Source organism: Sphingomonas sp. BK481, assembly GCF_014194875.1.
In the GTDB taxonomy this organism is placed as follows: Bacteria; Pseudomonadota; Alphaproteobacteria; order Sphingomonadales; family Sphingomonadaceae; genus Sphingomonas; species Sphingomonas aerolata.
Window position 1 is genome coordinate 398876 of sequence record NZ_JACIAP010000004.1, and the last position, 50148, is coordinate 449023.

42 protein-coding genes and 1 tRNA gene (1 of these 43 running past the window's edge) are annotated in these 50148 nt (G+C 65.1%); 24 read left to right on the forward strand and 19 right to left on the reverse strand.

The annotated features are described in order from the left end of the window. Positions 1–110, reverse strand: partial view of a sulfur carrier protein ThiS gene (gene thiS / locus FHY04_RS10940; protein ID WP_081877604.1) — the start only. 898 nt of this gene lie to the left of the window's left edge; only the first 110 of its 1008 coding nucleotides appear in the window; the start codon lies at positions 108–110; its stop codon lies beyond the left edge, outside the window. 142 nt (positions 111–252) lie between these two features. Here thiS and aroQ point away from each other — a divergent pair, with 142 nt between their 5' ends. The 6 genes from aroQ (at position 253) to glnA (ending at position 5032) form a co-directional block, all read left to right on the forward strand. Further along, positions 253–711, forward strand: coding sequence for a type II 3-dehydroquinate dehydratase (gene aroQ / locus FHY04_RS10945; protein ID WP_031394575.1), 459 nt, complete (start codon positions 253–255; stop codon positions 709–711). A 14-nt stretch (positions 712–725) separates the two neighbouring features. Further along, a complete protein-coding gene (gene accB, locus FHY04_RS10950; RefSeq protein WP_037527677.1) occupies positions 726–1214 on the forward strand; it encodes an acetyl-CoA carboxylase biotin carboxyl carrier protein in 489 nt (162 codons plus the stop codon). Beyond that, positions 1214–2566: an acetyl-CoA carboxylase biotin carboxylase subunit gene (gene accC, locus FHY04_RS10955; RefSeq protein ID WP_031438893.1), complete on the forward strand. Its 1353-nt coding sequence runs from the start codon at positions 1214–1216 to the stop codon at positions 2564–2566. Before accB ends, accC begins: the two co-directional genes overlap by 1 nt. Positions 2567–2668: 102 nt before the next feature. Then, positions 2669–3004, forward strand: coding sequence for an arsenate reductase family protein (locus FHY04_RS10960; protein ID WP_183936401.1), 336 nt, complete (start codon positions 2669–2671; stop codon positions 3002–3004). Positions 3005–3160: 156 nt separating this feature from the next. Beyond that, complete coding sequence (locus FHY04_RS10965) at positions 3161–3499, forward strand: P-II family nitrogen regulator (protein WP_031394505.1); 339 nt, start codon at positions 3161–3163, stop codon at positions 3497–3499. A 120-nt stretch (positions 3500–3619) separates the two neighbouring features. Further along, on the forward strand, positions 3620–5032 hold the full coding sequence (glnA, locus tag FHY04_RS10970) for a type I glutamate--ammonia ligase (protein ID WP_031394506.1): 1413 nt from the start codon (positions 3620–3622) through the stop codon (positions 5030–5032). Positions 5033–5305: 273 nt separating this feature from the next. Here glnA and FHY04_RS10975 read toward each other — a convergent pair whose 3' ends face one another. Next, complete coding sequence (locus FHY04_RS10975; protein ID WP_183936402.1) at positions 5306–6271, reverse strand: quinone oxidoreductase; 966 nt, start codon at positions 6269–6271, stop codon at positions 5306–5308. 104 nt (positions 6272–6375) lie between these two features. Here FHY04_RS10975 and FHY04_RS10980 point away from each other — a divergent pair, with 104 nt between their 5' ends. After that, entirely contained in the window at positions 6376–7800 is a 1425-nt protein-coding gene (locus FHY04_RS10980; RefSeq protein WP_183936455.1) for an aldehyde dehydrogenase family protein, read from the forward strand. A gap of 34 nt (positions 7801–7834) precedes the next feature. On the opposite strand, the gene FHY04_RS10985 is transcribed toward FHY04_RS10980, so the two are convergent. From FHY04_RS10985 to FHY04_RS10995, 3 genes are all read right to left on the reverse strand, one after another. After that, entirely contained in the window at positions 7835–9568 is a 1734-nt protein-coding gene (locus tag FHY04_RS10985; protein WP_244648839.1) for an SLC13 family permease, read from the reverse strand. Positions 9569–9698: 130 nt separating this feature from the next. Beyond that, on the reverse strand, positions 9699–13862 hold the full coding sequence (locus tag FHY04_RS10990; protein ID WP_221211733.1) for a translocation/assembly module TamB domain-containing protein: 4164 nt from the start codon (positions 13860–13862) through the stop codon (positions 9699–9701). Next, positions 13859–15841, reverse strand: coding sequence for an autotransporter assembly complex family protein (locus FHY04_RS10995; RefSeq protein ID WP_183936403.1), 1983 nt, complete (start codon positions 15839–15841; stop codon positions 13859–13861). Before FHY04_RS10995 ends, FHY04_RS10990 begins: the two co-directional genes overlap by 4 nt. Before the next feature lie 173 nt (positions 15842–16014). On the opposite strand from FHY04_RS10995, the gene FHY04_RS11000 reads away from it, so the two are divergent. Beyond that, positions 16015–16182 carry a hypothetical protein gene (locus tag FHY04_RS11000; RefSeq protein WP_183936460.1) on the forward strand — a complete coding sequence of 56 codons (168 nt, stop codon included), beginning with the start codon at positions 16015–16017 and terminating at the stop codon, positions 16180–16182. Here the strand turns inward: FHY04_RS11000 and FHY04_RS11005 are convergent. Further along, entirely contained in the window at positions 16179–16811 is a 633-nt protein-coding gene (locus tag FHY04_RS11005; protein ID WP_183936404.1) for a S24 family peptidase, read from the reverse strand. The two genes, FHY04_RS11000 and FHY04_RS11005, sit on opposite strands and share 4 nt — an antisense overlap. Before the next feature lie 90 nt (positions 16812–16901). On the opposite strand from FHY04_RS11005, the gene FHY04_RS11010 reads away from it, so the two are divergent. The 4 genes from FHY04_RS11010 to FHY04_RS11025 all read left to right on the forward strand — a co-directional run bounded on the left by FHY04_RS11010 (position 16902) and on the right by FHY04_RS11025 (position 19957). Then, positions 16902–17090 carry a hypothetical protein gene (locus FHY04_RS11010; RefSeq protein ID WP_031438885.1) on the forward strand — a complete coding sequence of 63 codons (189 nt, stop codon included), beginning with the start codon at positions 16902–16904 and terminating at the stop codon, positions 17088–17090. After that, a complete protein-coding gene (locus tag FHY04_RS11015) occupies positions 17087–17413 on the forward strand; it encodes a hypothetical protein (protein ID WP_221211734.1) in 327 nt (108 codons plus the stop codon). Before FHY04_RS11010 ends, FHY04_RS11015 begins: the two co-directional genes overlap by 4 nt. A gap of 66 nt (positions 17414–17479) precedes the next feature. After that, positions 17480–18676, forward strand: coding sequence for an acyl-CoA dehydrogenase (locus FHY04_RS11020; RefSeq protein ID WP_260171445.1), 1197 nt, complete (start codon positions 17480–17482; stop codon positions 18674–18676). Positions 18677–18811: 135 nt separating this feature from the next. After that, positions 18812–19957, forward strand: a complete 1146-nt coding sequence (locus tag FHY04_RS11025) for a CaiB/BaiF CoA-transferase family protein (RefSeq protein WP_183936406.1) — start codon at positions 18812–18814, stop codon at positions 19955–19957. 79 nt (positions 19958–20036) lie between these two features. Here FHY04_RS11025 and FHY04_RS11030 read toward each other — a convergent pair whose 3' ends face one another. Next, a complete protein-coding gene (locus FHY04_RS11030) occupies positions 20037–21344 on the reverse strand; it encodes a sugar MFS transporter (RefSeq protein WP_031393684.1) in 1308 nt (435 codons plus the stop codon). 172 nt (positions 21345–21516) lie between these two features. On the opposite strand from FHY04_RS11030, the gene FHY04_RS11035 reads away from it, so the two are divergent. From FHY04_RS11035 to FHY04_RS11065, 7 genes are all read left to right on the forward strand, one after another. Next, on the forward strand, positions 21517–22278 hold the full coding sequence (locus FHY04_RS11035) for a class II aldolase/adducin family protein (RefSeq protein ID WP_183936407.1): 762 nt from the start codon (positions 21517–21519) through the stop codon (positions 22276–22278). A 40-nt stretch (positions 22279–22318) separates the two neighbouring features. After that, positions 22319–22864 (forward strand): (2Fe-2S)-binding protein, encoded by a 546-nt coding sequence (locus FHY04_RS11040; protein WP_183936408.1) that lies wholly within the window; start codon positions 22319–22321, stop codon positions 22862–22864. A gap of 124 nt (positions 22865–22988) precedes the next feature. Beyond that, complete coding sequence (locus FHY04_RS11045; protein WP_183936409.1) at positions 22989–23891, forward strand: RcnB family protein; 903 nt, start codon at positions 22989–22991, stop codon at positions 23889–23891. Between the two features lie 92 nt (positions 23892–23983). Beyond that, entirely contained in the window at positions 23984–24667 is a 684-nt protein-coding gene (locus FHY04_RS11050; RefSeq protein ID WP_056406126.1) for a 2OG-Fe(II) oxygenase, read from the forward strand. Positions 24668–24751: 84 nt separating this feature from the next. Beyond that, positions 24752–26503: a single-stranded-DNA-specific exonuclease RecJ gene (gene recJ, locus FHY04_RS11055; RefSeq protein ID WP_183936410.1), complete on the forward strand. Its 1752-nt coding sequence runs from the start codon at positions 24752–24754 to the stop codon at positions 26501–26503. Positions 26504–26550: 47 nt separating this feature from the next. Then, positions 26551–26625 (forward strand) — tRNA-Glu (locus tag FHY04_RS11060). A gap of 351 nt (positions 26626–26976) precedes the next feature. Further along, positions 26977–27321, forward strand: coding sequence for a hypothetical protein (locus FHY04_RS11065; RefSeq protein ID WP_183936411.1), 345 nt, complete (start codon positions 26977–26979; stop codon positions 27319–27321). On the opposite strand, the gene FHY04_RS11070 is transcribed toward FHY04_RS11065, so the two are convergent. The 8 genes from FHY04_RS11070 to xrtV all read right to left on the reverse strand — a co-directional run bounded on the left by FHY04_RS11070 (position 27307) and on the right by xrtV (position 38368). Continuing rightward, the gene (locus FHY04_RS11070; protein WP_183936412.1) at positions 27307–27510 is read right to left on the reverse strand and encodes a hypothetical protein; all 204 of its coding nucleotides are present in this window, start codon (positions 27508–27510) and stop codon (positions 27307–27309) included. The two genes, FHY04_RS11065 and FHY04_RS11070, sit on opposite strands and share 15 nt — an antisense overlap. 45 nt (positions 27511–27555) lie before the next feature. Next, entirely contained in the window at positions 27556–29544 is a 1989-nt protein-coding gene (locus tag FHY04_RS11075; protein ID WP_183936413.1) for a BCCT family transporter, read from the reverse strand. Between the two features lie 868 nt (positions 29545–30412). Continuing rightward, positions 30413–31435, reverse strand: coding sequence for a TrkA family potassium uptake protein (locus FHY04_RS11080; protein ID WP_183936414.1), 1023 nt, complete (start codon positions 31433–31435; stop codon positions 30413–30415). A 212-nt stretch (positions 31436–31647) separates the two neighbouring features. Then, positions 31648–32955 carry a mechanosensitive ion channel family protein gene (locus FHY04_RS22905; RefSeq protein WP_183936415.1) on the reverse strand — a complete coding sequence of 436 codons (1308 nt, stop codon included), beginning with the start codon at positions 32953–32955 and terminating at the stop codon, positions 31648–31650. A 290-nt stretch (positions 32956–33245) separates the two neighbouring features. Continuing rightward, positions 33246–34262, reverse strand: a complete 1017-nt coding sequence (locus FHY04_RS11090) for an endonuclease/exonuclease/phosphatase family protein (protein WP_260171463.1) — start codon at positions 34260–34262, stop codon at positions 33246–33248. A gap of 1399 nt (positions 34263–35661) precedes the next feature. After that, positions 35662–36522, reverse strand: coding sequence for a hypothetical protein (locus tag FHY04_RS11095; protein ID WP_183936417.1), 861 nt, complete (start codon positions 36520–36522; stop codon positions 35662–35664). A gap of 258 nt (positions 36523–36780) precedes the next feature. Then, positions 36781–37470 (reverse strand): exosortase-associated protein EpsI, V-type, encoded by a 690-nt coding sequence (gene epsI, locus FHY04_RS11100; RefSeq protein ID WP_157840487.1) that lies wholly within the window; start codon positions 37468–37470, stop codon positions 36781–36783. A gap of 4 nt (positions 37471–37474) precedes the next feature. Beyond that, positions 37475–38368 carry an exosortase V gene (xrtV, locus tag FHY04_RS11105; protein ID WP_311724522.1) on the reverse strand — a complete coding sequence of 298 codons (894 nt, stop codon included), beginning with the start codon at positions 38366–38368 and terminating at the stop codon, positions 37475–37477. A 400-nt stretch (positions 38369–38768) separates the two neighbouring features. Here xrtV and FHY04_RS11110 point away from each other — a divergent pair, with 400 nt between their 5' ends. Together FHY04_RS11110 and FHY04_RS11115 are read left to right on the forward strand one after the other, a co-directional pair. After that, positions 38769–39320: an FxDxF family PEP-CTERM protein gene (locus tag FHY04_RS11110; protein WP_159511226.1), complete on the forward strand. Its 552-nt coding sequence runs from the start codon at positions 38769–38771 to the stop codon at positions 39318–39320. A 366-nt stretch (positions 39321–39686) separates the two neighbouring features. Further along, positions 39687–40112 (forward strand): hypothetical protein, encoded by a 426-nt coding sequence (locus FHY04_RS11115; protein ID WP_128082073.1) that lies wholly within the window; start codon positions 39687–39689, stop codon positions 40110–40112. Between the two features lie 490 nt (positions 40113–40602). On the opposite strand, the gene FHY04_RS11120 is transcribed toward FHY04_RS11115, so the two are convergent. Then, positions 40603–41481 (reverse strand): hypothetical protein, encoded by an 879-nt coding sequence (locus FHY04_RS11120; RefSeq protein WP_183936419.1) that lies wholly within the window; start codon positions 41479–41481, stop codon positions 40603–40605. Then, the gene (locus FHY04_RS11125; RefSeq protein ID WP_260171447.1) at positions 41478–42698 is read right to left on the reverse strand and encodes a sorbosone dehydrogenase family protein; all 1221 of its coding nucleotides are present in this window, start codon (positions 42696–42698) and stop codon (positions 41478–41480) included. The genes FHY04_RS11120 and FHY04_RS11125 overlap by 4 nt, the downstream gene beginning before the upstream one ends. Before the next feature lie 324 nt (positions 42699–43022). On the opposite strand from FHY04_RS11125, the gene FHY04_RS11130 reads away from it, so the two are divergent. From FHY04_RS11130 to FHY04_RS11140, 3 genes are all read left to right on the forward strand, one after another. Beyond that, complete coding sequence (locus FHY04_RS11130; RefSeq protein WP_183936421.1) at positions 43023–44489, forward strand: FAD/NAD(P)-binding protein; 1467 nt, start codon at positions 43023–43025, stop codon at positions 44487–44489. Further along, entirely contained in the window at positions 44486–45415 is a 930-nt protein-coding gene (locus FHY04_RS11135; RefSeq protein WP_183936422.1) for an AEC family transporter, read from the forward strand. The genes FHY04_RS11130 and FHY04_RS11135 overlap by 4 nt, the downstream gene beginning before the upstream one ends. A 106-nt stretch (positions 45416–45521) precedes the next feature. After that, a complete protein-coding gene (locus FHY04_RS11140; RefSeq protein WP_183936423.1) occupies positions 45522–46511 on the forward strand; it encodes an SDR family oxidoreductase in 990 nt (329 codons plus the stop codon). Positions 46512–46584: 73 nt separating this feature from the next. Here FHY04_RS11140 and FHY04_RS11145 read toward each other — a convergent pair whose 3' ends face one another. Continuing rightward, the gene (locus FHY04_RS11145) at positions 46585–48633 is read right to left on the reverse strand and encodes a beta-galactosidase (RefSeq protein ID WP_260171448.1); all 2049 of its coding nucleotides are present in this window, start codon (positions 48631–48633) and stop codon (positions 46585–46587) included. 133 nt (positions 48634–48766) lie between these two features. Next, positions 48767–50148: alpha-L-fucosidase (locus FHY04_RS11150; RefSeq protein WP_183936425.1), on the reverse strand; the 1382-nt coding region annotated here is incomplete at its 5' end.

A 50148-nucleotide genomic window follows, 5' to 3' on the forward strand; every position in this document is an offset into this window, starting at 1 on the left:
TCGGGGATGAGGCCCAGCTCGGTCGCGAGCCCTGCAAGGCTGAGGCCGGTGGAGACACGCTTGTGCTCGCCGTTCACGGTGATCGAGACGGTGCCGTCGGAGTGGGGCATGCAGAGTTTTCCGTTCGTTTCGACCGAAGTCGGGAAACCACCCGTCCGCTGCCGGTCTCATGTCTCGACTTCGCTCGACACGAACGGGTAAGGGGGGTGCATATAGAGGGTGGTTTGCCGCCCCTGCAACCAGGAGCAGCCTTTGCCCGCGACAGTCCCTGCCACCGTCCCTGCGACAATCTTCGTCCTGAACGGCCCCAACCTCAACTTGCTGGGGACGCGCGAGCCGGAGATTTACGGCGACGAGACGCTCGACGACATCGCCGGCCAGCTCGAGGACCGCGCGCGAGAACTCGACCTGACGATCGACATGCGCCAGTCGAATCACGAAGGGCACCTCGTCGACTGGATCCAGGAGGCGCAGGCGCGCGGCGCGAAGGCCGTCATCCTCAATGCCGGCGCGTTCACGCATACCTCGGTCGCGGTCCATGACGCGATCAAGGGCGTGAAGACGCCGGTGATCGAAGTCCATCTTTCCAATCCCCACGCCCGCGAATCGTTCAGGCACGTCAGCCTGGTCGGACAGGCGGCGAAGGGAACGATCGCGGGTTTCGGCGCGCTTTCGTATCTGCTCGCGCTTGAAGCCGTCGCACGGTTCTGACAGGAGGCCCCGCCATGACCGATACACCAGAAACAACAGGCGCAATGCAGGTCGATGTGACCCTGGTGCGCCAGCTCGCCGAACTGCTCGACACCACGCAGCTGACCGAGATCGAAGTCGAGGACGGCTCGCGCCGGATCCGCGTCGCACGCAAGGCAGCGCAGGCCGCACCCGTCGCGCACTATGCCCCCGCCCCTGCGGCGCCCGCCGTCTCCGCACCGCTGGCGATCCCGCAGGCCGAGGTCGGCGCGTCCGCCCCGGCGATCAGCGCGAGCGCGGTCAAGTCGCCGATGGTCGGCACGGTCTATCTGGCCGCCAATCCCGAGGCGAAGCCGTTCTCGACCGTCGGCCAGAAGGTCAATGCGGGCGACACGCTGCTGATCATCGAGGCGATGAAGGTGATGAACACGATCGTCGCGCCCTCGGCCGGCACCGTCACCGCGATCCTCGTCGAGAACGGCCAGCCGGTCGAATTCGACCAGCCGCTGGTCGTGGTGGAATAATGAAGCAAATCAAGAAGCTGCTCATTGCGAACCGCGGCGAGATCGCGCTGCGGATCCACCGTGCCTGCCATGAGATGGGCATCAAGACGGTGGCGGTCCATTCGACCGCCGACGCCGACGCGATGCACGTGCGGCTCGCGGACGAGGCAATCTGCATCGGACCGCCGTCGGCGACCGACAGCTATTTGAACATCCCCAACATCATCTCCGCCGCCGAGATCAGCGGCGCGGATGCGATCCATCCGGGCTACGGCTTTCTCAGCGAGAACGCGCAGTTCGCCGAGATCGTCGAGCTGCACAACATCCTGTTCGTCGGGCCCAAGCCCGAGCACATTCGCACGATGGGCGACAAGGTCCAGGCCAAGCGCACCGCAGGCGCGCTCGGGCTGCCGCTCGTCCCCGGCTCGGACGGCGCGATCAGCGACATTGCCGAGGCCAAGCGGATCGCCGACGAGATCGGCTATCCGGTGATCATCAAGGCGGCCTCTGGCGGCGGCGGTCGCGGCATGAAGGTCGTCACCGACGCCGAAGACCTCGAAACGCAGATGCAGCAAGCCGGCAGCGAGGCGAAGGCCGCGTTCGGCGACGCCACCGTCTACATGGAAAAATACCTCGGCAATCCGCGACATATCGAATTCCAGATCTTCGGTGACGGCGAGGGCAACGCGATCCATCTCGGCGAGCGCGACTGCTCGCTCCAGCGCCGCCACCAGAAGGTGCTCGAGGAAGCCCCCTCGCCGATCATCACCGCCGAAGAGCGCGAGCGAATGGGCGGGATCGTCGCCAAGGCGATGGCCGACATGGGCTATCGCGGCGCGGGGACGATCGAGTTCCTCTGGGAAGCAGGTGAGTTCTACTTCATCGAGATGAACACCCGGCTCCAAGTCGAGCATCCGGTGACCGAGATGATCACCGGCCTCGATCTCGTCCGCGAACAGATCCGTATCGCCGAGGGGCATCCGCTGACGCTGCGCCAGGAAGATGTGCAGTTCCGCGGCCATGCGATTGAATGCCGCATCAACGCCGAGGATCCGCGCACCTTCGCGCCGTCGCCGGGGCTGGTGAAGCTCTATCATGCGCCCGGCGGGATGCATGTCCGCGTCGATAGCGGGCTCTATGCCGGCTACCGCGTGCCGCCTTATTACGACTCGATGGTCGCCAAGCTGATCGTCTACGGCGCCACGCGTCAGGGCGCGCTGCGACGGTTGCGGCGTGCGCTCGAGGAGATGGTGATCGAGGGCGTCACGACGACGATTCCCTTGCACCGTGCACTGCTCGACGATCCTGAATTCCAGGAAGGCGCGTACACGATCAAGTGGCTGGAAGAGTGGCTCGCCAAGCAGGGGGCGTAAGCGGTCCTGCCACTTAGAATGTTTCCCCGCGAAGGCGGGAGAACAAGAACTGGGCGGGACACATGGTCTGGCCGAGGCCAGTCCAATGACGACGGAGTATTCGTGAAGGCGACGATCTACCACAACCCGAAATGCTCCAAGTCGCGCGAGGCGCTCGCGCTGTTGCAAGAGGCCGGCGCGGATGTCACGATCGTCGAATATCTGAAGACTCCCCCGTCGCGCGCCGAACTCGTCCGTCTCTATGACCGCGCAGGCATGACGCCACGGCAGGGCCTGCGCATGGCGGAGGACGGCGCAAAGGCGGTCAAGCATGGCGACGCCGAAGCGATCCTCGACGCGATGATGATCGATCCGCTGCTGATCGAGCGTCCGCTGGTCGAGACCGACAAGGGCGTCCGCCTCGGACGGCCCATCGCGCGGCTGCGCGAAATTCTGTGATCGCTGCCCCCGCATCGTGCACATCCCTTCCGGATGCTGTATTTTCGGGCAGGGTTTACGGGTGAATCGGCCGTTGCCCGAAGTGGCGACAACTGGCACGTTTGGTGCAAGGCGCCCTGTAGGGCGTTGGTTTCAACGACAATCGGGGGCGTACCTGTGAAAAAGATCGAAGCCATCATCAAGCCGTTCAAGCTTGATGAGGTGAAGGAAGCGCTGCACGAGATCGGCGTAAGCGGCATCACCGTGACCGAGGCCAAGGGCTTTGGCCGGCAGAAGGGCCATACCGAGCTGTATCGTGGCGCCGAATATGTCGTCGACTTCCTGCCCAAGGTGAAACTCGAGGTCGTCGTCGCGGATGGTCTGGCACAACGCGTCGTCGAAGCGATCGCCGCAGCCGCGCAGACCGGCCGGATTGGCGACGGCAAGATCTTCGTCATTCCCGTTGAAAGCGCGCTGCGTATCCGTACCGGCGAGCGCGACGACGACGCGATTTAACGGCTTTACTGACACCGACTTCATTTGACGCGGCGCAACAATCTGTGGAATTAGCGCGCTGCGCCGCACTATCATTTCCGGCATATCTGCCGACCTATCGAGCAAAGAGGGCTTAGCATCATGGCAAATTCGGCCAACGACGTCCTGAAGATGATCAAGGACCAGGAGATCGAGTGGGTCGATCTGCGCTTTACCGATCCCAAGGGAAAGTGGCAGCATCTCACGATGGTCGCCAGCCTGATCGGCGAAGACGAGCTGACCGACGGCCTGATGTTCGACGGCTCGTCGATCGAGGGCTGGAAGGCGATCAACGAGAGCGACATGACGCTCAAGCCCGATCTCGACGCGGTCTATGTCGATCCGTTCTCGGCGACGCCGATGATGATCCTGATCTGCGACATCGCCGATCCGTCGACCGGCGAGCTCTACGCCCGCGATCCGCGCTCGACCGCCAAGCGCGCCGAGGCGTATCTGCTGACGACCGGCGTCGGCGACACCGTCTATGTCGGCCCCGAGGCCGAATTCTTCATGTTCGACGACGTCCGGTTCGAGAACAGCTATTCGACCAGCTATTACAAGATCGACGACATCGAGCTGCCGGGCAATTCGGGCCGCGAATATGAGGGCGGCAATCTCGGCCACCGTCCGCGCGCCAAGGGTGGCTATTTCCCGGTCGCGCCGGTCGACAGCGCCGTCGACATCCGCGGCGAGATGGTCTCGACGATGATCGAGATGGGCCTTCCTTGCGACAAGCATCACCACGAAGTCGCGGCCGCACAGCATGAGCTGGGCCTGACCTTCGGCACGCTGACGCAGACCGCGGATCGCATGCAGATCTACAAGTACGTCGTCCACCAGGTCGCGCACGCATACGGCAAGACGGCGACGTTCATGCCCAAGCCGATCAAGGAGGACAACGGCTCGGGGATGCACACGCACTTCTCGATCTGGGATGGCAAGACCCCGCTGTTCGCCGGTAACGGCTATGCGGGCCTGTCTGACATGTGCCTGTATTTCATCGGCGGCATCATCAAGCATGCCAAGGCGGTCAACGCGTTCACCAACCCGACGACCAACAGCTACAAGCGCCTCGTCCCCGGCTACGAAGCGCCCGTGCTGCTCGCCTATTCGGCGCGCAACCGCTCGGCATCGTGCCGCATTCCGTACGGCACCGGCCCCAAGGCTAAGCGCGTCGAAGTGCGCTTCCCCGATGCGCTCGCCAACCCGTATCTCGCTTATGCGGCGCTGATGATGGCGGGCATGGACGGCATCCTGAACAAGATCCATCCGGGCGAAGCGATGGACAAGAACCTGTACGACCTGCCGCCCGCAGAACTCGCCCAGGTCCCAACCGTCGCGGGTTCGCTCCGCGAGGCGCTCGACTGCCTGCTCGCGGATCACGACTTCCTGCTCAAGGGCGACGTGTTCTCGAAGGACCAGATCGAGAGCTATGTCGAGATCAAGCGTGCCGAAGTTGCGCGTTGGGAAATGACGCCGAGCCCGGTCGAGTATGACATGTACTACAGCGGCTGAGCCGTGCGGGCCGCACGGCGGTGCGCGAAAGCGCACAGCCGCTGTCGGCCGGCGTCGCCTATGACGACGACCGACGACGTGGCTTCGCCACGGCGCTGACAGAAAAAGGGCGTCCGGAGCAATCCGGGCGCCCTTTCTTCGTTCGAGCATCCCGCGATTTTTGCCCTGCACGGGAAGATCAAATTAGGTTCTGCTCTATGCCCATGTGTCCCCGCGAAGGCGGGGACCCAGTCTGGCCTCCCGCCTTCGCGGGAGAACATGGCTGCGGCGCGCTCAGGCCAGCAGCACGCTGCTCCCGAACGTCTCCCCTGCCTCGAGCGCCCGGTGCGCATCTGCCGCATCCTCCAGCGCGAAGGTCTGGCCGATCTCCGGCTTGAACGCGCCCTGCTTGAGCATCGCGAACACCCGATCGACCATCGCCTGCCGGTGCTCGGCATAATCGAACAGCGTCGGGCGCGTCACGAACAGCGATCCCTTGGCCGCAAGCACGCCAAGATTGACGCCATCGACCACGCCGCCTGCATTGCCGAAGCTGACGATAAGACCCCGCTTGGCCGCACTGTCGAGTGACGCCTGCCACGTTGCGCCGCCGACGCCGTCGAGCACCACGGGCACGCCCTTCCCGCCGGTGATCTCGCGCACGCGTGCGGCGATGTCCTCGGACCGGTGGAGGATGACGTGATCGGCCCCCGCCTTGCGCGTCCGCTCGGCCTTTGCCTCGCTGCCGACGCTGGCGATCACGGTCGCGCCGATCGCCTTCAGCCAGCCGACCAGGATATGCCCGACCCCGCCAGCGGCGGCATGAACGAGGACCGTCTGCCCCGCCTCGACGCGCGCGCAGCGTTCGATGAGGAACTCCGCGGTGCAGCCCTTAAGCAGGATCGCCGCGGCGGTGCGGTCGTCGAGCATGTCAGGCAAATGGAAGAGCTCACCCGCGGGCACGTTGCGCTCGGTGGCGTAGGCCCCGCGGGTCGGGCCGAAGGTGCCGACGCGGTCGCCCGAGGCAAAGCCCGTGACCCCCTCGCCCACCGCCATCACCACGCCGACCGCCTCGCTGCCGAGCCCGGAGGGCAATGCTACCGGATAGACGCCGCTGCGGTGATAGGTGTCGATATAGTTCAGCCCGACCGCGGTGTTGCGCATCCACACCTCGCCCTTGCCCGGCGCGGGCAGGTCGACGTCGTCCCACTGGATCACCTCGGGGCCACCGGTCGTCCTGATTGTCGCTACGCGTGCCATGCCCGTCTCCTGTTGGTCATGACCCTAACTAGGCTCCGCGTTTCGGGTTGCAACCGATCCGCCCGACGCCCATTCCTCTGCAAAACACGATGCGGAGAGGCATGATGAAGAGCTATCTGAAGCAGTATATCGACGGCGCCTGGGTCGACAGCGACGGCGGCCGAATCCACCAGGTCATCGACCCCTCGACCGAACAGCCCTGTACCGAGATCACGCTCGGCACCGCGGCCGATGTCGACAAGGCGGTCGCCGCCGGCCGCGCCGCGTTCGAAAGCTGGAGCCAGACGAGCGTTCAGGAGCGGCTCGACGTGCTCGGCCGAATCATGACCGAGTACAAGGCGCGCATGCCCGATCTGGCCAAGGCGATGTCGCAGGAAATGGGCGCGCCGATGGCGCTCGCATCGGTGGCACAGGCGCCGACCGGCCTCGCGCATTTCTCCGCGACCGCCAAGGCGCTGGCGGCGTTCGAATTCTCCGAAGTCATCGGCAAGGCGACCGTCGTGCACGAACCGCTCGGCGTCGTCGCGATGATCACGCCGTGGAACTGGCCGCTCAACCAGATCTGCGCCAAGGTCGCGCCAGCGCTGGCGGCGGGCGACACGATGATCCTGAAGCCGTCCGAGGAGGCGCCCTCCTGCGCAATCATCCTCGCCGAGATCATGGATGCCGCGGGCGTCCCGGCGGGAGTGTTCAACCTCGTCAACGGCGACGGCCCCGGCGTCGGCGCGGCGCTGTCGAGCCACCGCGACGTCGACATGGTCAGCTTCACCGGGTCGACCCGCGCGGGCATCGCAGTCGCGCAGGCCGCCGCTCCGACGGTCAAGCGCGTTCATCAGGAGTTGGGCGGCAAGGCGGCCAACCTCGTGCTCGAGGGGGCGGACCTTGCCAAAGTCCTGCCGCCGACGGTGGCGGGCGTGCTCGCCAATTCGGGGCAGAGCTGCATCGCGCCGACCCGGCTGCTGGTTCATGCCAGCCAGGTTGCCGAGGCCACCGCGATCGTTAAGACGATGATGGAGCAGACCAAAGTGGGCGACCCTGCCGAAATGGGCCAGCATATCGGCCCCGTCGTCAACAAGGCGCAGTTCGACAAGATCCAGGGGCTGATCCAGTCGGCGATCGACGAGGGTGCGACGCTGGTGACCGGCGGCGTGGGGCGTCCCGACGGGCGCAACGCAGGCTATTACATCCAGCCGACCTTGTTCACCGATGTCCGCCCCGACATGCGGATCGCGCAGGAGGAAACGTTCGGCCCGGTCGCGACGATCACCGCCTATGCCGACCAGGAGGAGGGCATCCGCATCGCCAACGCGACCGAATATGGCCTGTCCGCAACGATCTCGGGCGACCCCGCCGCCGCCGCGAAGGTCGCATCTAAGCTGCGCGCTGGGCTGGTCACGATCAATTCGTGGAGCCCCGACATCGGCGCGCCGTTCGGCGGATACAAGCAATCGGGCAATGGCCGCGAGAATGGCCGCTACGGGCTGACCGACTTCATGGAAGTGAAGACTGTGGTGGGCCTGCCCGGCTGATGCCGCCGACGCCCCCTCCCCCGCGGGAGGGGGCTCAGTGCATCGGCCATACCGCGACGATCAGCGGCGTGCCGACCAGCAGCACCAGCAGCGACAGTGGCGCGCCGAGCCGGGCGTAATCGCTGAACTTGTAGCCGCCCGGCCCCATGACCAGCGTGTTGCACTGATGACCGATCGGCGTGAGGAAGTCGCACCCCGCGCCGACCGCGGTCGCCATCAGAAACGCCTCCGGCCGATAGCCGAGATCTCCCGCAAACGTCGCTGCGATCGGCGCCATCACCAGCACGGTCGCGGCATTGTTCAGGAACGGCGTCACCGCCATCGCTGCCGCCAGGATCAGCGCGACCGCGCCCCAGGGCGGCAGCGTCGATGCGGTCGCGGACAGCCAGGTCGCGATGACATCCGACGCGCCGGTGGTGCGAAGCGAGTCGCTGACCGGGATCAACGCTCCAAGCATGATCAGGATTGGCCATTCGACATGGTCATAGGCCTCGCGCACCGGCAGCACGCCGGTCGCCATGATCAGCCCCGCCGCCGCGAAGAACGCCACCGCCACGGGCACGAACCCCATCGCCGTTGCCCCCATCGCGACGCCGAGGATACCGATCGGCAGCCAGCTGCGCTTCGACACGCCAAGCCGCATTTCGCGCTGTGCCAGCGGCAGGCAGCCCAGGTCGCGCAGCTTGCCGGGTAGCTGCTCGAGCGGCCCCTGCAGGACCAGCACGTCACCCGCGCGCAGCTCGATATTCGCCAGTCTGCGCGACAAATGCTCGCCCTGTCGCGAGATCGCGATCAGATTGACCCCGAACCGCGCCTGCAGCGCAAGCCGCGCCGCGGTCCGGCCCGCCAGCGGCGAACCGACATTGACGACCGCCTCGATCACACCGACCTCATCGTCGTCCGCCTGATCCGCCTTTTCGCGGTCCTCGCCTTCGAGCTTCAGCCGGTCGCGCGCGATCACGCGTTCGAGCGCATCGGGTTCGCCGCCGAGGATGAGTACGTCGCCAGCCCTCAGGTGCGTATGCTCGTTCGGCGCGCTGCGCATGCCCGCACGCAGGATCCGCGTGATCGACACCTCGCCGTCGTGCCGTGCGAGAAAATCCTCGACCGACTCGTCGACCGCGGGGGACGTCTCGGGGATCGCGGCTTCGGTGATATACCCCTTGATATCGAGCGCCTCGCCCATCGTTGGCGCAGCCCGCCGGTCGCGCGGCAGGAGGCGATAGGCGAAGCGCAGATAGATCAGCCCCATCACCGTCAGCCCGAGCCCGACCGGGGTATAATCGAACATCCCGAACGGCTGCCCGGTCATCTGCTCGCGGACGCGGCTGACGATGATGTTGGGCGAGGTACCAACGAGGGTGATGAGACCGCCTAGCAGCGACGCGGTCGCCATCGGCATCAGGAACACCGATGGCGAGGTGTTGTTCTTCTTCGCCATCTGGAACGCCGCAGGCATCAGCATCGCCAGCGCGCCGATATTCTTGACCAGCGCGGACGAGAACCCCACCGACGCCGTCAGCACGACAAGCTGCGACCGCACCCGCGTGACCCGCTTTGCAAGCTTCGCCAGCGCCAGTTCGATCACCCCCGAGCGCTGAACCGCCGCGGAGATGACGAGCGCCGAACCGACGATGATCACGATGTCGTCGGAAAAGCCCTTGAAGGCGTCCTTCGGACTGACGATCCCGAGCGCGATACTCGCGAGCAACGCCAGGATCGCGGTGACGTCATAGCGAAACCGTCCCCAGATGAAGAGCATCATCATGCCGATGAGCGTGGCGATCGAAAGGGATTGGGGAAGGGTCATCTGGCCTCGATATGTGACTGCCGATCAACCAAACCCGAGGAGGCTGGTTCCAACGGAGCAGGGAATCGCCGGGCAATGGCCGGCGGGTTCAATAGTCTTTGGAAATGCGGACGTTCGCACTCTGCCTGCCAAGCGTGGAGATGCTCGACAGCAGCGACAGCCAGCGAGTGACCTGGAACTCGACCTGCGTAGCGCTATAGCCCTGGCCGTCGGTGACGATCTCCGCATAGAGCCGCCGCGTCACATATTTGCCCGCGGCGATCGACGTGCCCTGCCCCGTCTGCGGATCGGCAGGCAGGATGCGCAACCGGTCGAGACCCGCTGCACGCCGCACTGCGTTGATTGGGTTGATCCCGTTGCCGCCGTCCTGCAACGCCGCCACCGCCGCCGCGAGCTGCAGGGCTTCGGGCGCGGACAGGTTGGTGATCGACGTCCCGAACAGCAGCCGCGAGAGCAGCTCGTCCTGCGGCAGCGCGGGCGTGCTCGTGAACCCGATCTCCGGCTTGAGCGCATAGCCCGTGACGCGGATCGAGGCGTTGAGCCCGGTCGAGTCCGCATTCGCCTCGATGTCGAGCGCGGGATTGGCGGGGACGCCGCCATCGAACCGAATGACGCCGCGCGCCAGTTCGAATTCGCGCCCGGCAAATTCGTAATCGCCACGGATCAGCGTCGCACGTCCCGTGATCGCGGGGTTCTGCGGTTCGCCGGCGATCTGGAGATTGGCGGACCATTCGCTCGTCAGCCCCAGTCCGCTGACCATGACCTGGTTCGGCGCGCGGGCCTTGATCGCCAGCGTCCAGGGGCGCGTCGGCACCGCCTTTTCCTCCCCGCCCTCGGGCAGGTTGATTTCCCGGATGTTGAGCTGCGGCACCGCGCTCGCCGCGGTCGCCTGACCTAGCCGGTAGCGACTCTTGTTCATCACCACGTCGCCTGCGATCACGCCGCCTATCCCGTCCGACGTGAACGTCAGCGGCCCCGTCACGGTCGCGCCGATATCATCGCGATTGATCATCACAGCGTTCGCGGCCTGAAGCCGCAGGTCGATGCCGAGCCCGTTCCTAGCCGCGAAATCAAACTGGCCAACCCCCGTCACCCGGCCACCCTTGCCCGCGTCCGCGGCGAAACGGTCGATCACCAGACGCGAGCCGCCGAACCGGCCGCTGGCCTGGACGTTCGACAGGATCGTCCCCGTCGTGCCGCTTTCGATGCGGGCGTTGGTCGCACGGACGACGCCGCGGATCACCGGCGCTTCGAGCGTACCGGCGACGTCCGCGCCGATCGCGACCGGCCCCGACAGGTCGAACAGCTCGACCCCCGTCAGCCGCCACAGCGTGTCCGCGGGCCCGCTGTAGCGCAGCTGTCCGAACAGCCGCGCGCGCGCGATCCGCGTGGCAAGGTCGCCCTCACCAAGCGGCGCAAGCTGCGCCTGTGCGCGCCCGATCGTCTTGCCACCCGAGGCGATCACCGCACGCAGGCCGAGCTTGTCGGCCGACAGAAGCGCCGCGACCCCGACATCGATCGGCCGCGACGACAGCACGAGCCCCGCACGGCTGAGGCCACGGATCGTCACGTCCGCCTTGCCCGTCGGCGGGTTGCCGCCGCTCGTCGCGACGCTGAACGTCCCCGATGCCAGACCGCCAAGCCCGAGTCCGGGATAGCCGATATCGAGGATGGCCAGCGGCATCCGCGTCATGCTCGCGTCGATCGCGCTTGTCGATCCGGTGAAGCGTCCGCCGATCTGCGCCTCGCCCCCCGAGAAGCTCAGCCGCGTCGGTGCGAGGCGCCAGCCATCGCCGTCGCGGGTCACGATCGCGGGGCTCAGCAGGCGCAGCGGCCGCCGGTCGAGCGTCCCTTGCGCGGCGATGCGATAACTGTCGGCGGTCACGTCGGTCACGCTCTCGATATCAAATGCGCGTCCGCGCGACCCGGCAATCGACGCCTTGATCTGCCCCACCCCGCCGCGCAGCGACGCGCTGCCCACCAGCCGCCCGATGCTGAGCGCGCCGCGTTGCAAGCCTGCGCCGGTCGCGGTCGCCTCGATCGAGGTGCCCGCAGGGTCGAGGATCGTGACGAGGTCCATATGACCACGCCGCAAAGTCCAGCCGGCGAGCGTCCCCGCGCGCGCATCGAGGTGCGCCTCGACGCGCTGATTCTCGCCGACCGGCCGGAAAAGCAGTTCACCCGCCAGACCGCCGCCCGCCACCGCGAGCCGCCCGTTGAAGCCGCCATCGACGATCGCGAGCGTCCCCGTCGCGCGGGTCCCGCTGACATCCAGCGCGGCGATCGCGATCGTGGCACCCGCGCCGCGCGGCAGGAGAAGCGTCCCGCCCGCGGTAAAGGGGCCAAGCCGCGAGCCACCCGCAGCGGCAAAAGCATAGCCCTGCGCGGTCGGATCGAGATGCGCCCGCACGTTGGTCAGCCCCAGAGCCGGACTGGGGCTGGCGAGGACGAGGTCGAGCGTCGGCCGCTCGATCCTGCCGTCCAGCGTCAGCGTGACCGGCCCGTAGTTTTGCTGACGGCCACCACCCTCGAACCGGAAACTGCCGTCGCGCCGTCTGTAGCCGTTGCCGCTCAACCGGATCTGCGGCGCGACGAGGACGAGATTGTTGAAATGCAGGACGCCGTCCGTCGTCCGTTCGAGATTGGCGGTGAGCCGCGGCAAACCGCCTGCGAGACTGCGGAAGAAGGCGTTGTCGAGCCGCAGCACCTGTGCCGCGCCCTGCCCGATCACCCGCGTCCCCTTGCCGTTCGGCCCCGGAACGACGCGCAGCGTCGACGTGACGTCGACGATCCCCAGCCCCGGGATCAGATAGCGACCGAGCCGGCCATTCACCCCGACGTCGAACCGCCCGGTGCGCAGATCGACCCGGATGCCGAGCCGTCCGTTGAGCTTGTCGGAGCGCAGCACGAGGTCGTCACCGGTCAACAGCGCAGGCGTAATCCGCAGCCGCCCATCGACCGACAGGTTGCGCAGGATCCCCCCCGCGACATCGCCGACCCCGGTCACGCGGGCGGCGGTGACGCGGATCGGGACGGTCATCGGCGTCGACGACAGACGCCCCTTGCCGGCGATCCGCACGCGATCGAATCCGGTCTTGTCGAAGGTCAGTCGGGCCGCATCGAGGCGGTAGTCGAAGCTGGCGGTCGCGAAGTCACCGTCAAGAAAGGCCCGCAGTTCGATGCCGCTGCCCCCCATCGTCCCGATCAGCGCCGTCGGCCGCAGCAGCCGCGCCTTCACGCGGAAATCGCGAAACGCGTTCGCGCCGAGATCGACGATACCCGTCGTGTCGAGCGAGAGCGCCGGCGACCGCAGCGACAGCCGCCCGTCGAGCCGGCGTTCGACGAACGTCGCGGCGCCATTGACCAGAACCCGCGGCGTCGTGAGCGCTGCGAGCCGTCCGCTGAGCAGCCCCGAGGGGGCGAGCGTTCCCGACAGCGTGTAGCGTCCGCTTGCCTGTGAAAGCGCGAGATCGACCGCGCGCGACGCGCCGACATTACCCTGTGCGCGGCCCGTCCAGCGCGCCCAGCGGCCGTCACCGGTGACGACGAGCGCGACGTTGCTCCGGGCACCGACCATCCGCGCGAGCACCCCGTTCGCCGCACCGCGCGCCGCGACGTCCAGATCGAACCGGTCGCGCGCGGGCTCCGCATCGATCCGCAGCTTGAGCCGGTCGCTGCCCGCGACCAGCGCGTTCACATCGACGAGCGCGCGTCCCGAGCGGATGTCGGCTCGGCCGTCGAGCCGCGCGACGCGGGCGGTGCCGAGCACGCGCGTGTCGAGCAGCAGACGTCCGACCATGAGCCGCCCGATCCGGATGTCGAAATCCGGCAGGATCGGCGTGCGCCTCTTCGACGGTCGCGTGCGCGGGACGTGGAACAGCGTCGCGCGATCGATCGCGAGCCGGCGGATTTCGAGCCGGTTCGAAAACCAGCGGATGGGCGACCAGTCGAGCGCGACACGCGGCGCCTGGAACACGAGCCCGTCGAGATCATAGACGCGCAGATCGGTCAGCCGCGTATCGCCATAGAGCGACCCGTCGATCCGCCCGATCGTGAAACGTAGCCCGTTGGCCGCACGGATCGCGCCGACCCGGTTGGCGACATAGCGGTGGCCGATATCGGTATCGACGATGAGCAGTGCAGCACCCAGGATCGCCACCAGGGCCAGGAATGCCGCCGCAAGCCAGCGCCACCAGCGGCGCCGTGGCACAGGCCGGCCCGGCTCTGTCGCCTCGGTCACGGCGTCGGTCAAAACGCCTGTCCCAGCGATACATAGACCGCGATCCGGCTGTCGCCCGGTTGCGGGTTGATCGGCGTCCCGACATCGAAGCGGATCGGGCCGAAGTTCGAATAATAGCGCACCCCGATCCCCGTGCCATATTGCAGGCCGGTGAATTTGGGCAGCGGCGACGTGTAGATGTTGCCCGCATCAAGGAACGGCACGACCCCGAAATTGCCGAACGCCTTGATCCGCGCCTCGATCGAGAATTCGGTCAGGCTGCGGCCGCCGATCGGATCGTTGTTCGGATCGCGCGGACCGATCGACTGATAGCCATAGCCGCGTATCGACGCGCCGCCGCCGGCATAGAAACGCCGCGACGGTGCCACCTGATCGCGTGGCGCGCCGACGATCGTGCCGAGCCGGGTCCGCCCCGCCAGCACGATCCCGTCGCTGACCGTCCTGTACACGCTCGCGTCGATCTGCGTCCGCGCATAGCCGAACGCCGATCCCTGGAACGACGCCTCCGGGCTCAGCCGCCCGCCAAGCCGGAACCCGCGCGTCGGGTTGAGCAGGTCGTCCGATCCGTCATAATTCAGCGTGGTCGGCAGCGCGCCGATGAAGAAGGTCCGGCGCCGCGGGTCGCCGGTCGACACGATCACGTCGCGTTCGTCCGATGCGATCAGTTCCGCGCCGAGCGACCAGGTCCAGGTCTTCTGGAAGAAGATATTCGTCTGGCGTTCGATGCTGCCGGCCAGCGTGAAGGTCTTGGCCTCATAGGCATCGCGGTTGATATGCACCGCGGAGACCTGCGCGGTCAGCACGCGATCCCGCGCATGGAAGTTGTTCCGCCGATAGACGATCGCGCCAAGCTGCTCCTGCGTCCCGATGACGCTGCGCAGCGTGAGCGCGCCTTCGGGCGGGAACAGGTTGCGATGCGTCCAGCTGACCTCGGCGCGTGCGCCCTCGCCCGTGCCATACCCAAGCTCGCCCGCGACCGTGCGCGGCGGCGCGCGGTCGAGCTTTACGCCGATATCGACGCTGTCGGCGGTGCTGCCGGGGATCGGCCTGACCTCGACCGACGACACCAGACTGGTCTGGACGAGCGCCCGGCGGAGATCGTCCAGCTCGCCCGCGTCATAGGGTTGGCCGGGCGTGAACCGCGCGATTTCCTGCACATGCTCCGCATCGAACACGCGGTTGCCGGGCAGCGCGACGATCCGGCCAAAGCGCTTCTGGCCGCCGGGGACGATCGACAGGTCGAGCGTGGCGGTGCGTGTCGCATGGTCGACGACGATCGCCGGATCGCCGACCTTGGCGAAGGGAAAGCCCTCGCGCCCGATCTGCGTCGTCAGCTTCGCCTCGCCCGCGACGATCGCGTCCGAATTGACCGGGTCGGCAGGCTTGATGCCGAAGGCCTGGGCCAGCGCGGGCGCCTTCTCCCCCGCCGCCGCCAGACCATCGATCGTCACGCCCGTGAAGGTGTAGCGCGTGCCGGGCTCGGCCGAGACGATCACCAGCGGCTTCTGCCCGGGCTCGACCCGGGTGGTGACGCGCGCGTCATAATAGCCCTCGGCGCGCAAAAGGCTGTTGAGCAGGTCGCCGTCCTCGCGCGCGCGGCGATCGAGCTGCGCTGCGTTGGCGACCTCGCCGTCGTTCGCGTTGAGCGTCGAGAGCTGGTCAAACCGCTGTTTCAGCAGCGCGTTTCCAACCGAGTCGATCCCGTCCAGCCGCCAGGAATAGCGCGTCTCGGTCGTCGCATCGGTGTTCGTCGCGACGGTGACCGGGTCATCCGTAGCGGCGGCAAGATCGGGCCAGGCGACGCCGATATCGGGCAGCGGCGCGAGCGGCGACATGGGATCGAGCGACACCGGCGCGTCCGCGGCCGCAGTGCCTTCCTGCGGCGTGGACACGCGTGTCTGGGCGGCGGCGCGCGGGGGCGCCGTCAGCATCGGCACGACAAGGACGGCGGTGGCCGTACCGATCCCGACCCACCCGAAGCGGTACACCATGCTCGCCTCCTAGCCGGGCTTGGCCCCCCGCGACAGTCGTTCGTGACGCATTTTCGCCACGTTTCGTCATGTCATCGAAATACTCTGCCGGACAATCAGCGCGTTGCGCGGTGCATTGTCCGCGTCGGCAGCCGGCACTGGCGTCCGCGCGCGCGACGTGGCAGGTGCGGGACATGGCTGACAAACGTCCGACCGCCGCCGGCGGCTTCCTGATCGCGATGGGCATTCTTGGCGGCGCGGGGGTCGGATTTGCCATCGGCCAGGCCACGCCCGGCCTCCTGATCGGCACCGCGATCGGCGTCACGGCCGCGCTGCTCGTCTGGATCCGCGACCGCCGCTAGGCGGGATCGCGCATCTGCCAGACGACGCGGCCGACAATGTCGACCGAGCCGTCGGGCACCGGCGGCGCGGCAGGATTGTCGCTTGACACGCTGAGCGTCCCATCCCGCAACGCGACCCGCTTGACCATCGTCAGGCCATCGACCCGGATGACGTGAAGGCGTCCGCGCGCGCCCGGCACCGTGGTCGCCATATCGACGATGATGTGATCGCCGTCCTGCAGGCCGGGCTCCATCGATGTTCCCCGGACCCGGATGATCGCCGCCTGCCCGTCGCGCAGCCCGAGCCGCCGCGCCAGCGCGGGGTCGATCACATCGGTGCCCAGCAGCACCTCGTCATCGACCAGCGCGCCCGGCCCGGCCGACGCCTGCACCGCCAGGCGGGCGATCCGAAACCCGGTTCGGCTCGCCCCCGTCTTTCCCCCGCTCCCGCCCAGCACATGGTCCTCGACGCCGAGATACTGTGCGAGCAGCCGGCGATCGTCCTCCGCCAGTCGTCGTGGCGACCCGCGCTTCACATACTGCTGCAGATAGGCCGCGTTGCGTCCCAGCATTGCCGACAGGGCCGCCAGACTGTCCCCGCGCGCAGCCGCAAGCCGTGCCAGCGCTGCTCGGGGATCGGGATCGGACATGCTGAGACCATAGCGCAGGAAAAATCCTAGACAAGTTGGATTTCAAGGAACAGATCGTGAACGGGTAAAGGGAATCACGAGGAGCAAACGATGTCCGTACTGGTCAAGATCAACCGATATCTGCGGCAGACCGACATGGGGGCGGCTACCTTCGGACGGCGTGCGGTGAATGATTCCCGGCTCGTCGCGGATCTCAGACGCGGTCGCCAGCCACGCGCGGGACTGGTCGCGCGGATCGAGGCGTTCATCGCGAACACGTCCGGGCGCGGCCGGTCGTGAGGATGGACCCCCTGCGCGGCCCCGATGTCGCGACGCGGTTGATCCGCGCACTTCACGCCAGTGCCGCAGTATCGGGCGCGTCAATCGAGGTGATCGAGACGGTTTCACGCCCATGGGCGAGCGCGACCTTCTCGGGCGAGCAACATCATCTGGTCATCCTGGCGGATCCCATACCCGGTTTTCGATCGTGGCTTGCCGCCCTGCCCGATGCCGAGCTGCCGCTGCGGGGACACATCCTCGCCGATCTCGCGATCGACATGGTGGAGCAGGTCGGGTTGCGGCTGCGTGTCACCATCGCGGCGTTGACGCTGATCGACGCATAGCCGGGCCTTGGGGCTGGACTTTCGGCCCTGGAAACACGAAGTCGGCGGCCAATGAAGGAGATGACGATGGCAGGCACCGGCGCCGGAATGGGCAAGTTCGAATGGGAGGATCCGTTCCTGCTCGACGACCAGCTGAGCGAAGACGAACGCATGATCCGCGATACCGCGCGCGCCTATGCCGAGGACAAGCTCGCGCCGCGGATCATCGACGCGTTTCAGCACGAACATACCGATCCCGCGATTTTCCGCGAAATGGGTGATCTCGGCCTGCTTGGGCCGACTATCCCAGAGGAATATGGCGGCGTCGGCGCCTCCTATGTCGCGTACGGCCTGGTCGCGCGCGAGGTCGAGCGGATCGACTCGGGCTATCGCTCGATGATGTCGGTCCAGTCGAGCCTGGTGATGTACCCGATCAATGCGTTCGGTTCCGAAGCACAGAAGCGCAAATATCTGCCGAAGCTCGCGACCGGCGAGTTCATCGGCTGCTTCGGGCTGACCGAGCCCGATGCGGGTTCGGACCCCGGCGGCATGACGACGCGCGCGAAGAAGACCGCGAACGGCTATGTCATTTCGGGCGCCAAGACCTGGATCTCCAACTCGCCGATCGCCGACGTATTCGTCGTCTGGGCGAAGTCCGACGAGCATGGCGGCGGCATCCGCGGCTTCATCCTGGAACGCGGGATGAAGGGGCTCGAGACGCCCAAGATCGAGGGCAAGCTGTCGCTGCGGGCGTCGATCACCGGCATGATCCTGATGGACGAGGTCGAGGTCGGCGAGGACGCGTTGCTCCCCGACGTCCAGGGGCTGAAGGGGCCGTTCGGCTGCCTCAACCGCGCGCGCTACGGGATTTCGTGGGGAGCACTCGGTGCGGCGGAGTTCTGCTTCCACGCCGCGCGGCAATATGGCCTCGATCGCAACCAGTTCGGCACCCCGCTCGCCGGGCGGCAGCTCTACCAGAAGAAGCTGGCCGACATGGAGACCGAGATCGCGCTCGGGCTTCAGGCGTCACTACGCGTCGGGCGGCTGATGGACGAGGGACGGTTCGCGCCCGAGATGGTCTCGATCGTCAAGCGCAACAATGTCGGCAAGGCGCTCGACATCGCACGGATGAGCCGGGACATGCACGGCGGCAACGGCATTTCGGGGGAATATCAGGTGATGCGTCACATGATGAACCTCGAGACGGTCAACACCTATGAGGGCGCACACGACGTCCACGCGCTGATCCTCGGCCGCGCGATCACGGGTATTGCGGCGTTTTAGGGTTGACGCGCGGACGGTCCTACCACCCCGGCGAAGGCCGGGGCCCAGTTGGGGGACGGACATTGGCTGACGCTGCGTGTCGCTACTGCAGCCTTCCCAACTGGGCCCCGGCCTCCGCCGGGGTGGTGCTCTAACATGGAAGGCAAACCCTCTCCCCTCGCCGGCCTCAAGGTCGTCGAACTCGCCCGCATCCTCGCCGGCCCCTGGGCCGGCCAGGTGCTCGCCGATCTCGGCGCCGACGTAACCAAGGTCGAGAGCCCCGCCGGCGACGACACCCGGACATGGGGCCCGCCGTTCATCGACAACCCCGACGGCACCAGCGATGCAGCCTATTTCCACGCCGCCAACCGCGGCAAGCGCTCGGTCGTCGCGGACTTCACGACGCCCGAGGGACGGGCTGCGGTTCGTGCGCTGATCGCCGACGCCGATGTCGTGATCGAGAATTTCAAGGTCGGCGGGCTTGCCAGATACGGCCTCGACTATCCGACGCTCGCCGCGATCAATCCACGGCTCGTCTATTGCTCGATCACCGGTTTCGGACAGGACGGACCCTACGCACCGCGCGCGGGCTATGACTTCATCGTCCAGGGCATGAGCGGGATCATGGATCTCACCGGCGAGCCCGATGGGGCGCCGCAAAAGATCGGCGTGGCCTTTGCCGACATCATGACCGGGCTCTATTCGGTGATCGCGATCCAGGCGGCGCTGGCGATGCGTGAGCGGACCGGTCGGGGGCAGCAGATCGACATGGCGCTGCTCGACACGATGACCGGCGTCCTCGCCAATCAGGCGATGAACTGGTTTGCGAGCGGCGTCTCGCCGACGCGGGTCGGCAACGCGCACATGAACGTGTGCCCCTATGCCGTCTTCCCGACCAGCGACGGGTGGTTCATCCTCGCGGTCGGCAATGACGGCCAGTTCCGGCGGTTCTGCGATGCCATGGGCCTGCCCGAAATGCGCGACGATCCGCGGTTCGCGACCAATGCCGGGCGGCTCGCCTTCAAGGACATCTTGTTCGAGAGGATCGAGGCGGCGACGTCACTGGTGCCTAAACTCGAGCTGCTCGCGCGGCTGGAGGCGGTCGGCGTCCCCGCCGGACCGATCAACACCGTCGCGCAGGCGTTCGACGATCCACAGGTGATCGCGCGCGGCATGGCGATCGACGTCGTGCGTCCGGATGGATCGAGCGTGCCGGGTCTCCGCACGCCGATCCGCTTCTCGGATGCCGATCTCGCGACCGGTCATGCGGCACCGATGCTGCCAAGACACCCGTCATCCTAACGAAAGTCAGGATCCAGAGCCACGGACGGTAGCGGTCGTGGCTCTGGATCCTGGGTCTAGCCCAGGATGACGACCGGGATTAGGCGGCGGCCGTCACCGGCTTGCGCGCATACACCCCGTACGCAAGGATCAGCGCGTAGCAGATCGCCGGGAGCAGCAACGCGAAGTGCAGGCTGCCCGACGAGTCCGCGAGCACGCCCGTGAAATAGGGAATGATCGCGCCGCCGACGATCGCCGTGGCGATCACGCCCGACCCCTCGGCTGCGCGCTTGCCAAGGCCTTCGGATGCGAGCGCGAAGATCGTCGGGAACATCACCGAATTCATCAGCCCGATCGACAGCAAGGCCCAACCCGACACGGCACCCTCGGTATTCGCCGAGATCAGGATCAGCGCCAGCGTTCCCGTCGCGACACCGGCCAGAACCTTGCCCGGCGACACCTTGTTGAGGACATAGGCCCCGATGAACCGCCCGATCAGCGCGCCGCCCCAGTAGAAGGGCACGTGCTGACCGGCAGCGACATCGCTCAGGCCCATCACGCTCGGCTGCATCAGGTAATTGACGATCAGCGAGCCGACCGCGACCTCGGCGCCGACATAGAGGAAGATGCACGCCGTCCCCATCGCAAAGCGCGGGCGCTTGAGCAGCGTGAAGGCGTGGAGGATGCTGCCCGTCTGCTCCTGCTCCTCGTTCAGCCGGTTCCGCCGCGTCCAGACGACGGCGGCGACGATCAGCAGCGCGATCGCGAGGCCGATATAGGTGTGCACGACGGTCCGCGACGATTCGGTCCGGTAGGCGTCAAGCGCGGCGCCGGTCAGCGTCGAGGAATCCACCGTCGCGAGACCACCGAGGATGACCGCGGAACCGACATAAGGGAAGATCGTCGTGCCGAGCGAGTTGAACGCCTGCGCGAAGGTCAGCCGGCTCGATGCCGATTTCGGCGCGCCGAGCGCCGAGATCAGCGGGTTGGCGACGACCTGAACGACCGTGATGCCCGCGCCCAGCACGAAAAGCGCGAACAGGAACATCTCGAAGCTGGCCTTGCCCGCCGCCGGGATGAACAACAGGCACCCGACGGTCATCGTCACCAGCCCGATCGAGGCGGTGCGCATATAACCGGCCTTGCGCACGATCGCCGCGGCAGGAATCGAGAACAGCGCATAGGCGAGGAAGAACGCCGACTGGACCAGCATCGCGGTCGCATGGTCGAGCGTGAACAGCTCCTTCATCTTGGGAATGATGATGTCGTTCAGCGAGGTGATGCCGCCGAAGATGAAGAAGAGGGCGAAGACGAAGACGCGCAGGTCGGGGGCGTCGTAACCGTGATTGGCATCGCCCTCTGCGGCGGCGCCTCCCGCGGCGGCGGTGTGATGGGTGTCGACATGCATGATAGATTGCGCCCTCTCGCGGTCTTGTTGGGCGGCGGCATAAGCCGGGGCGACCGCGCGTGGCAATGGCAGAGGCGCGTTCGCGCGCCCGGTTGCGGCGTGCCACCCGTCGATTGCCGCGCTTTCGGGCTTCGGGTATGCCGTTTGCAAACGCGACAAGGGAGAGCATGAGATGGCGACCGCAGCGCTGCGCAATTCGACGGTTTCACCCGCGGAATGGGAAGCCCGCCAGCAGCTTGCCGCCTGCTACCGGGTCTTCGACATGCTCGGCTGGTCCGAGATGATCTACAACCACATCACGTTGAAGATCCCCGGCGAGGACGGCGCGTTCCTGATCAACCCGTTCGGGCTGCATTTCAGCGAGGTGACCGCGTCGAGCCTCGTCAAGATCGACATCGACGGCAACAAGCTCGACCAGAACCCCTATCCGGTCAATCTCGCGGGCTTCACGCAGCACGCGCTGTTCCACAAGCACCTGCCCGACGCGCATTGCATCATGCACACGCACACCACCGCGGGGATGGCGGTCAGCGCGGTCGAGGGCGGGCTTCAGCCGACCAATTTCTATGCGTGCAACTTCATCGGCCAGATCGCCTATCATGATTTCGAAGGCGTCACCGTCCGATCCGAAGAGGGCGAACGGCTGATCGAGCATCTCGGCGACAATCGCGTGATGCTGCTGCGCAATCACGGCATCCTGGTCATGGGCCGGACGCTGCCCGAGGCGTTCATCAAGCACTGGTCGCTGCAGCGCGCCTGCGAGATCCAGGTCGCAACGGCGTCGATGGGCACGCCGATCCTGATCCCCGACGATGTGGTCAAGGTGCACCAGCGCGATCTCGGCAAGGTCTCGCTGCCCGGTGGTGCGGGCAAGGCGGATTTCGAGGCGATGGTCCGGCTGGTCGACAAGCGCGACACGAGCTGGCGGCAATAGCCCCCTCCCCTCCGCCCGGGGGATCGGCTAGCGCGCGGGGATGACCCGCTTCACCGTCAACAACCAGGCGATCGAATATCGGCTCGATCCCGCGACGCCGCTGCTCTGGGCGCTGCGCGACGCGTCGAACCTGACGGGGACCAAATATGGCTGCGGCACCGGCCATTGCGGCGCCTGCACGGTCGATATTGACGGTCGTGCGGTGCGCAGCTGCCGTGTGCCGATCGGGTCGATCGAGGGGCGCTACGTCACCACGATCGAGGGGCTGTCGCACGAACGCAACCACCCGCTGCAGCTCGCCTTCATCGCCGAAGCGGTGCCGCAATGCGGCTTCTGCATCCCCGGCATGATCATGGCCGCCGCCGCACTGCTGAAACGCGATGCAAACCCGAGCGAGGCGGTGATCCGCGAACAGATCACCAATCTGTGCCGCTGCGGCGTCTATCCGCGCGTTGTCGAGGCGATCCAGCGCGCGGGCCGCGCGACCCGCGGCGAGGAAGTCCTGCCCGCCGGCCCCCGCCCCGGAATCGACCCGGCGGATTCCGCACGGCTCGTTCCCGCGTTCGTCCCGCCGCCCGCGCGCTAGGTCGCCCGCGCACGAATCCTGTCGGATCGCTGACCAAGCCATTCAGCGTCGCCTCACGCCCGTAAGGCTAGACGGGGTGCACCATAGGAGCCGGCTCGTGCGCCGGCAGTCGAGGACGACGGCAATGACGCGGAGTTTCCTGAAGATCTTGCTCGTGGCATCCGCACTGGTGCCGGTTGCCGCACAGGCGCAGCGGTTCGGTGCCGAGGCGCCGGGGAATGGCGAGATGCGCGGTGATTGGGGCGATCGCGGCGATCGCGGCGATCGTCCGCAACGTCCCGACCGGGGGGCGATCGTGCAGGGCACGGCACGCGGCGATACGCCCGATGCGCGCAACGGCCGACCGGACGGCCCCCGCCAGGACTGGAATGCACGTATGGGGTCGGACCGGCAGGCCGACCAGGTTCGCGAGAACTGGGTTCGCGGTAACGCGCAGCGTGATGCCGCCCGCCAGGACGTCCGAAACGACCGCCGCGGTCAGCCCGATCGCGCGCGCTTTGACGGGCGGTTCAATGGGCGCCCCGGCGAAGACCGCGGCTATCGTGACGATCCACGCGGGCGCGACGACCTTCGCGGCCGCCCGGATGGGCGTGGGCGCGACGACTGGCGTGGCCGCGACGGCGATCGGGATCGGGGCGGCTTTCGCAACGGCCAGCATTTCGGCGGCTACGGCACCGTCCAGGGCTATGGCCGCGGCGGATATGGCCAGCGCGGGGCGTGGAACCGCGGCTGGCGCAGTGACAATCGCTATGGCTGGAGCGACTATCGCGCGAGCAACCGCGGCGCCTACCGCCTGCCGCGCTATTATGCGCCGAACGGGTGGGGCTCGGGCTATCGCCGCTTCGGCATCGGCTTTTCGCTGAACAGCGTCCTGTACAACCAGAATTACTGGATCCAGGATCCCTACACCTATCGCCTGCCCGAGGCTTACGGCCCGTATCGCTGGGTCCGCTATTACAACGACGCGCTGCTCGTCGATCTCGACAGCGGACGGGTGGTCGACACGGTCTACGACATCTTCTGGTAGGCGCATCGCGGCACGACGGGCGACCGCGCGCGTCGTGCCGTACCCGTTGCGCCCCCCTTGCGTTTCGCGGACGGCTGCGCAAATTCGGATCCATGGGTTTATTCACCAAAGCCAAGCCGCAGGATCCGATGGCGCCGACACGGCAGGCGGCTGGCGCCAGCGTCGCCGCGCGGCTCGACGCCAATCCGAAGGTCCAGCGGGTCGCGATCGACGGGGTGCAATTCTATCACCACGCCAACTTCCTCGACGCCGCGACCTGTCGCGCGCTCATCGCGCTGATTGATTCGAAGCGGCGACCGTCGACGCTGCTGTCCGACCGCCCGAACAGCAGTTTCCGCACGTCGGAGAGCTGCGACATGGATCGCTGGTCCCCCGATGTGCAACCCACCGACGAGGCGATCGCCGCGCTGCTCGGCATCGACCTGCCGCATGGCGAAACGATGCAGGGGCAGCGTTACGCCCCCGGCCAGCAATTCCGCGCGCATCACGATTATTTCCACGCCAGCGAAAGCTATTGGGACAAGATGCAGGAACAGGGCGGCCAGCGCACTTGGACCGCGATGGTCTATCTGAACGACGTGCCCGAGGGCGGCGCCACGTGGTTCCCGCAGGCAGGCGTCAAGGTCGCGCCCAAGCGCGGGCTTCTGCTCGCGTGGAACAACATGAGCCCGGACGGCAGCCCCAACGGCCTGACGCTCCACGAAGGCATGCCGGTGGTCGAGGGCGTCAAATACATCGTCACGAAATGGTTTCGCGAACGCCCCTGGATCAAGTGACGCCCCTCCCCCGTCGGCGGAGGATCGCCTGCCCGCTTCGGTGAACCCGCTCGACAATCCCCCCGCAGCCACTACCTCCGGCGCATGACAGTTCTCGGCGTAACCTCCTCGATCCTCGGCCAGCCCTGGCGCTGGCGCTCGCTCGCCGCAGACGCGCGCGACGGGTTTGGCGGCGACGATCTGGTGACCCAGCTCCTTCTCGCACGCGGCTGCCCGCGCGAGGCGCTCGACGCGCACCGCACGCCGTCGATCCGCGCGTTCATGCCCGACCCGTCGATCTTCCGCGACATGGACCGCGCCGCCGACCGGCTCGCCGATGCGGTGCAGGCGGGCGAACAGGTCGCGATCTTCGGCGATTACGACGTCGACGGCGCGACCTCCGCCGCGCTGATGATCCTCGTGCTCCGCGATCTGGGGATCGAGGCGCGCGCCTATATCCCCGACCGCCTGCTCGAGGGCTATGGCCCGTCGGGCGAGGCCATGGTCCGGCTCGCAGGCGAAGGCGCCTCGCTGATCGTCACCGTCGACTGCGGCGCGCAGGCGTTCGACGCGCTCGATGCCGCGCGCGATGCAAAGGTCGACGTGATCGTGATCGATCACCACAAATGCTCGACTGCGCTCCCGCACGCATTGGCGCTCATCAATCCCAACCGGCTCGACGAGGACGAGGGCGCCGCACACGGCCATCTCGCTGCGGTCGGCATGTGCTTCCTCGCTGCTGCCGCGCTCGTCCGCACGCTGCGCACGCGCGGCTTCTTTGAGAACCGCGCCGAGCCCAAGCTCATCGACCGGCTCGACATCGTCGCGCTCGGCACCGTCGCCGACGTCGCGCAGTTGCGCGGGCTCAACCGTGCGTTCGTCGCGCAAGGGCTGAAGGTCATGGGCGCGCGCCGCAACATCGGCGTCGCGGCGCTGATCGCGGCGTCGCGGCTGACGCGCAACCCGACCTGCACCGACCTCGGCTTCGCACTCGGGCCGCGGATCAACGCCGGCGGGCGCGTCGGCCGCGCCGATCTCGGCGTCCGCCTGCTGACCACGCAGGACCCCGACGAGGCGCGCGGGATCGCCGAGGAGCTCGACCGTCTCAACGAGGAACGCCGCGCGATCGAGACCGCGGTGCAGGAGGCCGCCGACCTGCTCGCCAGTCGCGACCGCAGCGTCTCGGTCGTCGCCGGACAGGGCTGGCATCCCGGCGTCATCGGCATCGTCGCGGGTCGCCTGAAGGAAAAGCTCGGTCGGCCCGCGATCGTCATCGCGATCGACGAACACGGCATCGGCAAGGGATCGGGCCGGTCGATCCCGGGCGTCGATCTCGGCGCGGCGGTCATGGCGGCGCGCGAGCAGGGCCTGCTCGTGTCGGGGGGCGGCCACGCGATGGCGGCCGGACTGACGATCGCAGAAGCGGCGATCCCGGCCTTTGCCGATTTCCTCGAGGAGCGGCTCGCCGCGGCGGTGGCGCAGTCGAATGACGGCCGCGCACTGCTGCTCGATGCTGTTCTTGCCGCGGGCGGGGTCAATCCTGCGCTGGTCGAATCGATGGACGCAGGCGGCCCCTATGGGATGGGCTGGCCCGCACCGCGCGTTGCGATGGGGCCGGTCCGCGTGATCAAGGCGGATGTGGTAGGCAATGGCCATGTCCGCACGATCGTCGCGGGCGACGATGGCCGTAGCGTCAAGGCGATGGCGTTCCGCGCCGCCGAGACGCCGCTCGGCCAGGCGCTGCTCGGCGCGGCCCCGCACCGCAAGCTCTGGCTCGCGGGTCGCGCCAAGATCGACGACTGGGCATCGCGCCCCGCAGCAGAATTGCACGTCGAAGATGCTGCTTGGGCCGATTGAAGGGTTGACGGGCCAGCCACTTGGCCTTAGGCGCCTCCAACCACGCAGGCCCCTTCGTCTAGCGGTTAGGACGCGGCCCTTTCACGGCTGAAGCACGGGTTCGATTCCCGTAGGGGTCACCATCTCATCGCCAAGCGGCAGAGATTGGCGAAATAGCGATAGAATCAACGCCTCGCGAGGCGCCCAGTGCTACAGATGGCGTCGCATACCGCATTCCGTTGAGCGCGGCAGATCGCGTTTCTCGCAGTTTCGAATGATCGTTGCGGAGGGTGTCCGAGGGGTCATCGGCAATACGGCGTGGACAGGGTGTTTGAAAGAACCAACCCGTTCCTGGCGCGTAGGAAGCGCGCCGTGCTGGTTATCGGATGCCTGCCGAGATCAGGCAGCGCGAGACGGGATCACCACCTGATAAATGGTCGCTGAGCGCACCAAGGCCGTATTGCATTGAGACGGCTGTTCCGCGACTGCGGCGCATGCCTCACGCCAGCAACATCGTCTATTGCGACGGTCCAGACAGCCCCCACGCCTTCGACATCGTTCCGATCCAGCCCCGTAAGGGGAGCTTGGATGCCATGTGCCCATTCTGCAAAGGCCGGGGCCAATGGAATACCGAGATCGATCTCGTAAGCTTCCGCTGCAAGCGTACCGCCTGCGATCGGTGCCATGGCGCTGGATGGGTAGAAACCGGCTCGGACCCGGTCGGCCTGCCCGACATCGAGATTTCACCGGAAGGCTACCCCCGGTGGACCCTGCGCTTCGAACCTGCCGACGACGTCACGCCGATTGACCCGGAAAAACCAGGCCTATCGCAGATCTAGGAAGTTATTGGTTTGGTCAGGCGCACCGAGTTTGGCCGCGACCCACGCAACGTCCTCGTCGCTTGGCTCCTTCGGCGGGTCCTCGCCAGGCGAGAGCACGCCATCGGGGAGGTCTTGCGGGATGCCGGTAATCGGCTCGTCGATGGCGCGCTCGTTGGAACTGTCCGTGATCTTCTCTCTGTTCGGCATGTCATTCTCGGCGGCGGCGGCTCCTGGTCGGCGAACAGCCCTCGCTCAGGTCATCCGCCGGGCGTGGCGGAAGCGCGCATACCGGTTGAGGAGATCGTTGATCAGCTGTTCGTCGCTCAGGCCGGTCACATCATGCGCGGGCTCTCCCTCCGAGGAATGCGCCACCGCCCGGTAGTGGAGACGCTCCTGTTCGTTCGCCTTGCGCGATGCCGCCCAGGCGAAGCTTGCCTGGCGGAAGCCGCGTGCCCGAACCCCGTAGCGGAACTCGCCACGCTCGCCGTGCGGGATGCGAAGTTCGACCTGGTTTTCGTCCTGAACGAGGGTTGGCGAGAGGCCGCTGTCGCGCATCTGTGCCGCTACCGCGTCGAGCGCCGGGCTTGCCGTATCGGTGAGGAACGCCGCAACCTCACGCTTGTCGTGGAAGCGCGTGATGGTCGCGAGGCGCTGCTGCCAGCTCAACGGCGTTTGGGCGATCGGATCGGAACCCGCGGAGGACAGGTCCATCGCTTCCTGACCCTCGGTCTGCAGGGCGCGCAGCAGCCCATAGCAGATGAACACCATCACCACCGCGAATGGCAATGCACTGGCGATCGCGGCGGTCTGAAGGGCCTGGAGCCCACCGGCGACCAGCAGCACCGCACCGACGCCGCCCGCGGATACCGCCCAGAACACACGCTGCCACACTGGCGGGTTCTCCGCCGCGCCCGACGTGATCATGTCGATGACCAATGCCCCGGAATCCGCGGACGTGACGAAGAAGGTGATGATCAAGAGTGTCGCAATACCTGAGACAATCGTTGCGAAGGGCAGCTGCTCCAGTGTCTCGAACAACGCCACCGGCAGATTGTTGGCGACGGTGTCGGCGATGGCGGCCGTACCCGCCATGTCCAGCGCGATCGCGGTGTTGCCGAACACCGTCATCCAGAGGAAGGTGAAAAGGGTCGGCACCAGCAGCACGCCGCCGATGAATTCACGGATCGTTCGCCCACGCGAGATGCGGGCGATGAACATGCCGACGAAAGGCGACCAGGCGATCCACCAACCCCAGTAGAACAAGGTCCAATTGCCCAGCCACGGGTTGGGTTCATAGGCGTAGAGGCGGAAGGTGCGCGGCACGACTTCGCCGAGATAGGTGCCGATGTTCTGCACAAAGGCCTGGAGCAGAAACACCGTCGACCCGGTGACGAGGACGAAGGCGAGCAGCAGTCCGGCCAGGATGATGTTGAGTTCGGACAGGCGCTTCACGCCTTTGTCCAGTCCGGCGACGACCGACAGCGTGGCCATGCCCGTGATGGCGGCAATCAGGACGAGCTGAACGGGGATGCTCGTCGGCAGGCCGAACAGGTAATTGAACCCGGCATTCACCTGCAGCACGCCGAGACCAAGCGACGTCGCAACACCGAACATCGTGCCCAGCACCGCGAAGATGTCGACGGCGTGGCCGATGGGGCCGTAGATTCGCTTACCGATCAGCGGGTAGAGTGCCGAGCGGATGGTGAGCGGTAGTCCGCGGCGAAACGCGAAATAGGCAAGCGCCAGTCCGACCACGATGTAGATCGCCCAGGCGTGCAGGCCCCAGTGGAAGAAGGTGAGGACCATCGCTTCGCGTGCAGCCGCGATCGTCTTCCCTTCGCCCACGGGTGGCGATGCATAATGCTGGATCGGCTCGGCCACGCCGAAGAAGATCAGGCCGATGCCCATCCCCGCACTGAACAGCATCGCGAACCAGGACAGGTAGCTGTAATCCGGTTCGCTGTCGTCGGGCCCGAGCTTCACATCGCCATAACGACTGAACATCAGGAAGATGGCGAAGATCAGGAACCCCGCGACCGCGGCGATGTAGAACCAGCCGAAATCCGCGACGATCAGCGCCTGCACGGTCGTGAACACCCGGTTCGCGGTCTCCGGGGCGAGTGCGCCGAAGAGGGCGAAGGCCAGGATCAGGCCTGCCGAAACGAAGAATACAGGTGGATTGATCTCCGCCTTGCGTCCCGCTGCTGGCTGTCCCGCATCATTCGGTACCGGCTCGGTCAATGTACCTCCTATTCATGGTTAATGTCGTGTCCAGTGAAAGGAACGACGCTGAGCCTTGTCAGTTGCGAACGAGTGTTACGATGGGGAAACGATTGGCCCGGCCTCTCGCTTGCGGCCTCGCCCTGTCGGTGGTGCTGTCGTCGGCGGCAGCGCAGGACGCCTGGCTAAACAAAGCGATGAGCGTCCGACCGAGACGATGCTGCCGGCTGAGAAGAAGGCCAGTGTGCTTGCCGGAACATGGAACAGTATCCAGGGGTCGAAGCCCGGGCTCGGCCAGCCGAACGATGGCGCCCTGCCGGGCTGGTACGAAACCGACCTCTATGCCGGCGCGTCGATCGAGCTCGACAAGCGATGGACGGTGTCTGAAACTTGTTATCGATACGTCTCGCCCTCGGCATGCGTAATCGCGCGGGAAGCGAAGCGCGGTCGTCTCGGACGAAAGCCGTATTTCTCTCTGTCTTGGCTCGGCAGGAATCTCCAGCCTGAACGCTGCGCCCTGATCATAGCCCGCAGGCGCAGCAGAAGTGCCCGTTTACCGCCATTGAGTTCGCGCGCCCTGACCAGCAATTCCCCGTGTCGCGCGTTACCGTTGCTGGACGACACAACAGCCTCTGAGCCTTCGATGATCATGGGGCCGTACGCACCGCCCTCTGGCCGCAAGCCGACGTCCGAGGGGGCAACGACATCTCGATCATCATGCCGGATCCGAACGGCCAATCCGCCATTTTTCAGCCGACCGGCGACGATTTCGGTTCGGCCGTCAGGCGATCGAAACGAGGCCTCGCCCTATCTTGATGAAGAACGCCATGGATCCGGTAGATGAGGTGCCTCCGCCAAAAACGGCGCTGGCCGGACACGTGGCGGTAATTTAGCGCCGGGGGACAACCTCAACGATAATATCGCCCGCTTCCAGACGGGCGGCCTCGGGTTCCCAGAAGCAAAAGTCCTGATGCCCACGATAGATGCGGTGGCCGAGCCCGGTGGCGATGGCGGCAAGCGGTTTGCCGACCTCGTCGGCAGCGACCTCGCGTTCCCGCAGGACTACACGCCCGCCCGACGCGGCAAGATCGGCCATGTATTCGGCGGTGTGAGCGCCGTGCGTGGACCCGGCGAGCAGAAGGCCGGCGAAGCTGGCCGGATTGATGACGACGTTTGCGCCGGCCTGATGCGCAATCGCTTCATTGTCCTCCGACCGGATCACCACGCTGATCGGTAGATCGGGCGCGATCCGCCGCGCCGTCAGCACGATAAGGATCGAGGTATCGTCACGGCCGGCGGAAACGATGAGCGCGCGGGCCTTGGAGAGACGGGCTGCCTCGAGCGCGGCGTTGCGCGTGGCGTTTCCCTCCATCACCGTCGTGCCGCAACTCTCCGCCGTGCGTAACGCCGCGGCGCGCTCGTCGACGACGACGATCATGCCCGGATCGGCGCCGCGACGGATGAGTTCGCTGACGGCCTCAGATCCGCTCGTACCGAACCCGGCGACCACGACATGGTCTTCGAGGCGTCGCTGGATCACCGACATACGCCATTTCTCCCAGACGCCCTTGAGCAGAAAATCATATGCGGTACCTAAAAAGATGAGCCATACGAAGAGCCGGATCGGCGTCACGACGAAGGTATCGAACATCCGCGCCTGCTGGGTCACAGGCACGATGTCGCCGTAGCCGACCGTCGTCACGGTAATCATCGTGAAATACAGGATGTCGGCGAACGTCACGGGCTCGCCCGAGTTCTGCCGCAGACCGTCGCGATCGAACCAGTGCACCGCGAGCGCGATGCCGATCAGCGCCAACGCGACCAGCGCCCGCCACGACAGGGCCAGCCACGCCGGGGTTCGACTCTGGCGGCGCAGGCGATAGTGCACCGTGTCTGCATCGTCAGTGTGCATGCCGTCTCTTGCCTCTCCGCTGTGCCGCTGTGAAGTCTTTCGGTGATCCGCTCGATTGGTTGGCATTTGGGGAGGTTACAGACTCTCGACAGCGCCTGTCTGCAATCGCCTACGGTGGATCGACATAAGGATCCCGAACAGAATCAGCGCCGTACGCCGCGGAGCAGTGCCCCGCTTTATCGAACGGGCGCCCTGATCACTGCGGCAGTGGCCTAGGTCGGGGGCGTTTGCTCGCCTGATGTAGAGTGAAAACGGAGATCGCGCTGAGGCACCGGGATGGTGACGCCGTGTTCCTTGAACAGGTCCCAGATGCGAAAGAACACGTCGCTTGTGACGTTCCCAACCCCCGCCTCGGGGCTGTCGATCCAGATCCGCAGGTCGAATTCCACCCCATTGTCGCCGAATTCCTTGATCCAGCAGACAGGGGCGGGTTCGGTCAGCACACGTGGCGAGACGGACGCGGCCTCGACGGCAAGCCTCTGCGCCAGTCGCAGATCGCAATCGAACGACACCCGAAACCCGACATGAACCCTGACGTCCCGGCTTGAGAAAGACCAGTTTTCGACTTCGTCGGTCATCAGCCGTTCGTTCGGGATCAGATGCTCCTTGCCGTCACGGGTCAGCACCGAGACTGCGCGAACGCCGATCTTGTTGACCCAGCCGAAGGTATCGCCGACCGCGATGACGTCGCCGGGCTTGATCGATCGGTCGAGCAGCAGGATGAGGCCGGCGATCAGATTGCCGAGCGTTTTCTGCAGGCCGAAACCGATCGCGAGCCCGAACGCGCCGGAGAACACGGCCAGCGCCGTAAGATCGATGCCGAGAAGATCGATACCGACGAAGATCGCGACGGTGACGACCGCAATCTGAGCGAGTTTCTGGAACAGCACGCGTTGCGCCGCGTCGAGCAGCCGCGCCTGCCCGATCCAGCGCAGGATCAGCCCGAGCAGCGCGCGAGCGGCGAGGAACAGCAGGAGCGACAAGCCGACCGCGTTGACGATGTCGAGCAGCGAAATACGGCGGCTGCCGACCCCCATGCTCGCGCGGTCCAGCCCCGCGATCAACGGGGTCAGGCCCCCCAGTCGACTTGCCAGCACGATGAGAAACAGGGTGGCGGCAATCAGCGACGCCGGTCGGCTCCGAAGACCGAGCGCACGGCCGAACTGATAGGCCAGCGCCGCGACCGCGATGCCGAGACCCGCCGCAAGAAGGAGATCGGCGCCGGGGTTGAGCCCCCGAACGCCAAGGAATGCCGTCAGGACCAGCGCCGTCACGCCGGCGCGGGTAATCGCCATCAGGCGCGGCGCGACCACGTCCGCGTGGCGCGGCGCCAGGGCCGGCAGGAGGTATCTACAAGCAAGACGCGCTGCAACGATACCCAGCAGAAGGGCCGTGCTCAGGATCGCGACAGCCGCGATCAGGTCATGAAACGGCAGCGCCGTCCATTGATCCAGATAGGTCTGCCACCAGGCATCATGTTCCAACCGGTTCTCCAATGCCATCTCGTCGGCGTCGGTCACCCGACAATCACAGCGTCATTCCCATCTGGTCGCCGGATCCCTGTTAAACGGACTTGGCACCCCGGTCAGCCCTTGTACGTCATGCGCGTTACCGCCGTGCCGTTTGCGCCATTCCGGGCAAGGGATCGCTGGTGAAGCAGCGCGAAGGACGGGCGAGTTGCTCGGCACCATCTCTGTGCCCCCTGCCCTGTCATGCGATGCCAAAGCCGTTCGTCAGATACCAATGTCTTGAGGTGGTCGTCGTGCAACGGCTCTGCCCCAATCATGTACGTCAAATTGGTGAGCTTGGCTTACCGCTCGCGCTGCTCCTCGTGATACTCCTCCAGGACCTCCTTAACGTCCTTGCGGTCTTCATTCGACACTGCTTCAGGAGCCTTGTTGGCGCCTGACCGGCCGGTCAGGCAAAGACGCAAATGTATCGGAAGATGGTCTGAACCCACATCTTCCAGCACCTCCAGGCTATGCACCTTGAACTCGGGTGTGACGAACATGTGGTCGAGCGGCCAACCGAGCAGCGGCGTGCGCGCGGGGAAGGTCGCGAACGTGCCACGGCCGATCCGAGCGTCGAGATAGCCTCCGACGCGTTTGAACAGCTGCGAGGTGTGCGACCATGCGACATCGTTGAAGTCGCCGATCGCCAATACCGGCAACTTCGTACGGGCGGCACGACTCGCCGCGATCGCGATCTCGGCGTCGCGTGTCTCGGTATCCTGCCCGGGAACGGGCGGACGCGGGTGAAGCGCTATCACGCGAAATCGATCACCGGCCGTCAGCTCGGCATGGACCGACGGCGTATCCTTTTGGGCGATCGTTTCGATCCGCCCATCGCGCATCGGCAGCCGCGTGGCGAAGATCATGCCGTAGGTATTGCCGATCGGTTGTTCGAGCCAGTGTGGATAGCGCGCAAGCTGCTTGGCCAATGCATCGGCCCAACGCTGGTCGGTTTCCATCAATAGCAGGATATCGGGGCGAACCCGGTCGATCAGCCGCGCCGTTCGCCCATAGGCTCGATTGGACTCCAACACGTTCAGCGAAAGGACGCCGAAACACCGGCTCTGCGCGGTTGAGGCATCATCCGCAAAGGCCAGCTCCGTCTTCGCAAGCGGTGTATACGGATAGATGCGATACAGTTGCCACCCCGCTGCGACGGCGCACCCCAACGCGATCCATCGTCCTGCCTGCCGATCCAGCCACAGCGCCAAGCCTCCGCCCAAGAGCAGGAGGCCGAGTATCTGGACCCGGGGAAAGTCCCAGATCCTGATCCACCATTCATTGGACTCGATGATGCTGAGCCCGGTTACGAGCATCAATACGCCTGTGAGGGCACGGATCGGAAATGTAGCTAGCCGCATTGCTGATGCCTAAGAGCGGCCTTGCCTTGGACCAAGCCCTATGACCTTCAGGCCGAGATATCACCGGCGCCGCTGCCGAAGCCGGAGCCGTATCGAGGCCATGTTCGGTCGTTTTAGAGACGGGCGCGGCGTCGTCGGTCGCGACGATCGATGCCCGAAGGCCTTCCTCTCTGCAATCGACCTCGCCACCACGGGCCTGGTGTAACACTGATTAACGAGTCGTCACCCTAGTAACGGGAGTTCCACCGATTCGTCGGCCAAAACGCTCTGTTCAACGAATATTGGATCCCGACTCGGTTTTAGTAGATTGCCATATTAACCACGACCGGGCAGGACGGTCTTGCCGCGGGGCGGCAGCATAATCCATTTAACTCAAAGGAAATTTTATGCGTTATTGGCAGAACGGCAAGCCTTTCAAGGGTTAAGTCGAACATAAAGGACGACTCGCTATCTGATAGTGGGTCGTCCTTTGTTTTTGCATGCTATGGCATTGATAAAATTGTTACAGTTTTTTTACGTTATGATGAATCGACTGGAAAAGATTCATTCTTGCGACAGGCTACGGCTTCTGAGTTCTTATCCCGGATAACTTCTGGATCGGAATAGCCTGTCTGACGGTTTTCAGCCGCCTTAGGGTTGCTGTGATGATACCGAAGATGTTGGCGCCAGGCATGAGACATGCTCTGCCGACCATAATCTAAATCATCTTTACCTCCTGCTGCCCACATTGCGCGGTAACCGGTAATTTAGCGCCGAATGACGGCGCCGATGGCTCTTCAGGGCCCTTTCACCCAGCGCTAATTCGCGGATCTTATCAGGTGGCTGACGCTGCTCGACAGAGTGAACGCCGTACTTGAACTCGGCTTGATACACACCGAGAATAAGTACTCGCTGCTTTCCAGCGCGTAGGCAGGATCGCACGCAAAGGCGGCGAGGCACTCTTGGTCCGCATCGGCGCGACCTTACCGAACCGCAAAGCGGTCAGTTCACCAGACTTCGGGCGATACAAGTTCATCATTTTACGTATTACGATCGCGCCGCGGGTCGGTGCGGCGGCGTGAACGACGGCCTGATCGCACCGGGACGTCCACCGGCAAACGGTGCAATCCGCGATACGTCGGCCGGTCCTATCCAAGCCGGCGACACTTGCCTGACATAGAGTCGACACGGCATCGCGGCCGCGCCCGCATACGTCCGCGACGCTACTGCCCTCAGACGAAACTTCACCCAGCGGCATGTCAGATCCGCAGAGTCCCTTCTGTCGCGGACGTCAGCGGCACGTCCTTGCCCGTTGTAGCGGAGGCTGACGCACTCCGCGCCAACGGGCGCCGATCGAAAGAGCCTTCAATAGGAATTACTGAGAAGCCTTCGCCTTGGGATCGAGGGGTTTGGCATACTCGATCTTCGCCGCGTTCCGCAGCGCCGCCTGATGCTGAACGATGCCTGCCTGGATGCGGTCACGTGCGATCCCCTGCTTGGCGAGTTCATTGATAGCAGCAGAGCTCGCTTCGGCTGGACGGACGCTTATGACATGATTGGCGATCGCCGTTGCACCTTCGAGAATAACCAGAGGCTCACCGTTCACCGTCGTCATCAATCGACCGAGTGCGTTACGATCCAGACTTGCGCTGTCGAGTTCCACCGTTGCCCGCTGATAGCTCACGCCCCGGCTATCCAGAACTGCTGTCAATTCCGCCAGTGTCTTTGCCGGCTTCATAGCCGCGATCAGGCTCGGATTATTTGGTGCTGGAAAACGAATCTGTTCCACCGACAATGTCCGGCGCTCCCTACTCAGTTCGGGATGCTTCGCTAGATACGTCTCGACGTCGCGCGTCGTGACCGGTTGAGGTACACCTGCTGCGACCGATTGCAGCGCAAGGTTCGCCATCACGATATTTTTGGCACGCTCCACGGCAAGAACGGCGTTCGGCTTCTTGTAAAGACCATCACGCTCGCCGGCCTGGATAACCAGCTTTCGATCGATAAGGGCCTGCAGGGCCTTTGGCTGAAGGTCTTTCGAGTTTTGCGCGTTGGCCCCGCTCAACCCCAGCTCGAAATTGAGTTCGCTTTGCGTGATAGCTTCGCCATTGACCGTAGCAACCGTCTGACCGCTCGGTCCGGCCTTATTGCAGGCCGCTGCCGCCAGCGTGAGTGCGAGTGCTGCGGCAGACAGGGTTTGCCACTTGGTGATGAGGAACCTGGAGGATGCTGACATAAGCAATTACCTTAGACATAATACAGAAGGAAACGAGATGGGAACCGTATAGAACTGGTTAAGCGTCGTGGTTTTTGCAGGGCTTGCGCGTTTTATACCTGCGGCGATCGATGGATGAAAAGCCGGTTGATACGGTGTGGTGCTATTTGCTGTGCGCGCTGAGCAAGTGACGTGGCAATGAGGGCGCCGCCGCTCCCACCATATTCATGGTCGCGGCGAGACTTGACGATATATTCAGTGGCTTGCGACCCTCATCGCCTATGCGTTGATCGGGCCAGCGAGAAGTGCGCGGCCAGAGGCGCCGCAGGACTCGAACAATGTTTTCGCGAAGCCCATCATGGTTGCCTCTGCAGCCTTGGCATCCGGATCGATGATCGAAAATCGTATCAACGCCCCGTCTGGGACAAGGCCGGCCAGGTTCTGCATTGCGATGGACCGTCGCTGATCGTCCCACGACACCGGGAAACGATTCCCCAGTCGAGTCCAATAAAGAACCTGCTCTGTACGGGTATCGCGCACGGTCGTTAGGAAGCGCCCTGGTGCACTGATGCCTTTGCCCAGAGGAATATCCACGTCTCGTATATCGGTGATCGTAAAACCGGATCCGGGGTAGCAGGACTCAGGACGATGCACCATCAACATGCCGCTCTGCCGATACGCATAGGCGATCAGAAGCATGATGGGCGGAGCGCCATCGGCACCGTAACTGCGCATCAGCTGCTTCTCATAGACGGCTGCCGCTTTTGCTTCATCCTCGGGGGGTAGAACAAAGCTGACATCCGGCACCATCGCCCAAGGTGCTGCTTGCTTTGGAATGGCGTCGTTCAGGTTTCCGGAAGGAATGGCAACGACGAGCTCGGTAGGGCGTCGAGCATAGGTGACGCCTGCGGTTATGCCGAAGGCGAGACCCAGGGCAGCTTCTCGTCGAGTAAATCGAGCGATTGTCATGTCGTTACTTTCGGGCCCAACGTGAAACAATAGGATGCAGCACCGCATCCAGTCCCAGCAGCATAAGCAATGCCAGGATAAACATGCCCATGCCGACCAGCTCGTGCGCCAGGCCCTGCGCGGCCTCCTCGGATATGTAATAGGTCATGAGAACCAGTATGATGATCCGTAGAAAGTTTGCCGCGATGGCAAGTGGTATCATCAGCGATATCAGCAATATCGCGTAGCGGGGTGCATTGCCATGCCGAAGATAAACGTAGAAAACGCCCAACGCACAAATGCCGATCAGGGAGTTTATCCCGGAGCACGCCGTCGCGACCAGCAACTGATATCCGCCAATCTGGATGACCGTTCCGGTACTCCCGATGGGGAGACCGAATGCAGCCAGCAAGTTTACGGAAGCATCGGAGATCAAGTCCTTGATGGGACGCGTAGCAACGAAAACCCAGTTCTCCGGCGGCGTGATGATGAACAGCAGGTACACCAGGGGGAACCACAGCCTCTTGAGTGCCTCCTTACCGAGATAAGTCCATAATAATACTACGATCACGGTGTAGAGGGACAGAGCCTCGATCGCCAAGATGCTGGTAATTCGCCCTACGGAATAGAGCAGCAGCGCGGGGACCAGCAGCAAGCCGACAGGAAGGAAGGATTGGCGCTTGCTGACCTCCCACGGCCGCGCACGCCAGATCAGCCACAGCGCGGAAATGAAGATAATGGGCCCGTGCGCGCCCTGTTCGGTGGACCAGCTGACGGTCGCCAGCCGGCTCACTGTCGGCAGGATGAGGCACGCCAATCCTATCAGAAGCGGCCACCACCGCGCTGTCCAGCACGCCAGGCCGCTACCGACGTCAGTCCACGACCCGCTTGGCTGCGGCCGCGCCTCTACCCGTATCACGCATTTCTCCCGACGACTTATGAGCGGTAAAGCTAGCGTCTTTTACCCAATATTCAAAGCCATCGCCACGATCGCCGAGAATGCCATCGCCCGCACCGTTGATAGGCCACCCGTACCGCCCCGGGACAAGGCGAGGCCATACCACCCCTATCACGCAGCGCGCGCCCATGCGCCGAAATCGCGCTTTCCGGCTGCCTGGGGGCCGGCCCCCAGAAGGGCATAAGGCCTAGCGGTGCTCGAAGCGGAACGTGCCTTCCGGCCCCGTCTGCGACGAAGGAAGGCCGATTGTCCCAAACTTGGACATTATTGAGATCATGGGGGAATCTCAGCGTTATATCGGTTTGCGAATCGCCATGCCCCCCGGTAACAGCTTGTTAAGTATCAAATAGAGGGAACCATCATGAAGCGTCTACTACTCTCGACCATGGCATTCGCATCGGCTTTCGCGATGGCCCCTGCAGCTCACGCAGCGGATTTCGTTCCGGGCAACCCCGAGTTCACCGTAAGCGGTGACATCACGGACGGTACTGTTTCGGCAGACTTCGGTCGTTCGGGCATTGCGTCGGGCATGTTCACGGATACCTTCAACTTCATCATCGATCAGACTGGTCTGGCCAGCGGCACGCTGAGCACGAACACCACGCGCCTGACGAGCTCGACCGATCTCGACATCCTGTCGGTGTTCATCAATGGCTTCGCAGCCACGAAGACCATCGTCGGCAACGCCGAGTTCTTCGAGATCAACAACGTCGCGATCACGTCGGGTGCGACGAACAAGATCGTCGTCAACGGCATGTCGCGTGGCAACGGCTCCTATGCCGGCACCGCAACCTTCGAGCCGACGGCAGCAGTTCCCGAGGCTGGTACCTGGGCAATCATGCTGTTCGGTATCGGCGGCATCGGCGCATCGATGCGCGTTCGTCGTCGCCAGGCGAAGATCGCATTCGCCTAAGCGCATTTCACAGCTGGTCCCAGCGCCCATCTGTGTGAAGGCAGCCGTCAACCTTTCGAGGTTGGCGGCTGTTTTTGTTTAGTCTACGGCGCGGACGGGTCGACGAAAGGATCCATGCGGCGCGACCAGCGCCGTTGATCGATACTTGGGCAGGCGGGATGGTCCATGCTGCGCCCAAAGGCACAAACCCCGAGATCGCGAACGCGCCTGAATGGATGCCGCCAGTTACTAAGCACAAGGCCTGGTATCGGCACCCATCGGTCGACAACCGCTCCCAGCCAGGTAGGCGGCTGCGAGTGGCAATGAGCACCCGTGTGCGCAGTTCTGCGATCTCTAGATCCTCAAGTACAGGCGGAGAGCTGTAACATGAGTTTACGGTTGGAGCATGTTACCAAACTTGCACACAGCAAAGAAGGCCTGAGAGCGGCCTACGCCGCGGGTGTTGATCATCAGCAGAATGGCTGGCTGAGATATCCCCCATGCAAATGGGATCATCCCGCAATTCTGGCTTTTGACGAAAGCGGAACGTGCGTTGGCGGTATCAATTGGGGCGAGGACCATGATGATCGAACGCTCACAATTACGTTCGCGTGGGGTTCGCCTACCGCTCCCGCAGCCTTTGCTGCCGTGCTATCGCGATTTCGGAAAACTCATCTGAACGGTTGGTTCACCGAAATCCACTTCACGATATCGACTCATAACGAAGCCATGCAAAAGGCTGTAAAAGTACTTGGGCTTGTTCCCCGGGCATTCACCTTTGAAATGCCGGTAAAGGCTATGGCCAGGTCTTGATGGCAAAAAAAATGCCCGGCTTGGTAAGCCGGGCATTTTCGAGTTCAGCCGTTATCGGGCTTCACGGTATTCCAATATCGCAAATTGGCTCATGATTTTATTCATGACAATATTTGCCAGTCATCACTCCTGTACGCCTTACTATTTCTCTAGTAACACATTGCATTATGCCGTGCAGGATGCGTTAATTAAAGAATATAAGAGCACAGGCTGTTGACTGTTTAGCCCCTGATGGGCTTGCCGATTGGCCAGTAGCGCATGTGAATCCCCCTCATTGAAAAAGTGTCTGTCTTTCGACAAGGAGACATATGCAGCAAATTCATTTCGTAATTGCGACTGCAAGCGGTTTAAAGTGCATTAACCGCAAATTGTGAATTTCAATTTGCTGCGCGCATGATGATGCACTGACGCTCTCGGAGCCTTCACCCGTGAAAAGGGCGCCCGAGCCTCGCCGCCAAAATGGGAGGCGGCAACCGCTTGCGCGCGGAAGTCACCAGGCCATGGTGATCGACAGGGTCGCCAACGGCACGACATCGGCGGTCGTGCCACCGGAAGCGTCGAGCCGGGCCAGCTGATGGTCACGGACCACGGCGAGGATTTCGCCCTGCAACGATGCCGTGGCGCCGGCGATCTTGACGGGCTGCGCGACCGCCACCCCGGCGCTGCCATATACCCTGTCGCCGCTGTCCGCCGCATAGAAGCCGCGCCAGCCGACACCGGCCGAGACCGGCACCGTGAGCGTCGGGCCATCCTTTCCCCGTGTCAGCGCAAACGCGGGGGCGATGCCGGCGATCGTGTAAAAACCCCCCTCGCCTTTGGTCCGCTTCGTCGCGGCGAAACGCGGCGCGAGAAATCCCACCGCATTATCGCCGGTGTATAGGATCGTCAGGCTGGCCTCGTGGGTCGTGCTCGCCACCCCGTTGGGGCTGGCCTTGATGGCATAGGCGGCCGCAGCGGACAGCCCCTCGACAGGTCGCCATGCAAGACCGACGATCGTGTTGCTTTCATACCAACTGCGCGGGCGCGAGCGTTCGTCGGCGCGCGGCGCGTGAAAGCCGTTCGAGCTTTGCCCGACCAGGAACAGGACTCCCTGCCCGTCCGCGCAGCGCGTCAGCACTGCGGCACCGCCGACCGAGAGATGGACCGGGACTCTGCCAAGGCCGACATCATCGTCGTCATAGGCGCCGCGCGCATAATCGCCGTTGCGGACGTCGACCGTGACGATCGGATGGACCGTCCCATCGCCGACATCGACCTCGGACAGCGTCGCGTCTTCGGTATCGATGAACGGCACAGTCTGCGCCGAAACGCGGGACGCATCGATACAGGCGCACATCGCCGCCAGAACTATCAGCGCCTTTGCAGTCACGCGGTGCGTCGCACCAGCCAGACGGTATCCCCGGCATCGTCGATGACGAAGATCGCGCCATCGTCGCGCGTCTGCACGCTCACCGGTCGACCATAGACTTCGCCCGTCTTCTCGTTCGCGACGAACCCCGTCAGGAATGGCTGCGGCGCGGCGGTCGGCCTGCCATTGGCAAAGGGGACCGCGAGGACGTCATAGCCGATGAACGCGGACCGGTTCCACGATCCGTGCCGCGCAACATAGGCGACCTGTTGCGCGGCGGACGTTCCCTTGGCGAACGCCACGCCCAGCGCTGCGGCATGGGGCCCCACGGCAACGTCGGGAAGCAACGTCGTCGCCAGCAACTCGCGCTTGGTATTGGCGTGACGCGGATCCTGCTTGCCGTAATAGCTGTAAGGCCATCCATAGAACCCGCCGTCGCGAACGCCGACGAGATAGTCGGGCGCGATATCGTCGCCGAGCTGGTCGCGTTCGTTGACCGCCGCCCATAAAGTGTTCGTGCCGGGTGCCCAGGCCATGCCGACCGGGTTGCGAAGCCCCGACGCGTAAAGACGCTCGCGCCCTGTACGCAGATCGATCGCGAGGATGGCGGCTCGTCGCTTCTCCTCGTCCATGCCATGCTCGCCGACATTCGAGGCGGAGCCGACCGATACGTACAGCGTCCGCGCATCGGGGCTCAGCAACAGGTTGCGCGTCCAGTGATTGTTGTAGCCCCCCGCGGGCAGCGACACGAGCGGCTGCGGGGTTGCGGTCACGCGCGTCTGGCCGGGCGAGAACGGAACGCTGACGACGCCGTCGGTATTGGCGACGTACAGCCGCCCGTTCGCATATTGCATCCCAAACGGCTGGTTGAGCCCCTCGATCAGCACGAAACGCTGTTCCGCGACCCCGTCGCGGTCCACATCGCGCAACAGGGTGATACGGTTGGCGCTGAAGCCCGTCGTCTTCGACAGCGCCTGACCGCGTTGAACGTCGGGTTCGGCATCCAGTTTGGGCTTCGTGCGCGCCTCCGCGACCAGCATGTCGCCGTTGGGCAGCAGCAGCGCCTGACGCGGATAGTCCAGACCGCCCGCAAACTTGATGACCTCATACCCTCGCGGCGCCACGGGTTTGCGCCCGTCGGGCCAGCCGATCGTCTTGGGATGGTTGACCACGGACGCAGTCGCATAGGGCTCGGCCTGCGTCTTCAGACCCAGCACCGGCGGTGGGGTCTGGGCCATCGCGCCAGCTGCCAAACCCAATGCGCTGACGGCGGCAAGGATCGTCCTCATAATGTCTCCCGGAACATGACAAGAGTGTAACCGTCTCACAATCAACGATATCCATGAAGCTGCCAGCGCCGCGGATTAATTTGGCGATGTCGCGACCAATCCTCTCGGCAACAGCCTTGGTGACCACCACAAAACCACCGAACCACCGCCGGAACGAGGCGCCGCCGACATGACAAAATTTTCATCTCGGCCGTGGCACCATATAGCGCCCGAGCGTTGTCGCCGTTCGTCAGAGAATGGGATATCATGCCGAAAACATTGACTATTATCGGCATGGGTGCCTGTGGCGTCGCCGCCTTCGCCGAAGCCGTCACGCGACTATGCTATGATCCGGGCGACGGATGGATCATCCATCTGGTCGAGCGGGACGACGAGCTTGCGCGCGGTCTGGCCTTCGGCACGGAACAACCAGGGCATCGCCTGAACACCGAATCGCGTCTCATGGGGCTCTATGACCGCGAGCCGGGTCATTTCCGGACCTGGCTCGAGGCGCGGCGCGCGGCAGCCGGGACGCCGCTCGATCCCGATGGCGTCGAATATCCCGAGCGCCGTGAATATCGCCTCTACATGCAGGAGGTCCTCGACGAGGCGCTCGACCAGGCGCGGCGCGCGGGGATCGATGTCCGGATCCACCATCAGGAGGCGGTCAGCATCGAGGGCGACCATGATGCGGCGACCATCACGTTCTCGGACGGATCGACGATCGCGACGGACGTCGTTCTTCTGACGATCGGCACCCCCGATCCCGACCGGTTCGGCACCCTGAACGGCAAGCCCGGCTATTTCGACTCGCCCTACCCCTCCGACCGCATGACCAGGGGGATCGACAGCGATCAGTCCGTCGTCATCCTCGGCAGCGGTCTCAGCGCGATCGACGCGGTGATGACGCTGCTCGATGAAGGGCACCGCGGACATATCCACCTGATTTCGAAGGAAGGCCTGCTGCCGCGGGTCGAAATTCCCGCACCCGAGACGGGGTATGACCGTCAGCATCTCACGCTTGAAAACGTCCACCGGCATATCCGCGAACGCGGCGCCGCCTTCTCGGTCGTGGACCTGTTCCGCCTCTTCCGCATCGAGGCCGAGACTGCCGCGGGACGGACGATCGACTGGCAGGCCGAGGATCGCGCCGACGGTGACGCCCAAGCCGCCCTGCTCCACGACATCGCCGCGGCTGACTCCGGCGACGAGCCGTTCCAGCGCATATTGACCGCCGCCCGCCATGATTCCACTGCGATCTGGAACCTGTTGCGACCCGCCGACCAGAAACGGTTCGGGAAATGGCTGGCGCCGCATTTCGCCGCGGCGCGGTTCGTCACGCCGATGGTGAACGCACGGCGCCTCGCCGATGCGATGACGCGCGGGCAGCTCAGCGTCCGCGGGCGGGTCGATGAAACCGTCGCCAGCCCGACCGGCACCGGCTTCGTCGTCCGGTTCACGACGGGCGACACGCTGGAGACGCCGGTCGTCGTCAACGCCACCGGCCAGGCGACCACCCTCGCCGAGATGAAGGAAACGCTCGTCAAGGATCTGCTCGCCAAGGACTGGCTGCAACCACACCCGGTCGGTGGTGCCATCGCACACCGCGCGACCTGCCGGATCATATCGGCCAGCCGTGACGCACCACGCATCTACGCGCTCGGCCAGTTGCTCAACGGCGAGTTGCGCGACACCAACGCAGTCTGGTTCAACGTCGAGTGCGCAGGCCGCGCCATCGACGATATCCTGCGCCAGCAATGAGCGCGCTCGGCAACATCGCGGCGGCACTGCTGCCGCTTTATGGCGTGATCCTGCTCGCCTGGGGCGTCGGGGCGCGTGTGCCCTGGGCGGCGAAGCTGTTCTCGACCATCCTCGTCTTCGGCCTCATCCCTTTGCTGGTCATCGACAAGGTGCTCGGCGCGGAAACGCAGCAGTTGCTGGTGATCCCCCCGCTGATGTTCGCGGTCGCGGCGCTGATGAGCATTCCTGCCCACCGGTTGGCCAAGCGGCTCGGCGACGATTTCGATCCCAAATTGCTGTCGGCCTCCTTCTCGTTCTTCAACGTCGCGTTCTTCGGCGTGCCCGTCAGCCAGGCGCTCTTCGGCGAGGTCGGCGTCTCGACGGTGATCTGCGCCTATATCGGCAGCGCGCTGTACGGCGACACGATCGGCTATTTCCTGATCGCGCGGACCAAGGAGGGTACGCGCAAGGCCGCGACCAAGGCGTTGCGCGTACCCGTCGTCTATGTGATCGTCGGCGCGATCATCGCGAAGGCGGCGGGTGTCACGATGCCCGAGGCGGCGTCGCCGATCCTGTCGGTCGCCGGTACGCTGGTGTCAGTTCTCGGCATGGCGGTCATCGGCCTCAATCTCGCCGAGACCGGTCGCGACGACTGGCGGCCCCGGATGATGACGCGGATCCTCGGCGTCAGGCAGGCCAGCGGACTCGTGCTGATCGCCACCGCACTTGCGCTCGAAGCCGCGTTCATCGGCATCCTCGCGCCTCGCGACCGCGTCATCGTCGGGCTGATCGCGCTGTTCCCGATCGCGAGCAACGTCACGCTGTTCGCGACCCTCCTCGACACGAACCGCAAGGCCGCGGCCGTCCTCGTCGCACTGTCGAGCGTCGTCTCGCTGGTGCTCGTGTTGCTGGTCGTCGGCGTGTTTCACTCGGCGATACCGAGTTAGGAATTGCGCAAAGCGCCGGATGCGCGCCCTGAAACAATCTCGATAGGATCCGGAACAGACACAGTCGGTTGGCGCTTTGGATGTCACGCATCCCGGGAGCTGAACCATGACCGATCCAACACGCCGCACCTTCGTGTCGGGCGCCGCCGTCACCGCGGGCGCGCTCGCCGCGACCACCGTTGCCGCTGCGGCTCAGGGTGGGGGCAAGCCCGCCGCGCCGACGCCTGCCGCTGCCGCCTATCCCAAGCCGCCCTATCCCGTCCAGCGTCAGCCCTGGCCGGGTCTCGCGTCGAAGATGACGCCGCGGCCCGATCATGGCGAGACGAGCTACAAGGGGTCGGGCAAGCTGACCGGCAAGCGGGCGCTGATCACGGGCGGCGATAGCGGGATCGGGCGCGCTGCGGCGATCGCCTATGCGCGCGAGGGCGCGGACGTCGCGATCAACTACCTGCCGGCCGAAGAACCCGACGCGCGCGAAGTCGTCGCGCTGATCCGGGCGGAGGGACGCAAGGCCGTCGCGATTCCCGGCGACCTGCGCGACGAACGCTTCTGCCGCAAGCTGGTGCAGCAGGCCGCTGAACAGCTTGGCGGGCTCGACATCCTCGTCAACAATGCCGCGCGCCAGCAGACCCGCCCGGGCATCGCCGATATTTCGAGTCAGGATTTCGACGACACGATGAAGACCAATGTTTACGCGCCATTCTGGCTGACCAAGGCCGCGCTCGAGCGAATGGGTGCAGGCGCGGTGATCGTGAACACCTCGTCGGAACAGGCCGGCAACCCGTCGCCCGACATCGTCGATTATGCACTCACCCGCGCGGCGGTGCTGAACTTCACCAAGAGCATGGCAAAGCAGGTCGCCAGCCGCGGTATCCGCGTCAATGCGGTCGCGCCGGGCCCGTTCTGGACCCCGTTGCAGGTCAGCGGCGGCGCGACGCCTGAAAAGCTGCGCAGCTTCGGCGGCGATTCGCCTATGGCGCGTGCGGGCCAGCCGGCCGAAATCGCCGCGCTCTATGTCGCAGCGGCTGATCCGTCGCTGAGCTATTCTACCGGGCAGATCTTCGGGTCGACCGGCGGCAACGGCCAGCCTGCCTGACGAGTGTTGTGGGGGGGGGGGGGGGGGGGGGCCGCCCCCCCCCCCCCCCCCCCCCCCCCCCCCCCCACGACCCTTACTCGACCAGGGCGACGCCATAGCCCGCGAGGTCGAGCGCGCCGGGCAGCTTCCGCCCCGTCAGGACGTCGCGGGCCATACCCGACTTTGCGCCGGGCATCGCCACGCTGAGCGCACCGGGCGTCGTATTGACGTAGAGCGTCCGTCCTTCGACCGTCCGTGCGACCACCCCGTCGGGAGTTGCCGGCCCCGTCCGGATCTTCAGCTGGGCGTAGAGCGACCGAATCAGCGGATCGATCAACCCCGGTTGCGCCGCGGTCGCGAGATAGATCGCCTGCCCCTTGCCGAATGTGTTGACGGTGATCGCCGGGCTCTTGTCGGGCGTGTTTTCGAACCGCGCGAGGACCTTTGCCGTGCTCGGCTCGAGCACCTCGTAATAGGGGTCCGTACCGCTGAGTTCGCGGCCCTCGAAGCGGACGCGGAGCGGCTGTTCGGATCGGTAGAAGGCGTTGGTCCGCAGCCCGAACACGTCGGTCATGCCGCCCGGCAACGGCGTGCCGAACCATTTCCCGGTCGCGTCCACCTTCGCCGAATAGCCCGTCATGACGACCGTGCCGCCCCGCTCGACGTAACCGCGAAGCGCCGCCGCGATCTTCGTATCGACCAGATACGCGCTCGACACGATGACGAGCTTGTAACTGTCGATCGGGTCGTGGCCGATATCGATCACCGCCGCATCGATATTGTCTCGGTAGAGCGGCGCAAAGGCGGCCTTTACCGCGGTGGTGTAGTCGGTCTTGAAATATTCGGGCGTGGTGTTCGGCCCCGGCGGCGGGCTGGTCAGCCACATCGTGTCGAACGAATAATGCACCGCGACCTGCGGCGGGTCGTAGCGGGGGAAACCCATCGTCTGGAGCTGGCGGAACTCGCGCGCGATCTGCGCGAATTCGCCGACCTTCCACGACGGCCGGTCGTCATGGTCGACCAGCCCGAACAAGGCCTGCTCCTCTCCGCCGAGATGAGAATTGAAGGTCCAGGCGAGGACCGTCTGTGCATAATGCAGCAGCCCGAAATACGCCCACATCCGCGACCGCCCAGGCGTGCCGTAATAGCCCCCGCCACCCGCGGTGAACTCGTTAAACCAGACCGGCGTCTGGTGCCCGGCCCGGTTCATCATGACCTCAAACCCCGCACCGAGCGGGTCGCCGGGATAAAATCCCTGCGCGCCATAGGTCGAGACATCTTCCCAGGACCGGAGATAATCGAACCCCTTGGTCCCTGCCGTCGGCCAGAAGTTCGACGCGACCGGCAGGTTCGGGGCAAAGCGCTTGCGGATGGATTCGAGGTCCTTCAACGCGCCGATCGTGTCGTCCGACCAGAAGCGGCGCAGGTCGAGATAGCGCTCATTGGGTCCCGGACCCCGGCCATAGGGCAGGTCGACCTGATCCCAGTCGCCGATCCGGCGGGACCAGCGCTGCGTCGCCCATGCGGTGTTGAGCGCATCGACCGTTCCGTATTTCTGCTTCAGCCAGACGACGAACCGATCCCGGTCCGCCGCCGAATAGGACATCTGGCCATTGCCGATCTCATTGTCATAGCCCAGCGCGATCACCGCGGGATGCTTTGCATAACGCTGCATCATCCGCTCGGCGAGCCGACCGGCGAGGCGGCGATAATCGGGATCGCTGATATTGTCCCAGTAGCGCGAGGCGGCGTTGACCCGCACTCCGTCCTGCGTGACGATGTCAACGCCGGGATAGCGCTTGTGCAGCCAGATTGGTGCCGGCTGGCCCGGAATGTCGACGATGACCCGGATGCCCGCCGCCTGCATCTGACGCAGCACGTCGTCGAAGCGCTCGAAGGTGAACCGCCCCTCTTCGGGTTCGAAATAGTCCCAGGACAGATCGCCCATCCGGACCATGTTGAACCCGGCCGCCTTCATCACCGCGATATCGCTGGTGATCTGCGCCGGGCTGCGGTCGACGGGCTGATAACAGGTGCCGACGAACAGCTGCCCCTTGCCGGGCCAGCCGGGATGGCCGGCGGCGCTCTGCGCGCCCGCAGGAGCTGCGAGCAGCGCCGGCGCCGCCGTTGCAAGGGTCAACATCAGGGCAATGGATTGCGCGCGGCGGCGTAGCATGGAGATGGTCGTCCTTATCGAAGCGGTGGCCCCCGTCGGGGGGCGCCGGTACTGCGCCAAGCTGGCGAATGCGTGGATCGGTGACGCGGGGACCTGACGCTCAGGCAAAGTCGATCCGGAACGCGCTGGCGTGGCGGGTCGGGAGTGCCGCGGGCACGTCGATCACCAGCGCCTGCCCGGTCTGACGAAAGCGGATCGGCCCGCGATGGCCGAGCAGGCGGACCGCCCGCACCCCGCGCGGCTCGTGCGGGTTGCCAAGCGCCAGCGCGGCGATCGCCACGGTCCCGGCAGGCTCGCCGAGCGTGATCGCGAACAGCTGATCCTTCTTGGTCGTGAACCGGATATCGCGCGGCGTGTAATCCGCTTTTTCCGAGAACATGCCCGCGGCGGTTTCGGTCGGCCCCTCGCCGAAGATCTTCCAGGGCCGCGTGCCATGGATCGCCGGCGCGTTGACCGCCATCCACGGCGCCAGTTCGGCGAGCAACGTCTCCGACTCCGGTGGCAGGCTGCCATCGGGATAAATCACGACGTTGAGCAGCATGTTGCCGTTCTTGCTCACGATATCGGCGAGCATCGTGACGATCTGGCTGGTCGTCTTGTAGGGGTGGCGGTCGTTGAAGAACCAGTCGCCATTCGACGTATCGGTCTGCCACGGCAGCGCATTGATGCCCTTGAGCACCCCGCGCTCGACATCCTCGACCGACGCCTCGCGGTGGAATTCTCCAGACCCCGAATTCTTGCAGGTATAGACCGCCTCGAGCCGGCCGCGCCGCGCGATGCTGCCATTGTAGAGATGCGCGACAAGGGCGCGGCCTACGGCCCCGAACGGCAGCCCGCCATCCGAATAGAGCAGGTCGGGCTGATAGCTGTCGACCAGATCGACGATCCGGTCGAACCAGTGCCGCTGATAGGTGGCGTTCGTGGTGTACCAGGAGGCCGGCGTGTTGCGGTAAGGCTCGTCGCGATTGCCGTGATAGAGATCGGCGTTGGCGGGATCGGCACCGTCATAGTCCAGCCCGAGCTTCGGCCAGAACTGATCGTACATCTGGTTCGGATACCACCAGGTATAGCTCGCGGCGAGATGTTCGGACACGCCGAAGCGCAGCCCGCGCCGCGTGGCCGCGGCCTTCCATTCCCCCACCACGTCGCGCTTCGGCCCCATCGCCACCGCATTCCAGCGCTGATGCTTGGAACGCCAGAGGTCGAAATTGTCGTGGTGCACCGCCATCGAGACGAAATATTTGGCACCGGCGGCGGCATATTTGTCCATCAGCGCGTCCGGATCGAACCGATCCGCGGTCCATAACGGCAGCAGGTCCTTGTAGCCGTGCTCCGACGGATGGCCGTAGGTCTTGAGATGATGCTCGTAATGCGGGTGGCCGGGGACAGATCGTGTCCCACCGCGTGGTGTAGCTTCAGCGGCGTAGCCGCCTTGATCTCCGGGCATAGCCGGGTCGATCACGCCGCCATGGACGACAACGT

What these genes read in the sequence shown, in the direction of transcription:
- accB (WP_037527677.1), top strand. Translation starts at nt 726, where the DNA reads ATGACCGATACACCAGAAACAACAGGCGCAATGCAGGTCGATGTGACC.
- accC (WP_031438893.1), top strand. Translation starts at nt 1,214, where the DNA reads ATGAAGCAAATCAAGAAGCTGCTCATTGCGAACCGCGGCGAGATCGCG.
- glnA (WP_031394506.1), top strand. Translation starts at nt 3,620, where the DNA reads ATGGCAAATTCGGCCAACGACGTCCTGAAGATGATCAAGGACCAGGAG.
- FHY04_RS10975 (WP_183936402.1), bottom strand. Translation starts at nt 6,271, where the DNA reads ATGGCACGCGTAGCGACAATCAGGACGACCGGTGGCCCCGAGGTGATC.
- FHY04_RS10980 (WP_183936455.1), top strand. Translation starts at nt 6,376, where the DNA reads ATGAAGAGCTATCTGAAGCAGTATATCGACGGCGCCTGGGTCGACAGC.
- FHY04_RS10985 (WP_244648839.1), bottom strand. Translation starts at nt 9,568, where the DNA reads ATGATGATGCTCTTCATCTGGGGACGGTTTCGCTATGACGTCACCGCG.
- FHY04_RS10995 (WP_183936403.1), bottom strand. Translation starts at nt 15,841, where the DNA reads ATGGTGTACCGCTTCGGGTGGGTCGGGATCGGTACGGCCACCGCCGTC.
- FHY04_RS11000 (WP_183936460.1), top strand. Translation starts at nt 16,015, where the DNA reads ATGGCTGACAAACGTCCGACCGCCGCCGGCGGCTTCCTGATCGCGATG.
- FHY04_RS11005 (WP_183936404.1), bottom strand. Translation starts at nt 16,811, where the DNA reads ATGTCCGATCCCGATCCCCGAGCAGCGCTGGCACGGCTTGCGGCTGCG.
- FHY04_RS11010 (WP_031438885.1), top strand. Translation starts at nt 16,902, where the DNA reads ATGTCCGTACTGGTCAAGATCAACCGATATCTGCGGCAGACCGACATG.
- FHY04_RS11020 (WP_260171445.1), top strand. Translation starts at nt 17,480, where the DNA reads ATGGCAGGCACCGGCGCCGGAATGGGCAAGTTCGAATGGGAGGATCCG.
- FHY04_RS11025 (WP_183936406.1), top strand. Translation starts at nt 18,812, where the DNA reads ATGGAAGGCAAACCCTCTCCCCTCGCCGGCCTCAAGGTCGTCGAACTC.
- FHY04_RS11030 (WP_031393684.1), bottom strand. Translation starts at nt 21,344, where the DNA reads ATGCATGTCGACACCCATCACACCGCCGCCGCGGGAGGCGCCGCCGCA.
- FHY04_RS11035 (WP_183936407.1), top strand. Translation starts at nt 21,517, where the DNA reads ATGGCGACCGCAGCGCTGCGCAATTCGACGGTTTCACCCGCGGAATGG.
- FHY04_RS11040 (WP_183936408.1), top strand. Translation starts at nt 22,319, where the DNA reads ATGACCCGCTTCACCGTCAACAACCAGGCGATCGAATATCGGCTCGAT.
- FHY04_RS11045 (WP_183936409.1), top strand. Translation starts at nt 22,989, where the DNA reads ATGACGCGGAGTTTCCTGAAGATCTTGCTCGTGGCATCCGCACTGGTG.
- FHY04_RS11050 (WP_056406126.1), top strand. Translation starts at nt 23,984, where the DNA reads ATGGGTTTATTCACCAAAGCCAAGCCGCAGGATCCGATGGCGCCGACA.
- recJ (WP_183936410.1), top strand. Translation starts at nt 24,752, where the DNA reads ATGACAGTTCTCGGCGTAACCTCCTCGATCCTCGGCCAGCCCTGGCGC.
- FHY04_RS11065 (WP_183936411.1), top strand. Translation starts at nt 26,977, where the DNA reads ATGCCTCACGCCAGCAACATCGTCTATTGCGACGGTCCAGACAGCCCC.
- FHY04_RS11070 (WP_183936412.1), bottom strand. Translation starts at nt 27,510, where the DNA reads ATGCCGAACAGAGAGAAGATCACGGACAGTTCCAACGAGCGCGCCATC.
- FHY04_RS11080 (WP_183936414.1), bottom strand. Translation starts at nt 31,435, where the DNA reads ATGCACACTGACGATGCAGACACGGTGCACTATCGCCTGCGCCGCCAG.
- FHY04_RS11090 (WP_260171463.1), bottom strand. Translation starts at nt 34,262, where the DNA reads ATGCTCGTAACCGGGCTCAGCATCATCGAGTCCAATGAATGGTGGATC.
- FHY04_RS11095 (WP_183936417.1), bottom strand. Translation starts at nt 36,522, where the DNA reads ATGTCAGCATCCTCCAGGTTCCTCATCACCAAGTGGCAAACCCTGTCT.
- epsI (WP_157840487.1), bottom strand. Translation starts at nt 37,470, where the DNA reads ATGACAATCGCTCGATTTACTCGACGAGAAGCTGCCCTGGGTCTCGCC.
- FHY04_RS11110 (WP_159511226.1), top strand. Translation starts at nt 38,769, where the DNA reads ATGAAGCGTCTACTACTCTCGACCATGGCATTCGCATCGGCTTTCGCG.
- FHY04_RS11115 (WP_128082073.1), top strand. Translation starts at nt 39,687, where the DNA reads ATGAGTTTACGGTTGGAGCATGTTACCAAACTTGCACACAGCAAAGAA.
- FHY04_RS11125 (WP_260171447.1), bottom strand. Translation starts at nt 42,698, where the DNA reads ATGGCCCAGACCCCACCGCCGGTGCTGGGTCTGAAGACGCAGGCCGAG.
- FHY04_RS11130 (WP_183936421.1), top strand. Translation starts at nt 43,023, where the DNA reads ATGGGTGCCTGTGGCGTCGCCGCCTTCGCCGAAGCCGTCACGCGACTA.
- FHY04_RS11135 (WP_183936422.1), top strand. Translation starts at nt 44,486, where the DNA reads ATGAGCGCGCTCGGCAACATCGCGGCGGCACTGCTGCCGCTTTATGGC.
- FHY04_RS11140 (WP_183936423.1), top strand. Translation starts at nt 45,522, where the DNA reads ATGACCGATCCAACACGCCGCACCTTCGTGTCGGGCGCCGCCGTCACC.
- FHY04_RS11145 (WP_260171448.1), bottom strand. Translation starts at nt 48,633, where the DNA reads ATGTTGACCCTTGCAACGGCGGCGCCGGCGCTGCTCGCAGCTCCTGCG.